The organism is Mesorhizobium sp. CA8 (assembly GCF_020164955.1).
In the GTDB taxonomy this organism is placed as follows: Bacteria; Pseudomonadota; Alphaproteobacteria; order Rhizobiales; family Rhizobiaceae; genus Mesorhizobium.
On record NZ_JAIUHG010000024.1, the window covers coordinates 1 to 54,831 of the forward strand.

General features: G+C 64.5%; 55 protein-coding genes, 2 pseudogenes and 1 riboswitch. Of the genes and pseudogenes, 27 read left to right on the top strand and 30 right to left on the bottom strand.

Annotated elements, in window-relative coordinates; all coding sequences use genetic code 11:
- The first annotated feature begins 209 nt into the window (after window positions 1–209).
- The 3 genes from LB553_RS22925 to LB553_RS22935 are packed head-to-tail and all read left to right on the top strand — an operon-like array spanning window position 210 to window position 2,589.
- Window positions 210–1,001, top strand: coding sequence for a DUF3108 domain-containing protein (locus tag LB553_RS22925; RefSeq protein ID WP_224516576.1), 792 nt, complete (start codon window positions 210–212; stop codon window positions 999–1,001).
- Window positions 1,002–1,033: 32 nt separating this feature from the next.
- Window positions 1,034–1,921: a DMT family transporter gene (locus LB553_RS22930; protein WP_224516577.1), complete on the top strand. Its 888-nt coding sequence runs from the start codon at window positions 1,034–1,036 to the stop codon at window positions 1,919–1,921.
- Complete coding sequence (locus tag LB553_RS22935) at window positions 1,918–2,589, top strand: lysoplasmalogenase (protein ID WP_224516578.1); 672 nt, start codon at window positions 1,918–1,920, stop codon at window positions 2,587–2,589. The genes LB553_RS22930 and LB553_RS22935 overlap by 4 nt, the downstream gene beginning before the upstream one ends.
- Here the strand turns inward: LB553_RS22935 and LB553_RS22940 are convergent.
- Window positions 2,586–3,020: a cupin domain-containing protein gene (locus LB553_RS22940; RefSeq protein ID WP_224516579.1), complete on the bottom strand. Its 435-nt coding sequence runs from the start codon at window positions 3,018–3,020 to the stop codon at window positions 2,586–2,588. The genes LB553_RS22935 and LB553_RS22940 overlap by 4 nt on opposite strands.
- Window positions 3,021–3,085: 65 nt before the next feature.
- Complete coding sequence (gene gloB, locus LB553_RS22945; RefSeq protein ID WP_224516580.1) at window positions 3,086–3,853, bottom strand: hydroxyacylglutathione hydrolase; 768 nt, start codon at window positions 3,851–3,853, stop codon at window positions 3,086–3,088.
- A 117-nt stretch (window positions 3,854–3,970) separates the two neighbouring features.
- Here gloB and LB553_RS22950 point away from each other — a divergent pair, with 117 nt between their 5' ends.
- On the top strand, window positions 3,971–4,747 hold the full coding sequence (locus tag LB553_RS22950; RefSeq protein ID WP_224516581.1) for a class I SAM-dependent methyltransferase: 777 nt from the start codon (window positions 3,971–3,973) through the stop codon (window positions 4,745–4,747).
- 119 nt (window positions 4,748–4,866) lie between these two features.
- A complete protein-coding gene (locus tag LB553_RS22955) occupies window positions 4,867–6,708 on the top strand; it encodes an ABC transporter ATP-binding protein/permease (RefSeq protein ID WP_224516582.1) in 1,842 nt (613 codons plus the stop codon).
- Window positions 6,709–6,885: 177 nt separating this feature from the next.
- Here the strand turns inward: LB553_RS22955 and LB553_RS22960 are convergent, their stop codons facing one another.
- Window positions 6,886–7,740: a polysaccharide pyruvyl transferase family protein gene (locus LB553_RS22960; RefSeq protein WP_224516583.1), complete on the bottom strand. Its 855-nt coding sequence runs from the start codon at window positions 7,738–7,740 to the stop codon at window positions 6,886–6,888.
- 216 nt (window positions 7,741–7,956) lie between these two features.
- On the opposite strand from LB553_RS22960, the gene LB553_RS22965 reads away from it, so the two are divergent.
- A complete protein-coding gene (locus LB553_RS22965; protein WP_224516584.1) occupies window positions 7,957–8,739 on the top strand; it encodes a glycosyltransferase in 783 nt (260 codons plus the stop codon).
- Here the strand turns inward: LB553_RS22965 and LB553_RS22970 are convergent.
- The 3 genes from LB553_RS22970 to metX all read right to left on the bottom strand — a co-directional run bounded on the left by LB553_RS22970 (window position 8,718) and on the right by metX (window position 11,623).
- Entirely contained in the window at window positions 8,718–9,551 is an 834-nt protein-coding gene (locus LB553_RS22970; RefSeq protein ID WP_224516585.1) for a glycosyltransferase family 2 protein, read from the bottom strand. The genes LB553_RS22965 and LB553_RS22970 overlap by 22 nt on opposite strands.
- Before the next feature lie 208 nt (window positions 9,552–9,759).
- A complete protein-coding gene (metW, locus tag LB553_RS22975) occupies window positions 9,760–10,374 on the bottom strand; it encodes a methionine biosynthesis protein MetW (protein ID WP_224516586.1) in 615 nt (204 codons plus the stop codon).
- A gap of 79 nt (window positions 10,375–10,453) precedes the next feature.
- Window positions 10,454–11,623 (bottom strand): homoserine O-acetyltransferase MetX, encoded by a 1,170-nt coding sequence (gene metX, locus LB553_RS22980; RefSeq protein ID WP_224516587.1) that lies wholly within the window; start codon window positions 11,621–11,623, stop codon window positions 10,454–10,456.
- A 97-nt stretch (window positions 11,624–11,720) separates the two neighbouring features.
- A riboswitch (SAM riboswitch) is annotated at window positions 11,721–11,798 on the bottom strand.
- 130 nt (window positions 11,799–11,928) lie between these two features.
- Between metX and hisC the strand changes: the two genes are divergently transcribed.
- A complete protein-coding gene (gene hisC, locus LB553_RS22985; protein ID WP_224516588.1) occupies window positions 11,929–13,032 on the top strand; it encodes a histidinol-phosphate transaminase in 1,104 nt (367 codons plus the stop codon).
- A gap of 6 nt (window positions 13,033–13,038) precedes the next feature.
- Window positions 13,039–13,974, top strand: coding sequence for a prephenate/arogenate dehydrogenase family protein (locus LB553_RS22990; RefSeq protein WP_224516589.1), 936 nt, complete (start codon window positions 13,039–13,041; stop codon window positions 13,972–13,974).
- A gap of 120 nt (window positions 13,975–14,094) precedes the next feature.
- Here the strand turns inward: LB553_RS22990 and LB553_RS22995 are convergent, their stop codons facing one another.
- Together LB553_RS22995 and LB553_RS23000 are read right to left on the bottom strand one after the other, a co-directional pair.
- Window positions 14,095–15,039: a sugar kinase gene (locus LB553_RS22995; RefSeq protein WP_224516671.1), complete on the bottom strand. Its 945-nt coding sequence runs from the start codon at window positions 15,037–15,039 to the stop codon at window positions 14,095–14,097.
- A gap of 7 nt (window positions 15,040–15,046) precedes the next feature.
- Window positions 15,047–16,045, bottom strand: a complete 999-nt coding sequence (locus LB553_RS23000) for a DUF2125 domain-containing protein (protein ID WP_224516590.1) — start codon at window positions 16,043–16,045, stop codon at window positions 15,047–15,049.
- 118 nt (window positions 16,046–16,163) lie between these two features.
- On the opposite strand from LB553_RS23000, the gene LB553_RS23005 reads away from it, so the two are divergent.
- The 3 genes from LB553_RS23005 to LB553_RS23015 all read left to right on the top strand — a co-directional run bounded on the left by LB553_RS23005 (window position 16,164) and on the right by LB553_RS23015 (window position 18,453).
- Window positions 16,164–16,685: a gamma-glutamylcyclotransferase gene (locus LB553_RS23005; protein ID WP_224516591.1), complete on the top strand. Its 522-nt coding sequence runs from the start codon at window positions 16,164–16,166 to the stop codon at window positions 16,683–16,685.
- A gap of 116 nt (window positions 16,686–16,801) precedes the next feature.
- The gene (locus LB553_RS23010) at window positions 16,802–17,749 is read left to right on the top strand and encodes an aldo/keto reductase (RefSeq protein ID WP_224516592.1); all 948 of its coding nucleotides are present in this window, start codon (window positions 16,802–16,804) and stop codon (window positions 17,747–17,749) included.
- Window positions 17,750–17,832: 83 nt separating this feature from the next.
- Entirely contained in the window at window positions 17,833–18,453 is a 621-nt protein-coding gene (locus LB553_RS23015) for a LysE family translocator (protein ID WP_224516593.1), read from the top strand.
- A 4-nt stretch (window positions 18,454–18,457) separates the two neighbouring features.
- On the opposite strand, the gene LB553_RS23020 is transcribed toward LB553_RS23015, so the two are convergent.
- The gene (locus LB553_RS23020) at window positions 18,458–19,252 is read right to left on the bottom strand and encodes a lysophospholipid acyltransferase family protein (RefSeq protein ID WP_224516594.1); all 795 of its coding nucleotides are present in this window, start codon (window positions 19,250–19,252) and stop codon (window positions 18,458–18,460) included.
- An 81-nt stretch (window positions 19,253–19,333) separates the two neighbouring features.
- Window positions 19,334–20,225 (bottom strand): annotated as a pseudogene (locus LB553_RS23025) (LysR family transcriptional regulator).
- Between the two features lie 101 nt (window positions 20,226–20,326).
- Here LB553_RS23025 and LB553_RS23030 point away from each other — a divergent pair.
- Window positions 20,327–20,947, top strand: coding sequence for a pyridoxamine 5'-phosphate oxidase family protein (locus LB553_RS23030; RefSeq protein WP_224516595.1), 621 nt, complete (start codon window positions 20,327–20,329; stop codon window positions 20,945–20,947).
- Here LB553_RS23030 and LB553_RS23035 read toward each other — a convergent pair.
- The 3 genes from LB553_RS23035 to ftsE form a co-directional block, all read right to left on the bottom strand.
- Window positions 20,944–21,672 (bottom strand): YdcF family protein, encoded by a 729-nt coding sequence (locus LB553_RS23035; protein WP_224516596.1) that lies wholly within the window; start codon window positions 21,670–21,672, stop codon window positions 20,944–20,946. The genes LB553_RS23030 and LB553_RS23035 overlap by 4 nt on opposite strands.
- A 157-nt stretch (window positions 21,673–21,829) precedes the next feature.
- The gene (locus tag LB553_RS23040; protein WP_224516597.1) at window positions 21,830–22,816 is read right to left on the bottom strand and encodes a cell division protein FtsX; all 987 of its coding nucleotides are present in this window, start codon (window positions 22,814–22,816) and stop codon (window positions 21,830–21,832) included.
- Entirely contained in the window at window positions 22,809–23,468 is a 660-nt protein-coding gene (gene ftsE / locus LB553_RS23045; protein ID WP_027167480.1) for a cell division ATP-binding protein FtsE, read from the bottom strand. Before ftsE ends, LB553_RS23040 begins: the two co-directional genes overlap by 8 nt.
- 181 nt (window positions 23,469–23,649) lie before the next feature.
- Here ftsE and LB553_RS23050 point away from each other — a divergent pair, with 181 nt between their 5' ends.
- The 3 genes from LB553_RS23050 (at window position 23,650) to LB553_RS23060 (ending at window position 25,351) form a co-directional block, all read left to right on the top strand.
- The gene (locus LB553_RS23050; protein WP_224516598.1) at window positions 23,650–24,279 is read left to right on the top strand and encodes a hypothetical protein; all 630 of its coding nucleotides are present in this window, start codon (window positions 23,650–23,652) and stop codon (window positions 24,277–24,279) included.
- A 77-nt stretch (window positions 24,280–24,356) separates the two neighbouring features.
- Window positions 24,357–24,899 carry a hypoxanthine phosphoribosyltransferase gene (gene hpt, locus LB553_RS23055; protein WP_224516599.1) on the top strand — a complete coding sequence of 181 codons (543 nt, stop codon included), beginning with the start codon at window positions 24,357–24,359 and terminating at the stop codon, window positions 24,897–24,899.
- An 80-nt stretch (window positions 24,900–24,979) separates the two neighbouring features.
- Window positions 24,980–25,351 carry a response regulator gene (locus LB553_RS23060; protein ID WP_224516600.1) on the top strand — a complete coding sequence of 124 codons (372 nt, stop codon included), beginning with the start codon at window positions 24,980–24,982 and terminating at the stop codon, window positions 25,349–25,351.
- On the opposite strand, the gene LB553_RS23065 is transcribed toward LB553_RS23060, so the two are convergent.
- On the bottom strand, window positions 25,334–26,299 hold the full coding sequence (locus LB553_RS23065) for a DMT family transporter (RefSeq protein WP_224516601.1): 966 nt from the start codon (window positions 26,297–26,299) through the stop codon (window positions 25,334–25,336). The genes LB553_RS23060 and LB553_RS23065 overlap by 18 nt on opposite strands.
- Window positions 26,300–26,488: 189 nt before the next feature.
- On the opposite strand from LB553_RS23065, the gene LB553_RS23070 reads away from it, so the two are divergent.
- On the top strand, window positions 26,489–27,373 hold the full coding sequence (locus tag LB553_RS23070; RefSeq protein WP_224516602.1) for a LysR family transcriptional regulator: 885 nt from the start codon (window positions 26,489–26,491) through the stop codon (window positions 27,371–27,373).
- Window positions 27,374–27,484: 111 nt separating this feature from the next.
- On the opposite strand, the gene LB553_RS23075 is transcribed toward LB553_RS23070, so the two are convergent.
- Window positions 27,485–30,112, bottom strand: a complete 2,628-nt coding sequence (locus tag LB553_RS23075; RefSeq protein ID WP_224516603.1) for a TIGR02302 family protein — start codon at window positions 30,110–30,112, stop codon at window positions 27,485–27,487.
- A 115-nt stretch (window positions 30,113–30,227) separates the two neighbouring features.
- Window positions 30,228–31,169 (bottom strand): threonine/serine dehydratase, encoded by a 942-nt coding sequence (locus LB553_RS23080; protein ID WP_224516604.1) that lies wholly within the window; start codon window positions 31,167–31,169, stop codon window positions 30,228–30,230.
- A 50-nt stretch (window positions 31,170–31,219) separates the two neighbouring features.
- Between LB553_RS23080 and LB553_RS23085 the strand changes: the two genes are divergently transcribed.
- Complete coding sequence (locus tag LB553_RS23085; protein ID WP_224516605.1) at window positions 31,220–31,522, top strand: ArsR/SmtB family transcription factor; 303 nt, start codon at window positions 31,220–31,222, stop codon at window positions 31,520–31,522.
- Window positions 31,523–31,526: 4 nt separating this feature from the next.
- Here the strand turns inward: LB553_RS23085 and lysA are convergent, their stop codons facing one another.
- The 3 genes from lysA to argH all read right to left on the bottom strand — a co-directional run bounded on the left by lysA (window position 31,527) and on the right by argH (window position 34,587).
- Window positions 31,527–32,795, bottom strand: a complete 1,269-nt coding sequence (lysA, locus tag LB553_RS23090) for a diaminopimelate decarboxylase (protein ID WP_224516606.1) — start codon at window positions 32,793–32,795, stop codon at window positions 31,527–31,529.
- A 55-nt stretch (window positions 32,796–32,850) separates the two neighbouring features.
- On the bottom strand, window positions 32,851–33,057 hold the full coding sequence (locus LB553_RS23095; RefSeq protein ID WP_127253283.1) for a lipoprotein: 207 nt from the start codon (window positions 33,055–33,057) through the stop codon (window positions 32,851–32,853).
- Between the two features lie 129 nt (window positions 33,058–33,186).
- Window positions 33,187–34,587, bottom strand: coding sequence for an argininosuccinate lyase (gene argH, locus LB553_RS23100; RefSeq protein WP_224516607.1), 1,401 nt, complete (start codon window positions 34,585–34,587; stop codon window positions 33,187–33,189).
- Between the two features lie 33 nt (window positions 34,588–34,620).
- On the opposite strand from argH, the gene tlpA reads away from it, so the two are divergent.
- Window positions 34,621–35,304, top strand: coding sequence for a thiol:disulfide interchange protein TlpA (tlpA, locus tag LB553_RS23105; RefSeq protein WP_224516608.1), 684 nt, complete (start codon window positions 34,621–34,623; stop codon window positions 35,302–35,304).
- A 9-nt stretch (window positions 35,305–35,313) separates the two neighbouring features.
- Here the strand turns inward: tlpA and LB553_RS23110 are convergent, their stop codons facing one another.
- Window positions 35,314–36,354 (bottom strand): endonuclease/exonuclease/phosphatase family protein, encoded by a 1,041-nt coding sequence (locus tag LB553_RS23110; protein ID WP_224516609.1) that lies wholly within the window; start codon window positions 36,352–36,354, stop codon window positions 35,314–35,316.
- Between the two features lie 235 nt (window positions 36,355–36,589).
- Between LB553_RS23110 and LB553_RS23115 the strand changes: the two are divergent.
- From LB553_RS23115 to LB553_RS23135, 5 genes and pseudogenes are all read left to right on the top strand, one after another.
- Window positions 36,590–37,941, top strand: a pseudogene (locus LB553_RS23115) (extracellular solute-binding protein).
- A 104-nt stretch (window positions 37,942–38,045) separates the two neighbouring features.
- Window positions 38,046–38,930: a carbohydrate ABC transporter permease gene (locus LB553_RS23120; protein WP_224516610.1), complete on the top strand. Its 885-nt coding sequence runs from the start codon at window positions 38,046–38,048 to the stop codon at window positions 38,928–38,930.
- An 8-nt stretch (window positions 38,931–38,938) separates the two neighbouring features.
- Window positions 38,939–39,853 carry an ABC transporter permease subunit gene (locus tag LB553_RS23125; RefSeq protein WP_224516611.1) on the top strand — a complete coding sequence of 305 codons (915 nt, stop codon included), beginning with the start codon at window positions 38,939–38,941 and terminating at the stop codon, window positions 39,851–39,853.
- 10 nt (window positions 39,854–39,863) lie between these two features.
- The gene (ugpC, locus tag LB553_RS23130; RefSeq protein WP_224516612.1) at window positions 39,864–40,964 is read left to right on the top strand and encodes a sn-glycerol-3-phosphate ABC transporter ATP-binding protein UgpC; all 1,101 of its coding nucleotides are present in this window, start codon (window positions 39,864–39,866) and stop codon (window positions 40,962–40,964) included.
- Window positions 40,965–41,004: 40 nt separating this feature from the next.
- Entirely contained in the window at window positions 41,005–41,802 is a 798-nt protein-coding gene (locus LB553_RS23135; RefSeq protein WP_224516672.1) for a phosphodiesterase, read from the top strand.
- 151 nt (window positions 41,803–41,953) lie between these two features.
- On the opposite strand, the gene LB553_RS23140 is transcribed toward LB553_RS23135, so the two are convergent.
- The 3 genes from LB553_RS23140 to LB553_RS23150 all read right to left on the bottom strand — a co-directional run bounded on the left by LB553_RS23140 (window position 41,954) and on the right by LB553_RS23150 (window position 45,787).
- Complete coding sequence (locus LB553_RS23140) at window positions 41,954–43,036, bottom strand: ABC transporter ATP-binding protein (protein ID WP_224516613.1); 1,083 nt, start codon at window positions 43,034–43,036, stop codon at window positions 41,954–41,956.
- Window positions 43,033–44,607: an ABC transporter permease gene (locus LB553_RS23145; RefSeq protein WP_224516614.1), complete on the bottom strand. Its 1,575-nt coding sequence runs from the start codon at window positions 44,605–44,607 to the stop codon at window positions 43,033–43,035. Before LB553_RS23145 ends, LB553_RS23140 begins: the two co-directional genes overlap by 4 nt.
- Before the next feature lie 175 nt (window positions 44,608–44,782).
- Window positions 44,783–45,787, bottom strand: a complete 1,005-nt coding sequence (locus tag LB553_RS23150) for an iron ABC transporter substrate-binding protein (RefSeq protein ID WP_224516615.1) — start codon at window positions 45,785–45,787, stop codon at window positions 44,783–44,785.
- On the opposite strand from LB553_RS23150, the gene LB553_RS23155 reads away from it, so the two are divergent.
- The 4 genes from LB553_RS23155 to LB553_RS23170 all read left to right on the top strand — a co-directional run bounded on the left by LB553_RS23155 (window position 45,786) and on the right by LB553_RS23170 (window position 49,299).
- Entirely contained in the window at window positions 45,786–45,953 is a 168-nt protein-coding gene (locus tag LB553_RS23155; RefSeq protein ID WP_224516616.1) for a hypothetical protein, read from the top strand. The genes LB553_RS23150 and LB553_RS23155 overlap by 2 nt on opposite strands.
- Window positions 45,954–45,993: 40 nt before the next feature.
- Window positions 45,994–46,536: a sigma-70 family RNA polymerase sigma factor gene (locus LB553_RS23160; protein ID WP_224516617.1), complete on the top strand. Its 543-nt coding sequence runs from the start codon at window positions 45,994–45,996 to the stop codon at window positions 46,534–46,536.
- A complete protein-coding gene (locus LB553_RS23165; protein WP_224516618.1) occupies window positions 46,533–47,171 on the top strand; it encodes an NrsF family protein in 639 nt (212 codons plus the stop codon). The genes LB553_RS23160 and LB553_RS23165 overlap by 4 nt, the downstream gene beginning before the upstream one ends.
- Before the next feature lie 226 nt (window positions 47,172–47,397).
- On the top strand, window positions 47,398–49,299 hold the full coding sequence (locus tag LB553_RS23170; RefSeq protein ID WP_224516619.1) for a PAS domain S-box protein: 1,902 nt from the start codon (window positions 47,398–47,400) through the stop codon (window positions 49,297–49,299).
- A gap of 29 nt (window positions 49,300–49,328) precedes the next feature.
- On the opposite strand, the gene LB553_RS23175 is transcribed toward LB553_RS23170, so the two are convergent.
- The 7 genes from LB553_RS23175 to LB553_RS23205 all read right to left on the bottom strand — a co-directional run bounded on the left by LB553_RS23175 (window position 49,329) and on the right by LB553_RS23205 (window position 54,784).
- Window positions 49,329–50,207, bottom strand: coding sequence for a 3-hydroxybutyryl-CoA dehydrogenase (locus tag LB553_RS23175; RefSeq protein WP_224516620.1), 879 nt, complete (start codon window positions 50,205–50,207; stop codon window positions 49,329–49,331).
- Between the two features lie 199 nt (window positions 50,208–50,406).
- Window positions 50,407–51,336 (bottom strand): electron transfer flavoprotein subunit alpha/FixB family protein, encoded by a 930-nt coding sequence (locus LB553_RS23180; RefSeq protein ID WP_224516621.1) that lies wholly within the window; start codon window positions 51,334–51,336, stop codon window positions 50,407–50,409.
- 25 nt (window positions 51,337–51,361) lie between these two features.
- Complete coding sequence (locus tag LB553_RS23185) at window positions 51,362–52,111, bottom strand: electron transfer flavoprotein subunit beta/FixA family protein (protein ID WP_224516622.1); 750 nt, start codon at window positions 52,109–52,111, stop codon at window positions 51,362–51,364.
- Window positions 52,112–52,273: 162 nt separating this feature from the next.
- Window positions 52,274–53,077, bottom strand: coding sequence for a rhomboid family intramembrane serine protease (locus LB553_RS23190; RefSeq protein WP_224516623.1), 804 nt, complete (start codon window positions 53,075–53,077; stop codon window positions 52,274–52,276).
- A gap of 21 nt (window positions 53,078–53,098) precedes the next feature.
- Window positions 53,099–53,680, bottom strand: a complete 582-nt coding sequence (locus LB553_RS23195; protein WP_224516624.1) for a cob(I)yrinic acid a,c-diamide adenosyltransferase — start codon at window positions 53,678–53,680, stop codon at window positions 53,099–53,101.
- A gap of 20 nt (window positions 53,681–53,700) precedes the next feature.
- Window positions 53,701–53,892: a twin transmembrane helix small protein gene (locus LB553_RS23200; protein WP_224516625.1), complete on the bottom strand. Its 192-nt coding sequence runs from the start codon at window positions 53,890–53,892 to the stop codon at window positions 53,701–53,703.
- Between the two features lie 25 nt (window positions 53,893–53,917).
- A complete protein-coding gene (locus LB553_RS23205) occupies window positions 53,918–54,784 on the bottom strand; it encodes an SDR family oxidoreductase (protein ID WP_224516626.1) in 867 nt (288 codons plus the stop codon).
- Window positions 54,785–54,831: the final 47 nt, after the last annotated feature.

Consider the following 54,831-nt stretch of genomic DNA (forward strand, 5'->3'; position numbering starts at 1 on the left):
GTGAACCGCTTCGACGCAAACTGAAGCGGACAAATGATGTGCTACCAAACCGGACAACTTGATTAGCTACCGACAGCTCCGGGACGCAGCCAGGCGTCATCCGCGCTCCATATAAAGGCCGGATTTCACACTATAAGCCGTTCGCGAAGGGATATGCCAGGCTGGAGCCGTTGCGTTCCGGCCGAACCGCCAGGGATTCGCCAGCCGCCATGCTCCGTCCATCTCATGCATTCGCAGCCCTGCTTGCCCTTGCCGTGCCGGCAAAGAGCTTCGCCGCCGCGGCGCCGCAGTCCTTCAGGGGCGAGTATACGGTGTCCTATCTCGGCCTTTCGATCGCCAGGGCGACTTTCTCCAGCCATTATGAGGGCAACAACTATGCCATCGACGGCACTGTCTCGGCCGCCGGCGTCGGCAAGCTGTTCGACGATACGAAAGGCAGGATTTCCTCGAAAGGCACGATCTCCGGCAAGCAGATGCAGCCGCGGGCATTCAGGGCCGATTATACGTCCGGCAAGAAGGCCTCGGTGGTCGATATCCGTTTCAACAATGGCGCCGTCACCTCCACACAAGTCATTCCCCCGCCAAAGAAGCGCGACCCGAAGGACTGGGTGCCGATCGGCGCTGGCGACCTGAAATCGGTGCTCGATCCCATGGCCGCGACCGTCATCCATGCCGACAGCCCGGACAAGGTCTGCGGGCGCACAGTCAAATTCTACGACGGTGAGATGCGCGCCGATCTGACCTTGACCTATGCGTCCAAGGGTTCGATCTCGGTGCCCGGCTACAAGGGTGATACGGTGACCTGCAAAATGGGCTTCGAGCCGGTGGCGGGTTATCGCAAGGGCCGCAAAGCATTGAATTTTCTCAAGAACAAGAGCCGCATGCTGGTGACGTTTGCGCCGCTCGGCCAATCCGGCGTATATGCGCCAATCCGCGCCACGGTCGGGACGCAGATCGGTCCGCTGACCATCAGCGCGCGACGGTTCGAGGCGGTAAATTAGGTCAGGCGCCACCGCGCGCCGGTGGGGGAAATATGGGGCGCGCAACACTGATCGGGTTTTCGGCGGTCGCCATGTGGGCACTGCTGGCGCTGCTCACGGACGCCTCGGGCCAGGTGCCTCCGTTCCTGCTTTCGGCCATCACCTTCGCCATCGGCACCTGCGTCGGGCTCGCCGCCCGGCTGGTGATGCCGGCCGCCGACAGAAGCCAGAAGATCCCTCCACAGGTCTGGATGATCGGCATAGCCGGGCTGTTCGGCTATCATTTCTTCTACTTCACGGCGCTGCGCAATGCGCCGGCTGTCGAGGCGAGCCTGATCGCCTATCTGTGGCCGCTGCTGATCGTGCTAGGCTCGGCGCTGATGCCGGGCGAGCGGCTTGCCTGGAACCATGTCGTCGGCGCGCTGCTCGGCCTTGCCGGCACGTTCCTTATCGTCACCAAGGGCGGCGGGCTGGCCTTCGACGCGCGTTATGCCTTCGGCTACGCGATGGCCGCCGTCTGCGCGCTGTTGTGGTCTTCCTATTCGCTCTTGTCACGGCGCTTCCCATCGGTGCCGACCTCGATCGTCACCTGGTTCTGCGCCGCGACGTCGGTGCTGTCGCTGGCCTGCCACCTGCTGCTTGAGAAGACGGTGCTGCCGGATGGTCCTGGACAGTGGCTGGCCGTTATCGGGCTCGGCCTGATGCCGGTGGGCGCGGCCTTCTACGCCTGGGACATCGGCGTCAAGCGCGGCAACATCCAGGTGCTGGGCGCGGCGAGCTATGCCGCGCCGCTTCTGTCGACGCTGGTGCTGATCGCGGCCGGCGTCGCCGAGCCGTCGCTGCGTATTCTGGCGGCCTGCGTGCTCATCACCGGTGGCGCCGCGCTCGCGGCGAAGTCGCTGCTGATGCGCAAGCCGGCCGCCAAGGAGATCAACGCATGATGCCGTTTTCCGGCGGCATCGAGGCCAACGCCAATGCAACGCTGCTGTTCTCGTTCGTCGCGGCCTTGATCTACGCCTTTGCGCTCGACATGCCGCCGAAATGGACGCGCACGGCGGCAAAGACGCTTGCCGTGGCTTTGCTGGCCGTGCTTGCCGCCATGCAGGGCGGTCCACTGCTGTTGGTCGCGGCTCTGGGCTTAAGCGCCATCGGCGACGCCTTGCTGTCGCGCGACGGCGAAAAGGCCTTTCTCGGCGGGCTGGCGAGCTTTCTCGCCGGCCACATCGCCTATGTCGCGCTGTTCGCGCAGGCGGGCGGCGGGCTCGGCCTGTTGAGCGCCGAATCCTGGCGGGGCGCGATTGCGCTCGCCATGGCCGCATTCAGCGTCGTCATGCTTGCCGCGCTCTGGTGCCGCGTCGGCCCGCAACTGCGCGCGCCCGTGGTCGTCTATGTCGCGGCCATCCTCGCCATGGGCGTTTCGGCGCTCACCACGGGGAACGGTTGGGTGATCGCCTGCGCGGTGCTGTTCATCGCCTCCGACGGGCTGCTGGCAACCGAGCGCTTCCTGCTCGCGGCGATCTCGCCGCATCGCGTGTGGATGCGCTATGCAGTCTGGGTGCTTTACTACGCCGCCCAACTGGCGATCACGCTAGGTTTTTTGGTCAGTTAAGCGATTTTCGGCTGCCAACCCGGCTCGGCCAGCTCGAAAGCGCCGAAATCGAAGCCCGGCGCCACGGTGCAGCCGACCAGCGTCCATTCGCCGAGGCTGCGCGCCGACTGCCACCAGCCGGCCGGCACGACGATCTGCGGCCGCTCGCCGGCGGCAAGGGCCGTGCCCAGCACCTGCTCGATGACACTGCCCGCGCCTTCCTCATGCATCGACAGCGCCAGCGGCGCGCCGGCATAAAAATGCCAGACCTCGGCCGCGTCCTTCACCCGATGCCAGGCCGAAAGCTGGCCCTGCTCGAGCAGGAAATAGATCGCGGTCGAATGACCGCGGGGGCCGCCCGCGGCGTCGCGGAACGTCTCGGCGTACCAGCCGCCCTCAGGATGTGGGTGAAGGCCTAGCGTTGCGATGATCTCGGCGGCGCTGGTGGTCATTCGCATTCTTTGTCTTGACGCATGGCGTTATCCCAAAACCGCTGCGCACTTTTGAGCGACATGCGTCAAAAATTGTCCTTGCGCTTGCGGATCTCGGCGAACACCTCCGCGTCCGAGGCTTTCTCCATGCCGAGATGCTTGCGGATCGCCGGGTCGTGCCAACGCAGGAACGGGTTGGTCGACAACTCCTCTCCGATGGTCGTCGGCAATGTCGGCTTGTTATCGGCGCGCAGCGCTTCGATCCTCGCCGCGCGCTGCTTCAGCGCTGGGTTGGTCGGATCGGCCGTCACCGCGAAACGGGCATTGGCCAAAGTGTATTCGTGGCCGCAATAGATGGCGGTTTCGGCCGGCAGCGCCGCCAGCTTCTTCAAAGAGTCGTACATGACCGGCGGCTTGCATTCGAACAGGCGGCCGCAACCCAACGCAAACAGCGTGTCGGCGGTGAAGGCCACCTTCGAGGCCGGCAAATAGTAGGAGACGTGGCCGGCGGTATGGCCGGGTGTCTCGATGACCTCGATTCGTTCCTCGCCAAGGCGCAGGACCGAGCCCTGGCTGACCGTCTCGTCTATGCCGGGGATTTTCGCCTTTTCCGCTTCCGGGCCGACAATGCGCAATTTGAAGCGTTCCTTCAGCGCCAGATTGGCTTCGACATGGTCGGCGTGGTGGTGCGTGGTGAGGATCAAAGTCGGCGTCCAGCCAGTGCGCTTGATCGCCGCCAGGATCGGCGCCTCTTCCGGCGCGTCGATGATCGCCGTTTGTCCGCTTTTCGGATCATGGACCAGCACGCCGAAATTGTCGGTGCGGCACATGAACTGCTCGATTTCGACCGGCATCGCATGTCCTCCATTTGTCGTCGCAGACATAGGGCGAGCGGCGGCCGATGTCATCCGGGTTTATCGGATTTGGCGCCTTTGTTGAACTTGGCAGGCTTCACAGCTACCGTCCCGAGCATGCATTCGGATATCGTCGATCTGCGCTCCTTCTACTCGTCCACGCTCGGCCGCCTGGCCGAGCATTCGATCACCATGGCGCTGTCGTCCATATGGGCGACTGTGCCCAACGAGCGGCTGGTTGGCCTCGGCTACACGCTGCCTTGGCTGGAGCGCTTCGGCACAGATGCCGAGCGCGTCTTCGCCTTCATGCCGGCTACGCAGGGCGCGGTGGTGTGGCCGGCATCGGGGCCGGCGGCGACGGCGCTGGTCTTCGACGAGGAGCTGCCGCTGGTCGATTCCTGCATCGACCGCATGCTCCTGGTGCACTCGCTCGAACATGCCGAAAACCCGCGCGAGACGCTGAACGAGATCTGGCGCGTGCTGTCGCCGGCGGGCAGGGTCGTCATCGTCGTGCCCAACCGGCGCGGCGTATGGGCGCGGTTCGAGCACACGCCCTTCGGCAACGGCCGACCGTTTTCGCGCGGCCAGTTGACCGAGTTGCTGCGCGAAGCGAACTTCACCCCGGCGACCTGGAGCGATGCGCTGTTCTTCCCGCCGTCGCCGCGGCGTTTCCTGATGCGGTTCCACAATGTGCTTGAAAAGGCCGGCCGGCGGTTCTGGCCGATCTTTTCCGGCGTCATCGTCGTTGAGGCACAGAAGCGGCTCTATCAGGGCGTGCCCGTGGTGCAGCGCGCCTCTCGCCGCGTCTTCGTGCCGGTCTTCTCGCCGCAGGGGGCAACGCGGCTTGGCCGGCATGCGATTGACGGCGCGCCTGGCCAAGTGACGTGTTCGTGATCGCCGCCGCGCCTTGCATCGCGCGGCAATCGTCACCCTATCTGAGAGGCATGCCCGATCTAAGGCATGCCCGCTTGGCGCGGTAATCATGACCGCGGCGGAAACCAGGAATATCCTTTATGGACGACCAGACCAATAAAAAGCCGGGGCCGCAGAAACCCGTTGTCTCGGTGGAGGCGAGCAGCCTCGCCGACCAGGTGGCCACGATCAAGCTGGGGCTGAAATCCTCGCCGGTCCGCAGGCAACTTGTCTGGGTCTCCATCGGTATTGTCGCGGTCATCGTCGCCACAGCGATCGGACAGGTCCTGCTCAACCGCTGGAACCAGCCTTTCTACGATGCGCTGGCCCGGCGCGACATGACGGCCTTCCTGCATCAGCTTCTAGTCTTCGCGACAATCGCCGGCGGCCTTCTGGTGCTCAATATCGGCCAGACCTGGTTCAACCAGATGATCCGTCTGAGGCTGCGCGAGGCGCTGACGCTCGACCTGATCGATCAATGGATGCGCCCGGCGCGGGCCTTCCGGCTGGCCAATGCCGGCGCCATCGGCGTCAATCCCGACCAGCGCATGCAGCAGGATGCCGCTCACTTGTCGGATCTGTCGACGGATCTCGGCGTCGGCCTGCTGCAGTCCTTCATCCTGCTTGTCTCCTTCATAGGCGTGCTGTGGGAGCTGTCTTCCGGCTTCGTGTTCCACATAGGCGGCCATTCACTGGCGATACCGGGCTATATGGTCTGGGCGGCCTTCCTCTACGCTGGCATCGCCTCCTGGCTGAGCTGGCTGATCGGGCGTCCGCTGATCGGCCTGAACAGCGAGCGCTATACCCGCGAAGCGGAACTGCGCTCCTCCATGGTGCGGGTCAACGAGAACGTCGACGCGATCGCGCTCTACCGTGGCGAGCCCGATGCCCGGCGCCGGCTGGAGCTTGACCTCGGCGCGGTGCTGGGCGCCATGCGTCGCATCTTCACCGCGCAGATCAACCTGTCCTGGGTGACCGATACCTATGGCTGGATAACGGTCGTGGCGCCCATCCTGGTGGCTTCACCGGTCTATTTTTCGGGCGACATCTCATTCGGCGGGCTGATGATGGCGGTCGGCGCCTTCAACCAGGTTCATTCGTCGCTCCGCTGGTTCATCAACAATATCGGCAGCATCGCCGACTGGCGGGCGACGCTGATGCGCGTGGCGGATTTCCGCATCGCGCTCACCGAGACCGATGCGCTGCACCACAAGGAAAAACGCATCCAGTTCGTCGAAAACGCCAATGGCAGCCTGACCTTCGACAGCCTCGAAGTGGCTTCGCCTGAAGGCTGCACCAAGCTTGCCCAGACGGAGGTCGAAATCCACGCCGGAGAGCGTGTCATGATCACCGGCGAGCCGGGCGCCGGCAAGACATTGTTCTTCCGCGCCATTGCCGGCCTGTGGCCATGGGGGAGCGGCCGGATCGGCCTGCCGGCCGGCGAGACCCCCATTTTCGTTCCCCGCGTGCCGTACTTCCCGGCCGGCACGTTGCGCGAGGTCCTCGACCATCCGAACGGCGAGGCCCCGGCCAGCGATGCCGAGATCGCGGCGGTGCTCGAGGAGGTCGGTCTCGATCACCTGGCAACGGCCCTTGACCGTCCCGGACGCTGGGAACGCGAACTCGGCGATGACGAACAACGGGCGCTCGCTTTCGCCAGGCTCGCTTTGCGCAAGCCGAAATGGGTGATCATCGACGAAGCGCTCGACGCGTTCGACGGCCCGACCCTGCGGCGCGTGCTGGCCATGCTGCAGAAGCGTCTGCCCGAAACCGCGATCGTCAATATCGGGCGCGGTCAGCACAATACACACTTTTTTCCGCGCTCGCTGAACATCGTGAAGGATACCGGAGCCCAGGCACTGAAACCCGCGCGCGTTCGGGCTGGTGCAATCGAACCGCCGCCTCCGGCGGCGCTCCGCAAGAAGGAACCCACTGAAGCCTGAACGAATTCCAGGAAAGTGTGGGTAGCGCAATCGCGTCAAAAAACGCCCAGAGCGGCACCCACTTACTGCGCGGAATTGGGCGGCAGCCGCTTGCGTCACAGAACATGAGGCATGTTTCGGCTTCAACTTCACGACCGCAGCTCATCAACGGCTAATTCGCTGATCCTGCCCAAGTCATCACGCCTGAGTAATCAGAGCCACAGCGCGGGAACGGGCCTTGGCCGATAGATCCAAAATCGTAGCTTGGGAGTTGGTCACCGCCGCAACCGGCCATTCGGCCATAATTCTGCGCATCTGGCTGACGAGCAAGCTTTCGCTGGCCTCTTCGATCGAATACGCGAGCGGCCACCCAATACGATCGAGGATCGGCTTAACCTTGCCCGTTCCCCTGACTTGGTCGATGGCGACGACCGGCTTACCTTTCGATAAACCATAGAGCGCCCCGTGCAGACGCGTTGTAAGGATAAGGTCGACGGTCTCGAACTGCCTCTCGATCTCTACCGCTTCGTTGCCGGGCCGCAACACCGTGTCGATCGGTTCAGTCTCGAAATCGAACATTTCGGAGAGCTGCAACAAGAGCTTCTCGGCCTTGGCCCATTCCGCCATGCCCTTGCCATAGTCCTGCTGAGAGCCGCGGAAGCAGAGCCCGACCTTCAGCCGTTTGCCCGCCGAGGGTGTGGTGCAGGGCTGTGAGCAGGAAATGGCGAGATCGAAGGACGGCTTGGGCAGGCCATCACGCGCCAATATGGCATCGAAACGTGCTGCTATGTCCGGGTGCCTGGAAATGACGCTAACCCCAACGGCGATCTTCCTTGCTTTCCGGTGCACAGCAAGCAAGTCAGCAAGTTGATCGCCGGGAAGGATGGGACCGCAGACGAAAACCAGGGTTTCTATCTCGCGGCGCACGTCGAATAGGTCGCCTGTCTGCCGGTGGTTCGCAATTCCGAGCGCCGGATGGCTGAGTACGTCATGATCATGGCCAACTTGACGTAGCGCCGACGAAAGGTTGTCCACCGCATGCAGATCGCCCACGGTCGCACCGCCGCCGCCTTCGAAACTTCCCCACCAGACCAGCGTGGTGGGCGAGGCGGTCGTGTGCCTTGACACTCGGTGACGGCGCAAGAAGGATCGACATTTGCTGCTGAGCCACGACATAGATTTGAGTTTCTTCTAAAACGAATTAAGAAAGCCGCTTTCTAAGAGGGCAGCGCGCGCCCGTCGTTAAAGAAAAGTGCGAAGGCAGGCAACATGGCGGCCCCCGCGGTGAACATGCTCTGGATCGGCGACAAACTCGGCCGCATCGAGTTGCTTTCGATCGCTTCATGGCTCACTTGTGGGCACGCCGTACGGCTCCACGTCTATCAACCGCTTGCTAACGTGCCTTCAGAGGTCGATCTCGCCGACGGCGAACTCACTGTTCCTTTTGCTGAGATGAAGCGGCTTCGCCACAACAAGACCGGTTCCTACGCCCTCGCCTCCGACTATTTTCGATATCGGCTACAGCTGACTGCTGGCGGGTTGTGGTCCGACCTCGACGTGGTTTGCCTCAAGCCAGTGAATATCGACGGCGGTTGCCTGTTCGGCCTTGAGGATGAAACCCTCATCAACGGTGCTATCCTTTATCTCGATTCCGACATGCCAATGACGGCCGAGTTGGAGAGCCTATTTCGCGTCAATTATTTCCCTCCCTGGACGCGGATGCGGCGGGCGCGCAAGGCCCGGCTGAAGCGCTTCCTCGGCCTTCCGGTGCGGCCGGCAGACCTACCTTGGGGCACCTATGGCCCGGGCGCCCTAACGGCGCTGGCGCACAAGTATGGTCTGTTCGAGTTGGCGCTGCCGAGGGAAGTCTTCTACCCCCTGCATTTCGGCCAAGCTCGAGCCATCTATGATCCCGCATTCTCGCTGAATGCAGTGTTGCACGAGGGGACACGCACCTTGCATCTCTGGAACGAAAACCTCCGAGATTTGAAACATATGCCTCCGCCGGCCGGTTCGCCGCTCGCGAAGCTTTATGCCGATTTTGGCGTCTGACAGGGTTTGTTGCGAAGCCGGGCGGCGGCTATCCTGTCGCGCACGATCTTCGTGTTTGCTGCGGCACGGCTGCGATCGCCTGTCTGGTGCCAAATATGCAGCACCTCCGTCGCCCAGACGCCGGAACGCCGAATGATACCCCTATCTTGCATGCGGAAGACGAAATCTATGTCCTCCGAACCCCAACCAATGAACGTCTCGTCGAAGCCGCCGACACAAATGGCGTCGCTTTTCCAACACGCTAGATTGCAGCCCTTGATCCGCCGCCAGACGAAGGAGCGATAATCCCGCAGTCTTCCGGACGGCAGGCGCACGAACAGCGCAACAACTTTAGAGATACCGCCATTGAGCCGATGACCGAGAATATTTCGACGGAAGACTTGATAGTCCCACTTTCCTTCAGCCAATAAATGATTGCTGAGCTCTCGGCCAAGCAGAATGCGGCTACCGGTGACCAAGTGGTTTGGTTCGGCGAGCGCGAGATGCTGGGCTACGAAATCCGGCTGCAGGATGCAGTCGCCATCGATGAAGATCAAATAGGCGCCGCTGGCCTCTGCGATGGCCTTGTTGAGAATTGCGCAACGGCGAAACCCGGTGTCTTCCTGCCACACATGCCTGACCGGGAATGGCGCCGAGTGAGCAAAGGCTTCAATCATCTCGGCGGTATCGGGACGCGACCCATCGTCGGCTACGATGATCTCGAAACGGCGCTCAGTCTGGCAGGCGAGCGACTGTAGGGTCAGCCGCAGGGCCTCCGGCCAGTTGTAGGTGTTGACGATTATCGATAAGGACGGGACTTTGGACAGAGTCATGAATATGTCCGCGCGCAAAAGTACCTCGGCCTGTTGCCGCAAGCGCGAAAGTCCCGGATATTCATCCTCACGCCTTCGTCTCGAAATGGTTGTTCGACCCGATTCTATTATAAAGAAGAGGCGATTCTGTCACTAGATTCTGTCATTACAAGTGTTGGCCCATAAACCCGGAGCTGATGCTTCGCACAGCTTCTCGCTAAGCCACCGGTCACCGCCTCAGCAGGAACACCGCCTGCTGACCAAAAAAATTCCAGAACCACCAGGGCATCGACAGGCCGATCTTCTGGCCGTTGGCGTCGAGCGCGGTGGCCTTCTCGACGGTCGCGCCGAGCTCCTCGCACAGGTTGACGAAGTCGCGGATGGTGCAGAAGTGGATGTTGGGCGTGTCGTACCAGGAGTAGGGCAGGTCCTTGGTGACCGGCATCCTGCCCTTGATCAGCAACGAAAAGCGCACGCGCCAATGGCCGAAATTGGGGAAGGAGACGATCGCGCGGTTGCCGATCCGAAGCAGCTCGTCGAGCACCACCTTCGGGTTGCGCGTCGCCTGCAGCGTCTGAGACAGCACGACGAAGTCGAAGCCCTTGTCGGCGTAGAATTTCAGATCCGTGTCGGCGTCGCCCTGGATAACCGACAGCCCGCGCGCCACGCATTCGTTGACGCCGCGCTGCGACAGTTCCAGCCCGCGGCCGTCGACCTGCTTGGTCGCCTGCAACAGTTCCAGAAGCACGCCGTCGCCCGAGCCGACATCGAGCACGCGCGAATTGGGCGGGATGAGATCGGTGACGACTTCGAGGTCGACACGCTGGGCGCGATTGACGCTCATGGCTTCGCCTCCTGCACGGTGCATGATCCTGGCCCGAAAAGTCCGCAACTTTTTGCGTTCGCTGACCTTCGGTTCTGGGTCATGCGCTGAGCCCCCTGGCGCGGGCGGCGGAGGCGATGAAGCCGTTGATGGCCGCGAACAACTCCGGCTCATCGAGCAGAAAGGCGTCGTGGCCGCGGTCGGTCTCGATCTCGACGAAGGAGACGGAAGCGCCCGCCGCGTTCAAGGCATGCACGATCGAGCGGCTCTCCTCGGTCGGAAACAGCCAGTCGCTGGTGAAGGAAACCAGGCAAAAGCGCGTCTTGGTTCCGGCGAAGGCGTCGGCGAGGCGCCCGCCGTGATCTGCGGCAAGGTCGAAATAGTCCATCGCGCGGGTCAGATAGAGGTAGGAATTGGCGTCGAAGCGGTCGACGAAGGTCATGCCCTGGTGGCGCAGATAGCTCTCGATCTGGAAATCGGCGTCGAAGCCGAAAGTCAGCGCCTCGCGGTCCTGCAAATTGCGGCCGAACTTGCGGTGGAGTGCTGCTTCCGAAAGATAGGTGATGTGGGCGGCCATACGCGCGACGGCGAGGCCCTTTTCCGGCCGCTTGCCGAAATCGAGATATTTGCCGCCATGCCAGTCGGGATCAGCCATGACGGCCTGCCGTCCGACCTCATGGAAGGCGATGTTCTGCGAGGAATGGCGGGCGCCGGTGGCGATCGGCAGGGCGCAGAACACGCGCTCCGGATAGCTTGCGGCCCATTCCAGCACCTGCATGCCGCCCATCGAGCCGCCAAGCACGCAAAACAGCTTTTCGATGCCGAAATGATCGATGAGCATCGCCTGCGCGCGCACCATGTCGCGGATGGTGATGATCGGCAGGTCGAGCCCGTAGGGCTTGCCAGTCGCCGGATTGGTCGAGGCCGGGCCGGTCGAGCCGAGGCAGCCGCCGACGACGTTGGAGCAGATGACGAAGAAACGGTTGGTGTCGATGATCTTGCCAGGGCCGATCAGCACCTCCCACCAGCCCGGCTTGCCGGTCACCGGATTGGTGTTGGCGACGTGCTGGTCGCCGGTCAGCGCATGGCAGACGAGGATGGCATTGGAGCGCGCGTCGTTGAGCGTGCCGTAAGTCTGGTAGGCGATCTGGAAAGGCGAGAGCAGCGTGCCGGCGTCGAGCTTCAGCGGCTTATCCGGGCCGAACTGCAGCACCGGGCTCGACGGATGGTCGACCTCGTCCTTGGTTCTTGCAGCGCGCTGAGCGGCCATGTCCGTCCTCATCCTGTGGCCGCACCGGTTTCGTCCCGACGCGGTGTCCGGCCGGCGGCGGACAACAAAAAACCGGCATTGCCGTCGCAAAGCCGGTTACAGGTTGCAAACGGCCCTTTAGCGAGTTGTTTAACGTGGCTGCAAGCCGACCGGCCAAATCACCACGGAAGTCTGGCAGACCTTCTAGGACCAGCGCCGCGCTTCGTCAACGGGTAGCCTCTCTCGCAGGCGCCGGCACTCGACATTCCTGCCTGTGGCCTGTATTTCCGCTGCGGCCTTGGAGGCCTTCTCGACGGATTTGTGACATGAAGCAGGATCAGCCCCGTCCGACGCCCCGCGCGGGCATCATGGATATCGAGGCCTATGTGCCGGGAAAAAGCACCGCGCCGGCCGGCGTGACGAAAGTCTACAAGCTGTCGTCGAACGAAAACCCGCTCGGGCCCTCGCCGAAGGCGATCGAGGCCGCGCGCGAGGTGGCGGCGAAGCTCGACGTCTATCCCGACGGCACCGCCCGCCGGCTGCGCGAGGCGATCGCCGAAGTGCATGGGCTGAACCCGGCCAACATCATTTGCTCCAACGGCTCCGACGAGATCCTTGGCCTGCTGGCGCAGACCTATCTCGCGCCGGGTGACGAAGCCATGTTCACCGAACACGCGTTCATGGTCTACAAGATCTACATCCAGGCGGCAGGCGCCAAGCCGGTGGCGGTGAAGGAGACCGACGAGCGCGCCGACATCGATGCGATCCTTGCCGCGGTGACCCCGGCGACGCGGATCGTGTTCCTCGCCAATCCCAACAATCCGACGGGCACCTATGTGCCGTTCCAGGAGGTGCGCCGGCTGCACGCGGCATTGCCGAAGAACGTGCTCCTGGTGCTCGACGCGGCCTATGCCGAATATGTGCGGCGCAACGACTACGAGGCCGGCATCGAGCTGGCGGGCAGCTCCGAAAACGTGGTGATGACCCGCACCTTCTCCAAGCTCGGCCTCGGCGGCGCGCGTATCGGCTGGATGTATGGGCCGGCGCATATCGTCGATGCGATCAACCGCGTGCGCGGCCCCTTCAACGTCAACGCGACCGCGATCGAGGCGGGCATCGCCGCGATCCGCGACCGTGCCCATATCGAACGCAGCGTGGCGCATAATGAGAAATGGCTGGCCTGGCTCAGCGCTGAGCTGACCGGGGTTGGCCTGCGTGTCACGCCCAGCGTCGGCAATTTCGTGCTGATCCATTTTCCCGACAGCAAGAGACATTCGGCGGCGGCCGCGGACGATTATCTGAGCGCGCGCGGCTATATCCTGCGCCGCGTCACCGGCTACGGCTTCCCCAACGCGCTGCGCATGAGCGTCGGCACCGAGGAAGCCAATCGCGGCGTTATCGATGCGCTGAAGACCTTCCTGAAAAGCTAGAACACTATGGCATCACCGATGTTCGAGAAAATAGCGCTGGTCGGCATCGGCCTTATCGGCTCGTCGCTTGCCCGCGTCGTCCGCCGCGAGGGTCTGGCGCGCCATATCGCCATCGCGACGCGCAGCGCTTCGACGCTGAAGCGCGCCGAGGAGCTTGGCCTTGGCGATTCCTACAGCACGGATGCTCGCGAAGCCGTGCGCGACGCTGATCTCGTCATCGTCTCGGTTCCGGTCGGCTCGTCCGGCGAGGTGGCGGCCGAGATCGCGCCGGCGCTGAAGAAGGGCGCCATCCTCACCGATGTCGGCTCGACCAAGGCCTCGGTGATCGCGCAGATCGAGCCGCATGTGCCGGAAGGCGTGCACTTCATCCCCGGACATCCGCTGGCAGGCACGGAAAAGTCCGGGCCCGATGCCGGCTTTGCCGATCTCTTCGAGAATCGCTGGTGCATCTTCACGCCGCTGCCGGGCACCGATCCCGCCGCGCTCGAGACGCTTTCGGAATTCTGGCGGCGCTGCGGCTCCAACATCGATACGATGGACCCGCAGCATCACGACATGACGCTCGCGATCGTGTCGCATCTGCCGCATATCATCGCCTACAACATCGTCGGCACGGCGGACGATCTGGAAGCGGTGACCAAGAGCGAAGTCATCAAATATTCCGCCTCCGGGTTCCGCGACTTCACTCGTCTTGCCGCCTCCGACCCGACCATGTGGCGGGACGTGTGCCTGCACAACAAGGACGCGATCCTGGAGATGCTGGCGCGTTTCTCGGAGGATCTGGCCTCGCTGCAGCGGGCGATCCGCTGGGGCGACGGCGAGAAGCTGTTCGACCTCTTCACCCGCACCCGCGCCATCCGCCGCTCGATCATCGAGGCCGGCCAGGACATCGATGTGCCGGATTTTGGCCGCCAGGCGGTCGAGCACCCCAAAGGGAACTGATATTCAGGTGGGGCCGGTCTGCAAACGGCGGCTCCGTGCGCTTCCGGTGCTCACGTACTTCAAGTACGCTCCGCTTCGGTTCTCGGGCCCCACCGTTTTCGACTCGGCCTGACCTGAATCTCAGCTCCCTTTGCCTTCTCGGGCTGGCGGCCAGTGCGCCGCCATCATGGCCAGCGTTTCGGCCCGATACGGCGCGCCGAGGCGGCCGCCGAAGCGCAGACATTTGAGCGCCGCGGCAGCGCTGGCAAAGCGCAAGGCTTCCTCCATTGGCATCGCCTCCGCGAGGCCAACGGCGAAGGCGCCGTGGAAGACGTCGCCGGCGGCGAGCGTGTCGATCGCCTTCACCTTCGGCGTCTCGACATGGCGCACGCGCCCGGTCGCCCGATCGTGCCACCAGGTTCCGGCGGCGCCGCCGGTCACCGCGACAAAGGCGTCGGTGCGGGAGGCGAGGTCGGCGCAGGCGCTTTCCGGATCGAGCGCCTGGCCGCAGACGATGCGCGCCGCCGGTTCCGAGGCGACGATGTGCGAGGCCAACGGCAAGAGCCGCTCCAGCACCTCGACCGGCGCGGTGTCGGCGTCCAGGATTGCCGGACGGCCGATCGATCTGGCCGCGCCCAGGGCAAGCGCCGCAGCGCCCGGCCAGCGGACATCCACCAGCACGGCGTCGAAGCCGGAAAGATCGGCAAGCGGCAGCGCCTCGGGATCGGCTTGCGCCTTTTTGTCGTAGAAGGGGACGATGATGCGCTCGCCATGCGCATCGACCACGATCGCGGCCAGCGCCGATCGCGCGCCGGGAACGCGGCGGATAAGGCTGCAGTCGACGCCTTCGGCTTGAATGTCGGCGATCAGCTGGTCGCCGACAGGATCGTCGCCCGCGCTTGCCCATAGCGAGACTTCGGCGCCGAGGCGATGTGCGGCACAGGCGGCGCTCGTCGCCATGCCGGAGGCGATCTGGACGCCGTCGCTGGCGATGAACTTGCCCTGATGCGCTGGCAGCGCCTCGACGCGAAGGATGGTGTCGAGGGTGAAGGCGCCGACGCTGAGCAGTCTGACCGGCTTCGCCATCGTTGCGTTACTCAAGCGGCTTGATCTTGCCGAGCGGGATGAAGCCGAGCGAAGCCTTGCCCTTGACGATCTTGAGCGGCAAGGACGGTTCCTTGCCAAGCATGGCAATGGCAGAAAAACCCTGCTCGATTTCGCTTTTATGCTCGGGAACCGCGCCGGCAAGGATAGATGCTACCGCCTTTGGGTCGTTGAGCTTGATCGTCAGATCCCCGTTGACCAGTCCTTCCGCATCCACGGAGACAGGTCCGGACACGGTGATGCGCGCCGTGCCGGACGACAGGTCGAGCCTGGCAATCTGGATCGACTGGCCGCGCAGGCTCTTCGGGGGTGCGGCGATCAGCGCCACGCCGTTCTTCAGCGTTACGTCGCCGCTGCCGTCCAGCGCCGGCAGAACGCGTCCGTCGATGGCATCCGCGTTGATCTCCAGATCGCCGAAGCTGCCGATGTAATTGATGTCCTGGCCGGCCGGCTGCAACTGGCCGGCCGCCTTGCCAGCGCTGAACAATTGCATCGGATCCGTGTCGTCCTGCGGATCGGTCTGACCGTTCAGGCCTTCGGCCCACAGCGAGACACTCCGCGGCAGCGGCCACCACACTTTGACATTGGCTTGCAGCTGGTCCCAGTCGATCCAAAGCGGCGGCATGCCGGGCGCCATCGTCCTTAGAGGCCCGCGCAGGTCGGCGACCGGCGACAGCGGTCCGGTGATCCCGGCGACGGCGTTGAAGCTTCCGGTGGAGGCCGCAACCTTCCGGGCGTCGTCCTCATAGGCGATGTTGTCGCAGGAGACCGTGAAGCTCATCGGATAGCCGCTGACCGTGAGGTTGGCGCAGCCGGCGGCGATCCCCTTGCTGCCCAGCCTCGCCACCGCCTCGTCGGCCTCGGTCTTGAGCCTGTCGGCGAGATAGAACCAGCCGCCGCTGTAGATGGCGAACAGCACGAGGATGAACGCCGCGAGCCAGAACAGCCGGCGGCGAAGTTTGGGCGATCGCTCGTCACTTGACGTCATGCTGCGGCTCTCGTTAACCCCGGCGAGCGGGCATTTACCAATACGCAAACAAACGGGGACAGAAGAAGCACCTTGGCGGTGCGGTGTCGTTCACTCGAATGCGATCAGGCTTGGCGATATGGGCGATTTTTGGGTTTTTGGCTATGGGTCGCTGATCTGGCGGCCCGGATTTGCCCATGTCGAGACGCGCCGCGCCCGGCTCTACGGCTATCGCCGCTCGCTTTGCGTCTATTCCTTCGTGCATCGCGGCACGCGCGCGCGGCCGGGCCTGGTGCTCGGCCTCGACCGGGGCGGTTCTTGCATCGGCCTCGCCTACCGTGTCCCCGGCAATCTGCGCGACGAGGTGCTTTCCTATCTGCGCGAGCGCGAGCTGGTCACCAGCGTCTATCTCGAACGCATTCTCGATGTCCGGCTGGATGGCGGAGGCTCGGTCGAGGCGGTCGCCTACACCGTCGACCGCCAGCATGAGCAGTATGCCGGCGCGCTCGATGCCGATCATGCGGCAAGGATCGTTCGCGGCGCCGTCGGCCAATCCGGCCGAAACGAGGACTATGTCTTGAGCACGCTCGAGCACCTCGAGGCGCTCGGCATCCGCGATCATTGGCTGGAGGAGGTGGGCCGTCGGGTCGCGTCTTCGTGAAGCGCTGGTCTGATCAAAAAACAAAACCCTGCCTTTGACCTCGGCCAGCCACGACCTAGCTTAGCGGCATCCCTTCCTTGGGCGTCAGGCCCGTTCCAGCATCACGGAGATCAGTCTTGCAGAAACGTCGTCTCGGTCGCACCGACCTTTCCATCGCGCCGCTGGTCCTGGGGGGCAACGTCTTCGGCTGGACGGCCGATGAGAAGACCTCCTTCGACCTGCTCGACCGGTTCGTCGCCGCCGGCTTCAATGCCATCGATACGGCCGATGCCTATTCGCGCTGGGTGCCGGGCAACAAGGGCGGCGAATCGGAAACGATCATCGGCAACTGGATGAAGAGTCGCGGCAATCGCGACAAGGTCATCGTCATCACCAAGGTCGGCTCCGACATGGGCCAGGGCAAGCGCGACCTCTCCGCTGCCTATATCGAAAAGGCTGTCGAGGCGTCGCTGAAGCGGCTGCAGGTCGATGTCATTGACCTCTATCTGTCGCACTGGCCGGACCCGGCCACGCCTTACGAGGAAACGCTCGGCGCCTATCAGCGGCTGCTCGAAAAGGGCAAGATCCGCTATCCCGGCTGCTCCAACCTCGATGCCGGCCAGCTGCGCGCCGCGCTCGACGTCGCCAGCCTGCGCAGCCTGCCGCGCTACGAGGTGCTGCAGCCTGAATACAATTTGTACGACCGCTCGTCGCTCGACGGACCGCTGCTCGACCTCTGCAAGGCGGAGGATGTCGGCGTCATCACCTATTTCAGCCTGGCCAAGGGATTCCTGAGCGGAAAATACCGCAGCAAGGCCGATCTCGGCCAGAGCGCGCGCGGCGAACACGTCGCCGAATATCTCAACGAGCGCGGCATGCGCATCCTTTCCGCGCTCGATGCCGTGGCCGAGCGCCATTCGGCCAAGCAGGCGGAAGTGGCGCTGGCCTGGATCATCGCGCGGCCGGGCGTCACCGCGCCGATCGCCAGCGCCACCACGCTGGCCCAGATGGACAGTCTGATCCGCGCCGCATCGCTCAAGCTTTCGGCCGACGATATCGCGGCATTGGACCGGGCCAGCGCCTGAGACGGGCGCTGCGCACGAACGTCCAAGACGGCCATGACGATCCCTCCTAAGTCCTGTCGGATCGCGGCAGGCGGAGGTTCGACATGGCCGGTGGTGTTCTGGGCGCGGCACAGCCTTGGCAGCAAGTGCTGGCGCTTATCGTGGCCGCGACTGTCGTCATGGGCAGTCCGGGACCGGCGACGATCAGCGTGACCGCCGTCGGCGCGGCTTTCGGTCTGCGTCCTTCCCTGGTTTACACGTCCGGCGTGGTGCTCGGCACGATCGCAGTGCTTCTGGCGGTGGCGGGCGGGTTTTTCGGCATGCTGACCTCGGTGCCGGGAGTGGCGCCGGTGCTGGCGCTCCTTTCGGCCGCCTACATCCTTTATCTTGCCTTCAGAATAGCGACCGCGCCGCCATTGGCGGAGCGCGGGAGCACGGCGACGAAGCCCGATTTTCTCGGCGGCTTCATGCTCGCGGTTGCCAACCCGAAAGCCTATGTGGCGATCGCCGCGGTTTTCGCCGGCGCCGCGTCGCAGGCCGATGCGCTCGGCGCTTCCACCAGGCTGCTGGTGCTTGCCGCGATGATCGTCACCATCCACGTCGCGTGGCTGCTTGCCGGAACGGCGTTCGCGCGCGCCCTGCGCCATCCCATGGCCTCGCGGATCATCAATCTGGTGTTTGCCGCCACGCTGGTGCTGACGACCCTGCTGGCGGCGCTGCGGTAGCCGATCAGGTCTTGGCCGTTACGCCGAGTTCGGCCAGCCGTTTCACCGCCGTCGGCGGCATCGGCGGCGGGTTCGGCGCCTGCGCGGCCTCGACGAGCATCTGGTCGCAGGCGGCCTCGGTCGCGCCGATCAGCCGCTGCATGAATTCCTCCTTGCCGAGCCCTGGCGGGATCGCGGGCAAGAAGCGGGCCTTGATGGTGCCCGGATAGCGCAGGAACTTGCGGCGCGGCCAGTAGAGACCGGCAACATGGGCAACCGGCACCACGGGAACGCCGAGCTGCGTGTAGAGCTCGACGATGCCGTATTTGTAGGAGGGTTCGGCGCCCGGCGGGCGGCGAGTGCCTTCGGGATAGATGATGAGCTGGCGCGGATTGCGGTTCATCTCCTGCCTGGTCGCGGCGATGACCGCCTTAAGCGCTTTCGAACGGCTGCCGCGGTCGACCGGGATCATGCGCATCTTCATGATGTACCAGCCGAAGAAGGGGATCCAGGTCAGCTCGCGCTTCAGGATGTAGAGCGCGTCGTCGAGATAGGGGAAGAAGGCGATCGCGTCCCAGAAAGATTGATGCTTCGGCGCCAGGATGAAGGAGCCGTCGGGCAGGTTCTCGACACCGGTGATCTCGCTCTTCGTCGCGGCGATCTTGTCATAGAGCCACATCGAGCTCCGCGACCAGAATTTCGGCACGAACCAGGCGCGGTGGCGCGGCGACAGGAAATAGAAAGGCGTCCAGAAGATCATCTGGACGATCAGGCTAAGATAGAAGACGAAGTTGAACGCCAGCGAGCGGATAATGAGCATGCAAAGGGCCCGTGAGGAAGTGTGCGTTGGTTACACCAAGCGGCGCAAAAAAGGAAACGGCGCCTTGATCGAACGCTGCCCCTACAACGATCCTGCCAGCCGTTCCTTCAGGCGCGGTGCTGCAAAATCGAGGAAGGCGCGCAGCTTCACCGGCAGCCGGCCCTGGCCAGCATGGACAAGGCTCACCGGCCAGGGCGGCGGCTCGAACGGCTCCAGCACCACCCGCAGCGCGCCGGCGCGCACGGCGGCGTCGGCCTGGTAGGAGAGCACTTTCGTCAGGCCAAGGCCGGCGATCGCCGCATCGATGGCCGCCTCGGCGGTGTTGACCTGCAGGCGCGAGCGGACCGCGACCGTGGTTTCCATCTTGCCCGCTCCGAAACTCCATGTCGCGGGAGCGGCAAGACCTTCGAAGGTAATGCAGTTGTGGCCCGCAAGGTCCGGCGGTTTTTCCGGCGTGCCGTGCATGGCGAGATAGGCGGGACTTGCGCAGACGATGCGGCGGATCGAGCCGACGCGGATCGCGACCATGGCCGAATCCGGCAGCTCGCCGATGCGCACCGCCAGATCGATATGCTCCTCGACCAGTTGGGTGATCCGGTCCGACAAGGTCAGGCGGACATTCACTTGCGGATAGACGGCGAGAAAGCCGGTGATCACCGGCAGCACATGGAGGCGGCCGAAAACCACCGGCGCCGTGATGACCAGTTCGCCGGTCGGGCTCGAATATTCGCCGGCCGCGATCCGTTCGGCCTCGCTCACCTCGTCGAGGATGCGACGGCAGGCGGCAAGATAGGACTGGCCGGCGTCGGTCAGCGTCAGGCGCCGCGTCGAGCGGTTGAGCAGGCGCGTCCCCAAGTGCTTCTCCAGTTCGGAGAGCTTGCGCCAGCGGGATGCCGGCGCGCCGCGCGGCGGCGGAAAGGCTGCCGGCCTCCACCGTGGCGACGAATAGGGACATAGCATCGAGGCGATCCATTATTCTCCCGAAATATGGAAGGGTGAGTTCCAAATATGTCCCCTACATCCGAATTTCGGAAGAGGCTAAGTGAGGTGCGATCCTGTCCGAGGAGCGCCGGCATGAATGAATTCACCAGCGACGTGGCCTTCACGCCGACGATCAAGGCCATCCAGTCCCGTAAGGGGTCGCGTGATTCCTATGCGCGCGTCGAGCGGCGCGGCGGCTGGCGGGCAACAATCACGCCGGACCTCGCCGCCTTCATCGAAGCGCAGACCAGCGTGTTTCTGGCGACGGCCAATGCCGAAGGCCAGGCCTACATCCAGCATCGCGGCGGGCCGGCCGGTTTCCTCAAGGTGCTGGACGAGCACATGATCGGCTTTGCGGATTTTTCCGGCAATCGGCAGTTCATCACCCAGGGCAATCTCGAGGACAACGACCAGGCGTTCCTGTTCCTGATCGACTACATGCTCAGGCAGCGCATCAAGATCTGGGGTAGGGCGCGTGTCGTCGAGAATGACCCGGAGCTGACGGCGAAGCTGATGCCGGCGGACTATAAGGCGCGGCCGGAGCAGACGATCCTGTTCACGGTCACGGCCTGGGATGCCAATTGCCCGCAGCATATTCCCCAGCGTTTCGAAGCGGCGGATGTCGCGGCAGCCCTTGCCGAGCGCGACCGGCGCATAGCCGGCCTGGAGCAGGAGATAGCCCGCTTGCGCGATAATGCGGCGGCTGAGGTTTAATTCTTCACCACGGTCGATGCTTCCGCCAGCGTGACGCCCTCGGGCGTCGTGCGAAGCGGCAGAAAGCCGCGCGCCAGCGACAGTACATATTTGCTGTATTCGGTCAGCAGCACGCGCAGCGCCTCTGGTTTGGTCAGCCAGCTACCATTGCCGAGATTGGTATTGACCACCGGATAGGGCTCCAGGCGCGCGCCATGCAGCAGCCGGCCCATCTCGAGCAGGCTGCGCGGCATGTGGTAGTTGTTGGTGACGATGATGATGCTGCCATAGGCGTGGTTCTCCACCCATTTGGCGCTTTCCTCGGCATTGCCGATGGTGTCGAGCGCGGCGCGGTCAATATCGACGCAGCAGGAGAAGAGCTGCCTGTCGCCGCCCATTGCCGCCTGCAATTGGCGCCTGGTGGCCGACGGATGGACGCCGCTGATCAGCAAGCGTTCGCCTTTGCCGGAGGCCAGCAGGTCCATCGCCGCATCGAGCCGCGACTGCCCGCCAGTGAGCACGATGATGGCATCGGCCCTGGCCGGATTGGCTGGAGTCGTCATATGGCTGACCTTGTCGGCAAACCAGCCGAAGCCGCCGGCAAAAAGCGCCAACGCGGCAAGAACCACAAAACCGCAGATACGCAAGGCGAGCCACAGACGGCCAAACCCGGCAGGGACAGCGCTGCGCATAGGCATCGCCGGCATCGGTCCAGCCGTCTCGACAGAATCCTGCGCTTCCATCATCCCCGGGTTAATCCTGAAAGCTTCTAATGGTTAACTCCGAAATGCCGCCATTGATAGGCAGGACGGCGCACATTGCGTTACGGCAAGTATCCCGTGTGTGATCATTGTCTTGTTTGAATATAGCGCTTTGCGCTGGTTTCCGGATTGATATCATAGGTCAGCCGGCATCCGGCTGGCGAACGTCGATGTCGCTGAGATAGGCGACGACAGTCGCGTGCGAAGTGGCCGCAGTCAGCGCGCCGATCACCAGCACCATCAGGCCGACGCCGAAATAACCGGCCGAGCCGATGGCAAAATTACCGAACAAAGCGGTCGCCTGGTCGGCCTGAGGCGTGGCCATGTTGCGCGACGACCACCAGGAAAAGACGATGAAGACGGCGATCGCCAGGGCGCCGCCGGCGGCCGCGCCCTTCATGCCGGTGACCAGGAAATGCCAGCGGAACTCGCGCGCGATGAAGCGCGCCTCGGCGCCGACGAAATGCAGCACCTCGATGATATGGCCGTTGCCGGCCATGGCGCCGCGCGTGGCGAACACCACCGTCAGCACGGTCGCCGAGAGCATCAGCACCAGAACGGCGATGCCGATCGTCACCGTCGTGTGCGCCATGGCGACCAGACGGTCGACCCAGGTGCGGTGGTCGTCGAGCGCGGCGGTCGGGATTTTCGGCGTGATGGCGGCGCGCATGGCGGCGAAGTCCGGGGGGCTGGCCTCGTCGATGGTGACGATGATGAGGCGCGGCACCGGCAATTCGTCGATGTTGAGACCGCTGCCCAGCCATGGTTCCAGAAGGCGCGCGGTCGCGTCGCGGTCGATGATCTTGGTGCCCTTCACGCCGGGGAACTCGCTGGCGATCTGCGAGGCCTGCGCAAGGGCCGCCTCCATATCGAGGCCGTCGGCCGGCTTGATCTGGATCGTCGCCTCGCGCGAAATCTGGTTCTCCCAGACCGATGCGGTATCGCGCACCAGCGTCACCGCGCCGAAGGTGAGGCAGGACAGGAAGGTCATGATGGCGATGACCAGCACCAGCGCCCGTCCGGCGATGTTCTGCGCCGGCACGATCGGCGCCGTCTTGCGCTGGACACGCCGGATCGTCACCGGCGCCTCGGCTTCGTCGTGGAGGTGATCGGCCGGAAGGTCAGTCATAGACGTCCAACCTTCCACCGGCCAGAATCATGCGGCGCGCATCGACCTGCTCCATTAGGCCAAGGTCGTGGGTGGCGATCACTACAGCGGTGCCCAGCCGGTTGAGCTCTATGAACAGCCTGAGCAGCCGGCGCGCCAGCGGCGGGTCGACATTGCCGGTGGGCTCGTCGGCGAGCAGGATCTCCGGCTGTTCGATCAAGGCCCGGGCAATCGCGGCGCGCTGCTTCTCGCCGCCGGACAGCACCGGCGGCAGCACATGCATGCGGTCGCCGAGGCCGACCCATTTCAGAAGCTCGGTGACGTCGGTGCGGTAGCTCGCTTCCTCGCGCCCGCGAACGCGCAGCGGCAGCGCGACATTCTCGTATGTCGTCATATGGTCGAGCAGGCGGAAGTCCTGGAACACCACGCCAATGCGGCGCCGCAGCAGCGGCAGTTCGCCGCGCGAAATGCGCGAGCGATCCTTGCCGAAGATGGTGATCAGGCCGCGCGTCGGCTTCAGCGACATGAACAGCAAGCGCAGCAAGGTCGTCTTGCCGGCGCCCGAAGGGCCGCTCAGGAACTGGAAGGAGCGCTCCGGAATGTGCAGGGAGATGTCCCGGAGGATCTCCGGACCCATGCCATAGCGGAGGCCGACATTTTCGAAGCGGATCACGTTCGGCGACCTGGAAACTCTCGGCGGCGACGCGCCACAATCTACTCTAACAGACCATCCGCCGGCATGGTTAACCGGCGGTTAATTTTGCGATGCTCAGCGTGCATCAAAGCCATTCCGGTGGGGAAGCGTTAACCAATTCCGTTTACGCAAAAGAAACGAAGACTGCACTGGTGCCGTAATGGCTGACGAGAGAACCGCGCGCCCTGTTTCCGGCGAAATCATGACCGGCACGGCAACAAATGCCGCGCCGGAACGCGCCGTTTTCGATGCCGTCGATATCGTCGATGCCGATTACGTGGTGCTGCCGCGTTTTGCCTCGGCACCGGCAGCACCCCCGCCGCAGATTCCGCCGACGCCATCGATCGAGGGCATGGGCATGCTGCGCAAATCGGAGGCAGGGCCGCCGCGGTCCTCGCGCGGTGGTCCGATGTTCTGGATCGCCGGCATCGGTGTAGCGCTGGTCTCCTTCTGGGTGTCGGGCGGTCATGCGCTGGTCCGGCAGAGCCCCTTTTGGACGGCCGCCGCGCCGGCGAGCGCGCTCACCATTTCCGGCGTGACGTCGCGCATCGATGCGTCGGGCTTGAAGCCGGTGCTGTTCGTGGATGGCGAGGCAGCGAATGACGGCATGCGGTCGGAAACACTGCCGCCGCTGGAAATCCGCGTTACCGACAACAACGCCAACATCATCCGCTACAGGCTGGGGACATCCAACCGTTCCCTGGGGCCAGGCGAAAGATTCGGCTTTTCCAGCCGCCTCGATGTGCCTAAAGACGGCGTGAAGACCGTCTCCGTCACCTTCGCCGGCTAGGTGCGTCGATCTTCGGGTGAGGCCGGCCTGCAAATAGCGGTTTCCTGCGCTTCCAGGTGATTTTGAAGGAAAAAACTATGCCAGTTGTGCGCGGCAAGGACATCGAGGTCCTGTTTTCGGCGTCGGCGATCGCGCGCCGCAATCTCGAGCTCGCCAAGGAAATCGCCGGGCGCGACTACCACGACCTGCTGGTGATCTCGATCCTCAAGGGCTCGTTCGTCTTTGCCGCCGATCTCATCCGCGCCATGCATGATGTCGGCCTGTCGCCGGAAGTCGAGTTCATCTTCATCTCCAGCTATGGCGCCGGCACCACGAGCGGCGAGGTCAGGGTGTTGCGCGACATCGACAACGAGGTCGCCGGCCGCGACGTGCTGTTGATCGACGACATACTGGAATCCGGCAAGACGCTTTCCTACACCCGCGACCTGATGCTTTCGCGGGGCGCCAAGAGCTGCGCCATCGCGGTTCTGCTAGACAAGCGCATGCGCCGCCAGACCTCGCTCAACGCCGACTATGTCGGCTTCGACTGCCCGGACTATTTCGTCGTCGGCTACGGCATGGATGTCGCCCATGCGTTCCGCGAGCTGCCATTTGTCGGGGTGGTGAAGGGCGATGTCTGAGGAGGCGGGGCCATTCCGAAAAGCTGCCGATCGTTAGAATTTTCAGAAAACATCAATATTTCGGCGGCATCTATCTCGGCATGGCAAAGCTTCTGATCGTCGAGGACGATGAGTCCGTCCGCACCCTCGCTGCCCGCGCGCTCGAGCGCGATGGCCACAATGTCACCATCGCCACCGACGGCGCGCAGGGGCTGGACAGGATCCGGCAGGCGCGTGGCGGTTTCGATCTGGTGGTGTCCGACATCCGCATGCCGGAAATGGACGGCATCGAGATGGCGACAGCCGCCGCAAGAGAGTTTCCAGCGATGCGGATCATGCTGATGACCGGCTATGCCGACCAGCGCGAGCGCGCCGAGGAACTCAACGGCATCATCCTCGACGTCGTGCAGAAGCCGTTCACGCTTGCCGAGATCCGCGGCCGCGTCGGCAAGGCTTTAAGCTGCTTCGCTTGAGACCGCATCGGTCGTAACAGGGACGGCCGGCACTGCACTTCGCCGACGCCCGCCGCTCAGCGCAAGCAGGCCGGCGCCGATGATCAGCGCCGCGCCCAGCACGGTGGTCTCACGCGGCACCTCGGCGAAGAACAGGAAACCCCAGAGCGGCGACCACAGGATGCCGGTGTATTCGAAGGTGGCGACGCGGTTGGCCGGCGCCATCCGGTAGGCCTGCGACAACAGGATCATGCCGGCGGAAGCGACGAGGCCGCAGGCGGCCATCTTCAGGAAATCCGGCATTGTCGGCCACGCCCATGGCCGCACCAGGAATTCGACACTCGGATGCGCGGCATGGGTGATTCCGGCAAGCTGGAAGACGGTCGCGACCGCAATGGCGCCGCTGAGATAGGCGCCGTTCTGGTAGAAGGCCATCACGGTCGACGATTCGGTGTCGCCGATGCGGCGCGCCATCAGTTGCGAAAAGCCGTAGAGGAAGGCCGAGCCCAGCGACAGCAGCGCCGCCCAGTCGAACACGCTGGCGCCGGGACGCACCATCACAAGCACGCCGACCAAGCCGATCAGCACCGTCGCCAACGTTTTCCAGGAGACGCGCTCGCCGAGATAGGGACCGGCCATCGCCATGATGAACAGCGGCGCCATGAAATAGAGCGCCACTGCATCGGCCAGCGGCAAGGCGGCGATCGCCAGATAATACACCGTATAGGACGAGAACTGGATGAAGGCGCGCAGCGTCAGCATGCCGAAGCGCTTGGACAGCACCGCCTTCAGGCCGACATCGGCCTGGACGATGACGATCAGGATCGGTAGCGCGACGATGGCGCGGATCGCCATCACCTCGGTCACCGGATAACCGCCCGAGACCGCCTTCACCAGCGGATCCTGCAGCGAAAAGACCAGCACGCCGAGGCAGAGGCTCAAAATGCCAAGCACCGTCCGGTTCTGCATGATCGATCCAGCGAAAAAGAACCCGCCACCGTTTTCAGGCAGCGGGCACGAGTGAGGACTCTTCGATTGGTCCGCGACCGACTTCGCGGTCGCATATCCAATGGGTGTGGTGAACTATCCTGCGGCGTTTGACATCTGGCAAACGAATTGGAATGATGCCAGCAATCAACTTTTCTTATGGCGACCTCAATGCGACCAGTCCTCGACAGCGACCTCCTGCGTACCTTCGTGGCGGTGGCCGAAACCGGTAATTTCACACGTGCGGCGGAGAAAGCCGGACGCACGCAATCGGCCGTGTCCATGCAGATGAAGAAGCTGGAGGATATGGTCGGCGACAACCTGTTCGAGCGCGGCTCGCGCGGCGTGGCGCTGACGCGCCGCGGCGGCGAATTGATCGCCAACGCGCGCCGGATCGTCTCGCTGCTCGACGAGACGGCGGCCTCGCTGGTGGCGCCGCCGCTCGGCGGGCTGGTGCGCATCGGCATCCCGGCCGAATATGGACGTTCGATCCTGTCGCGGGCGCTGGGCGAATTCGCCAAGCGGCATCCGCGCGTCGAGGTCACGGTGCGCTACGCGCATTCGGATTCGCAGGTGCGGGCGCTCGCGGCCGGCGAGCTCGACCTCGCGGTGGTGTTCGAATGGGAGGGCTCTTCCGGCGGCGAGGTGCTGATGCACGACCCGACGGTCTGGGTGACATCGACGCTGCATCATATGCATGAGGAACGGCCGGTGCCGATCGCGCTCTACAGCCGCAACGGCTGGTGCCGCGACTTCGCCATCAAGTCGCTGCAGCAGCGCGGCCTCGACTACCGCGTCGCTTACACCAGCGATACCAATGGTGGCCTGACGCTCGCGGTCACGTCCGGCCTGGCGATCGCGCCGATCTCGCGCAGCAACATCCCGGAAGATTGCCGCGAACTGACGGCCGCCTACGGCTTCGGCGACATCGATTCCTCCAACGTCGTCCTGCACCGCAATCCGCTGGCGACCGGCGAAGCGATCGACGGCATGGAGAACGCCATCCGCGAGGCATTCATGCTGACCCGGCAGACGGGCGCGGCGGTCGGTGCTTGAGCGGCGGCAACAGCTATCCGACGACCGCGAAACGCCAGAGCAATTCCAGGAAAAGTGTGAGCGGCTTTCCGACCGGAATTGCGTAGAAACAAGAGATAGACGCCTCTGTAACTATTTCAGCTCCAGCAGCCGTTCCAGATAGCTGCGCTCGATATCGGGGCTGAGCGCATTGCCGAGCCGCTTGCGGATCGCGTCGAGGATCTGGCGGGCGCGCTGAACGTCGATCTCGTCTGGAACCTTGACCGAGGTGCCATCATCGGGGCCGTTGGTGGCGCGTGGTCGTCCCAGCGGATCGCGGTCGGCGTCCTGCTGGCGGCCGCCCTGCTCGCTGCCGCCCTGGTCGCCCTGCATGGCCTGCATCTGCTTCATCATTTCCTTGGCGCCGCGGCGCAGCGCCTCCAGTGCGCGGCCCTGGTGGCCGACGGCCTGGTCGCCATCGCCCTGGCCAAGCGATTGTTCGGCATTGCCCATCGACTTGCCGGCCTCGCCGAAGCCCTCATTGGGCTCCATGCCCATGCCTTCGAGGCCTTTCTTCAACTGGTCGAGCTCGCTCTGCAGCTGGCCCTGGCCTTCCTGCAGCTGTTTCAGCGCATCGGCCAAATCCTTCGGCGACATTTTCGGCCGTCCCAGCGGATCGCGGTCCTGACCGGGGCCCGGCCGCTGCTGGTCGTTGGGCTGGCCCTGTTCGCCATCCTCGCCAAGCTGCTGTTGCTCGCCGCCCTCGCCACGCCGTCCGCGCTGCATCTGGTCCAGGCGGAAGGTGTCGTTCATCATTTCCTGCTGGCGGCGCATGATGTCGCCGAGCTTGTCCATCTGCTGGCGCATCTCGCTGTCCTGCTCGCCGCCAGGCTGCTGGCGGCCGGCCTGCAGGTTGTTCATCATGTCCTGCAGCTCCGAGAGAAGCTGCTGCGCCTTGTCGCGGTCGCCCGATTTGGCCAGATTCTCGATCTGGTCCATCAAGCGGTTGATATCGCTCTGGCGCAGCTCGCGGCCGTTCTGCTGCATCTGCGGCGCGTTCGGATTCTGTTGCGCGCGCTGGGCGAATTCCTGCAGGAACTGGTCCATCGCCTCGCGCAGTTCCTTCATCGCCTTTTCGATCTCCTGATCGCTGGCGCCGTTCTTGATGGCGTCCTGCAACGCCTGCTGCGCCTGGCGCAGCCGGCGCTCGGCGGCAGACAGATTGCCTTCCTCGATGCCGAGCGCGATTTCCCAGAGATAGGAGACGACGTTGCGCAGCTGGTCGTCGCTCCCGGAGAGCTTCAGCCGGCTCCGTGCGCTCATGATGGCAAGATAGTTGGACATGTTGTCGAACGTGTCCTCGGGCCGCAGCGTGATCGCGTCCATCAGGTCGAGAACGCGCGGCTTGGCATTGGTGTCGAGCGCCAGCAGCCGGCGCTGTTCGATCACCGCCCGGGCCAGCGGATTGGCGAAGGGCCGCTCGGGCATGACCATTGTCTTGGTCTCGCTGGTCGCCGTGTGGCCGGCATCGTCGGTGACGCTCAGCGTCAGCTTGATGTTGCTGCCGGCCCAGACATGTTCGGTCAGGTCCTTGGTCGTCTTGGCCGCGCTCGCCTTGCCGCCGCGGCGCGGCAGGGTCAACGGCATGTCGGGCGGGCCGTAAAGCGGATGCGCGTTGGCCGCCGGCGGGTCCGACGGCTCAAAAACTGCCTTGGCGGAGGCCGCGCCGTAGTCGTCGGCGATCTCGTAATTCAGCTCCATGGCGCCGTTGACGGCGCGCTTCGGCTCGCCGACGAAGCGGATCGTCGGCGGCTTGTCTGGAATGACGGCAAAGGCCCAGTGGCCGAGATCGCTATCGCCGGATTTCAGCGTCAGCGTGCCGTTGGCGTTCAGCTTGCCGGAGAACTGGCGCACCTTTGGTGCCGTCTGGCTGGTGGCGGCGGGCGCGGTTCCCTTGGGTGCTATGGGGGACGCCGCGGGCTCGATGGCGCGATCATTGCCGCCTTGATCGGCATAGCTCAGTGTTTCCTCGCCCGAGCCGCCGGTGACGCGCAACGAAACGTCGCTGCCTTGCGGCACGGAAAAGGTCTGGACGGCCTGGTTGGCGTCGGCGGTCAGGAACAGCGGCGCCTTGCCGGTATAGGCGGGCGGCGTCACCCAGGCGTCGATGCGCGGCGGCACCGCATCGTGCGCGGCGCGGGCGACAAAAGCGTCGCTGACTCTGCCGCCAAACGGTCCGAAGGAGAAGGCCAAAGCGGTGACGAACAACAGCCCCGCCACGGCGCGCAAGCCCCAGCGGTCATGGTCCGGCACACCGGTGCGCGGCCGGTCGGCGCCGAGGCTCGAAAGCCGCTCGGCCATGCGCTTCTGGTGCTCGCGCCACAGCGCCTGCGAGAAGATGCTCTCGGCGCCGCTCGGCCGGTCCGTCTGCACCTGCACCGGGCTGTGCAGCAATTCGTTCGCCGCCTCGATGCGCCGGTCGATCTCGGCTGCCGAGGGCATGCGGAAGAAGCGAAGCGGATAGAGCGCCGCGACCGCGGCCAGCGCGAACAGGATCAGAAGGCCAACGCGTACCGTGTCCGGCAGACGCGGGAACAGACCGAACCATGAAAAGCTGAGGAACAGGCTGGCGACGACCAGCAATGGCAGCACGAGCGGCCAAGCGCGCTCGAAGAGTATCGAGGCCCGCGTCGCCAACCGGCTGAGCGCCAGGCGCCCGGCCAGGCCGCGTCCATCGCTGGCCGGGCCGCGTTCGCCGCTGGAAGTGGGTCGTTCGGTCATCGGCCCTTCCTGCCCGGGCACGATAGCCCGGACGTCATCAGCAGAAGGATACCAACAAACACGGCAAAGGCGAGGCGGGTTCCAAAAAACGTGAAGCGGTCTGGCCGGGTTATGATCAGAAACTGGCGGGATTCGTGTTCGAACCGCAGACCAGGACCGCCACGCGTTCGCCTTCCGCGGGCACATAGCGTCCGGAAAGCATGGCGGCGAAAGCGGCTGCGCCGCCCGGCTCGGCGATGATTCGCACGCGGTCCCACAGCGCTTTTTGCGCCGCGACGATGTCGTCGTCGCTCACCAGGATCGATCGCTCGACGAAGGCTTCGGCGATCGGGAACATCATCTCGCCGACGCGCTTCGGCGCCAGCGAATCGGCGGCGATGCCCTCGGCGGGCGCATCGACCGGCTCTCCGGCCTCCAGGGCACGGTAAAGCGTCGGCGCTCCCTCAGGCTCGATGGCGACGATGCGGATGCGGCCAGCGAACCAGGCGGCGATGCCGCCGATCAGGCCGCCGCCGCCGACCGCGACCAGCAGCGTGTCGATCTCGGGCAGGTCGGCCTCGATCTCCATGCCGAGCGTGCCCTGGCCGAGCAGCGTTTCCTCCTGGTTGAAGGCGTGCACCTGCAGGGCGCCGCTCCTGGCGGCGAAATCTTCGCTGGCGGCCAGCGCTTCGGCATAGCGGGCGCCGCCGACCACCAACTCGGCGCCGTAGCCGCGAATGCGCGCGAGCTTCGCCGGCGGGCTGACTTCGGGCACGAAGATGGTCGCCTTGTGCCCGAGTTTCATGGCGGCGTAAGCGACGGCCGCGCCATGATTGCCGCCGGACGCGGCGACCACGCCGGCTCGGGGAACCTGGCGTTCGAGCAGGTTGGTGAAGGCGCCGCGCGCCTTGAACGACCCTGAATGCTGCAGGCATTCGAGCTTCAGGTCGACCGGGAAGGCGGGCCGTCCGAAATCCGCCATGTCGACGCGCATGACCGGCGTGTGGCGGACATAGGGGCGGATGCGCGGCTCCACGGCGGCGATGCGTTCGCGGGTGATCGTCCGGGTGTTCAACATGGCGTGCTCCTCGGGATTGACTTCAATTAGTAACTTAGCAAAATAGCTAAATGCAAGAGGTCGACATCTTCAAGGCATTTGCCAATGAGCGCAGGCTGCAGATCCTCGAATGGCTCAAGGACCCGCGCGCGCATTTTCCGCGCCAGGCCGATGGCGATCTGGTGGAGGACGGCGTCTGCGCGCTGCTGATCGCTGAGAAGCTCGGCATCAGCCAGGCGACGCTCAGCGAGCATATGCGCGTGCTGACCCAGGCCGGCCTGCTCAGCACCAAGCGCACCAAGCAATGGATATTCTATCGCCGCGACGAGGGGCGGATCGCCGAAGCCAAGGCGCTGATCCAGGAGAAGATCTAGCGAGCTATTTCAGCCAGTCGGGGACCGAATCCAATCCAATCAGGTCCTCATAGGTCTGGCGCGGCCGCACGACATGGAAGCGGTCGCCATCGACCAGCACCTCCGGCACCAGAAGCCTGGTGTTGTAGGTGCCGGCCTGCACCGCGCCATAGGCGCCGGCGGTGGAAACGGCGATGAGGTCGCCCGCCTTCAGCCTCGGCAGGTCGCGGTCGAGACCGATGAAGTCGCCCGTCTCGCAGACCGGGCCGACGACGTCGACCTTCATGCGCGGCGTGGAGGCGGGCGGCTGCACCACCGGCCTGATGTCGTGGAAGGCGTCATAGAGCGTCGGCCGGATCAGGTCGTTCATGGCGGCGTCGACGACGAGGAAGTTCTTGGCGTCGCCTTCCTTCACATAGATGACCTCGGACACCAGGATGCCGGCATTGCCGACGATCAGGCGGCCGGGCTCGAACATCACCTTCAGGCCAAGCCCGGTGACGTGTTTCCTGACGATCTCGGCATAGGCGTCGGGCAGCGGCGGCGGGTTGTTGTCGACGCGGTAGGGAATGCCAAGGCCGCCGCCGAGATCGACATGCCCGATCGCATGTCCGTCGGCGCGCAGCGCTCCGACCAGTTCGACGAGCAGGGCAAAGGCGTCGTCGAAAGGCTGCAGCTCGGTGATCTGGCTGCCGATATGGGTGTCGATGCCGGTCACCTTAATACCCGGCAGTTGCGCGGCACGGGCATAGACCTGCCGCGCGCGCTGCCATGGAATGCCGAACTTGTTCTCGGCCTTGCCGGTCGAGATCTTCTTGTGCGTCCTTGCATCGACATCCGGATTGATGCGCAGCGAGATGGGCGCCACCTTGCCGAGCGCCACGGCGCGCGCCGACAAAAGCTCAAGCTCAGGCTCGGATTCGACGTTGAAGCAGAGAATGCCGGCCGAAAGCGCGAAGTCCATTTCGCTCGCGGTCTTGCCGACGCCGGAAAACAGGATCTTGTCGGCCGGGATGCCGGCGGCCAAAGCGCGGCGCAATTCGCCTTCGGAGACCACGTCGGCGCCTGCGCCCTGCCTGGCCAGCGTCCTCAGCACGGCCTGGTTGGAATTCGCCTTCATGGCGTAGCAGACCAGCGCGTCGAGGCCGGCGAAAGCCTCTCTGAAGACGCGGAAATGCCGGGTCAGCGTCGCCGTCGAATAGCAATAGAAGGGCGTGCCGACCTCGGCTGCGATGTCGGGAATGGCGACGTCCTCGGCATGGAGAACGCCGTCGCGGTAATCGAAATGGTTCACGGGTGTTGGTTCCGGAAAGTTGAAGCCCGATGAGATCTGGTCGATCTCACCAGCTCTAGAGCAGGGGATCGAGGATGAATTTCCTGTCCTTGACCGGTTTTTCCGGCTCGGGCGGCACCGGCTGCTTGGCTTTTTCCGCATCCTTGCGCGCCTGCTCCGCCGCCTCATAGGGCGTGTCGAGGCCAGTCTTCCTGCCGCAGGCGGTGACGGTGACAACCGCCGCCAGCAGCGCCAGCGTCACCAAAATCCTGCTACGGGTCATCGATCCATCCGTTCGAAACTGTTTCTTGTGCCGCCGCTTTTAGCCGAGTTTCCAGCGCTTTGCATCCCGGCATTTGTTTTGGTGCATGTCGTTATCCCAGAACCGCTGCACACTTCTGGGCGACATGCATTAAGCCTTGGCGAGCCGCTTTTTCCAGTAGCGGACCTGCTTTCGCACTTCCGATGGCGCGGTGCCGCCGAAGCTTGTGCGGCTCTTCACCGAATTCTGCACGGCAAGCACCGAGAAGATGTCGTCGGTGATGCCGGGATGGATGGAGCGCAGGTCGTCCAGCGAGAGCTTTTCCAGGGAGACCTTCTTCTCCTCCGCGAGCGCCACGGCGCGGCCGGTGACGTGATGCGCCTCGCGGAAGGGCAGGCCCAGATTGCGCACCAGCCAGTCGGCAAGGTCGGTTGCGGTGGCGTGACCGGCGCCTGCGGCTTTCTTCATGGCGGCGGCGTTGACGGTCATGTCTCGCACCATGCCGGCGGTCGCCGCCAGCATCAGGTCGAGCGTCTCGGCGGCGTCGAAGACCGCTTCCTTGTCTTCCTGCATGTCCTTGCCATAGGTCAGCGGCATGCCCTTCATCACCGTCAGCAGGCCGACGAGATGCCCGTTAACGCGGCCGGTCTTGCCGCGCACCAGCTCGGCGGCGTCCGGGTTCTTCTTCTGCGGCATGATCGAGGAGCCGGTGGAGAAGGAATCCGACAGGCGGATGAAGCCGAATTGCGGCGTCGACCAGATGATGATCTCCTCGGCCAGCCTGGACAAATGCGTCGCGCAGATCGCGGCGAGGCTCAGGAACTCGAGCGCGAAATCCCGGTCCGAGACGCTGTCCAGCGAATTGCGCGTTGGCTCGCGGAAACCCAGCGCCTTCGCCGTCATGTGGCGGTCGATGCCGAAGCTGGTGCCGGCAAGGGCCGCCGCGCCCAGCGGGCTTTCATCCATGCGCTCGATGGCGTCGCGGACGCGCGAGAGGTCGCGGCCGAACATCTCGACATAGGCCATGCAATGGTGGCCGAAGGTCACCGGCTGCGCCGCCTGCATATGGGTGAAGCCGGGCATGACGGTCGCCGCATGCTCCTCGGCGCGTTCCAGGAACGCGGCGATCAGGTCTTTTAACGCCAGGGCGACGCGCTGGCATTCCTGCTTGACCCAGAGCCGGAGATCGACCGCCACCTGGTCGTTGCGCGAGCGAGCGGTGTGCAGGCGTCCCGCCGCCGGGCCGATAAGGTCGGCAAGGCGGGCCTCGACATTCATGTGGATGTCTTCGAGCTTCGTTGAGAATTCGAACGTGCCTGCCTCGATCTCTTTCAGGATCGTGTTCAGTCCGTGAGCGATTTTTTCTTGATCGGCGGCCGAAATAATGCCCGTTTCAGCCAACATCTCGCTATGGGCGATCGATCCGCTTATGTCCTGCGCATAGAGCTTGCGGTCGAAGCCGATCGACGCGTTGATCGCCTCCATGATCGCGGCCGGACCCGAGGCAAAACGTCCGCCCCACATCTGGTTGCTGGCCTTCTTGTCGCTCATCGCTATAACCCATGCTCCGGAGCAGTTTTGAAAATGGCAGACGGCAAGAGATATTTTTTTCCGGCTACGCGCCTCATCCTCGCCGCTTTGGTGGCGGGCGTGCTGGCCGGCGCGGTCGCGGTATACGTCAGCGAGAGCGGTTCTGGCAACAATGCTCCCGAGAAGGTCGCCGCGGCCGCCGGCAAGGACGATGCAGCCTGCGCAGCCAAAGTTGACCGGGCCAAGCAAATCGCCGCCAAGGCCGTCGGCCAGGTCGCGGCTCTGCAGCCGGCCGACCCGCCGCAATCGCTGAAGAGCCTGGCCTTCAACGGCCCCGACGGCAAGCCGATGACGATAGCCGACCATGCCGGCAAGACCGTGCTGCTCAATCTCTGGGCCACCTGGTGCGCGCCGTGCCGCGCCGAGATGCCGGCGCTCGACGCGCTGCAGAAGGAAAAAGGCAGCAATGCCTTCGAGGTGATCGCGGTCAATGTCGACACCGGCGACGATACGAAGCCGAAGAACTTCCTCAACGAGATCGGCGTTCAGACGCTCGGCTTCTACCGGGACCCGACGATCGCGCTGTTCAACGAGGCAAAGACGCGCGGACTGGCGCTCGGGCTTCCGGTGACCATGCTGATCGACGCGGATGGCTGCCTGATCGCGCATATGAACGGCCCGGCCGAATGGTCGAGCCCCGACGCCAAGCGGCTGGTGGAAGCGGCGCTAACGCCGTGATCGCGACCGCTATCTTACCCTAACCGTAATCACCAGCGCCTCGTGGTCGGCGCTCGGGCTGCCGTCCGGCAACACCGCCGGCAGTGTCGCCGGCGCGCTTGCCTCGAGGCCGCGGGTAAAGAACCAGTCGATGTGGCCGGCAGGCGTGGCGTCGCCGGCCGGACGCCGCTGCGTCGGCTTGTCGAACGCGTTGGCGTCGCGCCAGTCGTAGCCGCGCTCGGCCATGATCGCGAAGAGGGGCTCGTGGCGGTCGGGGCGCATCAGCCGGTCCGGCTCGGCATCGATGCAAGCCTGCCATGCGGCCGGGTCGGCGTGGCGCTCTTCATAGGTTGCGGTCAGCGTGTTGAAATCGCCGCCGATCAGGACCGGCGCTTCCGCGTCATATCGGTCGATGGCGTCAAGGAGGTGGCGCGCCTGGTCGGCGCGGCCGGCGGGCGCGGTGCGGTTCTCGAGATGCACCGAAACGACGGTGACCCGGCGCTCGCCCACCGTCACCTGGCCGCCGAGCGCCATGCGGCCGCCGATCCGGGGTTGGCCGTGCTCCGGCAGGAACCAGGCACCGGCGGCATCCAGCCGAACGAGGAAGGGCCGCAGCAGCGGGACGGCGCTGGTTATGGCGTTGCCATGGAAGCCCTCAACGTTCTCGGCGCCGTCATTTGCCGCCTGCTCCGCCTCATTACCGGTGCCGAGTTCAAGGAACTCGACGCCATAGGCGTAGGAATGGCCCAGACGATCGGCAAGCCGGCTCAAAAGATGGCCGTTGCCGGAGCGCGCCATGCCCTTGTCGACTTCGGACAGCAGCACGACGTGCGGCGCCTGGCCCGCTATCGTAGCGGCGATGGCATCGACATGACGCAGGCGCTCGACGTTCCACGCCATGACGGTCAGGCTCTCGCCGGCGCTCTCGCGCGACGCCTTGCCGCCGATCTCGATCTCGCCGAGGGCGGGAACGGCGGCAGCGTAGCGCAGATGGGTGGCGCTGTCGCGCGGTCCGTCCCGCATGGCGTTGCGGACGGCGACAGGCACGTGCGTGAGCTGCGGGACCAGCATCTCTCTTCTCATCCAGCCGGTTAATCACGGAGGTCTTTTCGCCGCTTGGCGGCGCCCTAGCTCTCTAGAGCGCCGATGTGACGTTTTCATGCCGGCGCGACCGCTGCCAGGGGAGGAGAGACTGGCTGTCCACAGGGGCTTCGGGCCCACAGCAGAACTGTCACATACCTTCTCTATGAGAGCGGGCAAGGACTTGCGCAAAACCTTGTCACACTGCCACTCAAGAGGGAAAACCATGACGATCATCAAGCGGGGCTTCGCTGCCCTTGCCGCCGGCGCGCTCAGCACCGCGCTTGCGGTTCCTGCTTTTGCCGAGCCGGTCAAATTCGATTTTTGGTTCGGTCTTTCGGGCGACCTCGCCCGCGTCGTCGACACGCTGTGCAAGAACTTCAACGATTCCCAGAAGGACTACCAGGTCGTTTGCACCAGCCAGGGCAATTACGACGCCACGCTGCAGAACACGATCGCCGCCTTCCGTGCCGGCAAGCAGCCCACCGTCGTCCAGGTCTATGACGTCGGCACTGCCACCATGATGCTGTCGGGCGCCTACAAGCCCGCCGACAAGCTGATGGAAGAGAACGGCTACAAGATCGACTACAGCGACTATTTCCCCGGCATCGCCCGCTATTACGCGACCTCGAAGGGCGAGATGCTGTCCTTCCCGTTCAACTCGTCAACGGCACTGATGTACTGGAACAAGGACGCCTTCGCCAAGATCGGCAAGACCGAGGCGCCGAAGACCTGGGAAGATGTCGGCGCCGACCTCAAGGCGCTGAAGGACGCCGGCTATGATTGCCCGATGGCCATCAACATCTCGGCCAATGAAAGCTGGCAGCTGATGGAGCAGTTCTCGGCGCTGCATAACCAGCCGATCGCCACCAAGAACAATGGCTATGACGGTCTCGACGCCCGTCTGGAAGTCAACAAGACCAAGTTCGTCCAGTACGTTACCGATCTCAAGAAGTGGTATGACGCAGGCCTTATCAAGATCAAGTCGAAGATCTCGGCCAGGATATGGTGCAGGCCTTCGCCACCGGCACCTGCCAGCTCATCCTCACCTCGGTCGGCGACCACGGCACGGTCGGCCGCACCCAGAAGGAAGGCATGAAGTGGGACGTCGCCGAGCTGCCGGTCTATGCCGGCACCGAGCGCAAGAACTCGCTGGTCGGCGGCGCTTCGCTGTGGGTGCTGTCCGGCAAGTCGGACGCCGAATACAAGGGCGCGGCCGCCTTCCTCAACTTCATCCACGATCCCAAGACCGCATTGTTCTGGTCGACCAACACCGGCTATATCCCGGTGACGAAGTCGGGCTTCGATTTCATGAAGTCAAACGGCTTCTACGACAAGGCGCCTTACAAGGGCCGTGAAGTGGCCATCGAGAGCCTGACCGCCTCGGAGCCGACCGAGATCACCCGCGGCATCCGCCTCGGCAACTTCACCCAGATCCGCGCCGAGTTCGGCACGCAGATGCAGGCGATCTTCGCCAATAAGGTCAGCGTCCAGCAAGGCCTCGACACTCTGGTCAAGAACGGCGACGCGATCCTCGAGCGCTTCCAGCAGACCTATCCGGGTAAGACCCTGCCCTGATCCCGGATGTTGGAACGGCCGCCCGCCGGGAATCGACGGGCGGCCATTTCACATCTAGGTTTACCGTGAAGGTGGGCTGACGGTTCAACGGCATCGGCGGATCGATGGAAAAACGCGTCACTTTCGGCAGATGGACGATCGGCATCCTGTTCGCGGTGCCGCAGCTTCTTCTGATCTTCACCTTCTTCTACTGGCCGGCCGGCCAGGCGGTTTACTGGTCGCTGACGCTGCAGCAGCCCTGGGGCGGCGGCAACATCTGGGTCGGGCTCGACAATTTCCGTTCGATCCTCGCCAATGCCGACTACTGGAATTCCATCACCGCCAGCATGATCTTCGCCGGCATCAGCACGGGCCTTGCAATGGTCATCGCGCTGGTGCTCGCCGCCTTGACCGACCGGCAGCTTGCCGGCTCATGGCTGTATCGCGTGGTGCTGATCTGGCCCTACGGCATCGCCGCGCCCGCTCTGGCGCTGGCATTTCGTTTCATCCTGGCGCCGGAAGCCGGCTTCATGGCCGTCGTCAACCGGGTCTGGCCGGGCTTCTGGGACCCGGGCCTCGACGGCGCCGACGCGATGGCCTCGATCATCATCGCCTTTTCCTGGAAATATGTCGGCTATAATTTCATCTTCTTCCTCGCCGCCTTCCAGGCGATCCCGCGTTCGCTGATCGAGGCGGCCGCCATGGACGGCTCAGGCGTCCTCCGGCGCTTCTGGGACATCCAGTTCCCGCTGATCACGCCGACCATCTTCTTCCTGCTGGTCATCAACATCACCGAGAGTTTTCAGGACTCCTTCGGCATCGTCGACATCATGACCGCAGGCGGACCGGCCAACGCCACCAATCTGATGGTCTACAAGATCTATTCCGACGGCTTCAAAGGCCTCGATTATTCGGGCGCCGCCGCGCAGAGCATCATCCTGATGTTGCTCATCGTCGCACTGACCATCGTCCAGTTCCGCTTCATCGAGCGGCGCGTCCACTATCGTTGAGGCCGGCCATGGTCGAGCGCACTCCGATCCTCAATTTTTTCACGCATCTGATCCTGTTTGCCGGCTTCGTATTCTGCGTGGCGCCGTTCGTCATCGTGGCGATCGCCGCCTCGCACAATCTGAAGGACGTCAACGACGTGCCGATGTCGCTGCTGCCGGGCAGCGATTTCTGGGTCAACATCAAGACGGCCTGGGTGACGGCCGATCTCGGCCCGAAGCTGCTCAACTCGTTCATCATGGCGTTCGGCGTCGCCGCCGGCAAAGTGATCGTGTCGGCGCTGACGGCCTTCTCGATCGTCTATTTCCGCTATCCCGGCCGGACGCTGATCTTCTGGCTGATCTTCATCACGCTGATGCTGCCGCTCGAAGTGCGCATCGTCCCGACCTACGCGGTGGTCGCCAACGTGCTGGAGCCCTATCAGACGATCATGGATCTGACGGGGCTTTCCTGGCTGATCGAGAAGATATCAGGCGTTCGGGTCCAGCTCAGCCTGGGGCTGCTCAATTCCTATAGCGGCCTGATCCTGCCGCTGGTCGCCACCGCCACCGGTACTTTCCTCTACCGCCAGTTCTTCCTGACCGTGCCTGACGAATTGACCGAGGCCGCGCGCATGGACGGCGCCGGCGCGCTGCGCTTCTTCGTCGATATCCTTCTGCCGCTGTCGCGCAACAACATGGGGGCGCTCGGCACCATCATGTTCCTGTGGGCCTGGAATCAGTATCTGTGGCCGTTGCTTATCACCACCGACCAGTCGCATGCGATGGCGGTGACCGAGCTGAAGCAGCTCATCCCCAATGTCGGCGGGGCGCCGGAATGGCATATTGCCATGGCCGGCACGCTGATCGTCATGCTGCCGCCGCTGATCGTGGTGCTCTTGATGCAGCGCTGGTTCGTGCGCGGCCTGATCGCCACCGAAAAATAGGGAGACAAAAATGGCCTCCATCACCATTCGCGGCGTCAAGAAGAACTACGCCAAGACGCAGGTCGTGCACGGCGTCGATCTTGACTTCGCCTCGGGCGAATTCGTCGTCATCCTCGGACCGTCGGGCTGCGGCAAGTCTACGCTGCTCAGGATGATCGCGGGACTGGAAGAGATTTCCGACGGCACGATCGCGATCGACGGCACGGTGGTCAACAAGCTCGAGCCGCGCGAGCGCGGCTGCGCCATGGTGTTCCAGAACTACGCGCTCTACCCGCATATGAGCGTGGCCCAGAACATCGGCTATTCGCTGAAGGTGGCCGGCGTTCCGCCGGCCGAACGCGCCCAGCGTGTCCAGGCGGTGGCGCGCGTCCTGGAGCTGGAGCACCTGCTAGACCGCAAGCCGATGGCGCTCTCCGGCGGCCAGCGCCAGCGTGTTGCCATGGGCCGCGCCATGATCCGCGAGCCCAAGGTCTTCCTCTTCGACGAGCCGCTCTCCAATCTCGATGCCAAGCTGCGCGTGCAGATGCGCTCCGAGATCCGCAAGCTGCACCGGCGCCTCAACGCCACCTCGGTCTTCGTCACGCATGACCAGGTCGAGGCGATGACGCTGGCAGACCGGCTGGTGGTGATGAATGGCGGCCGCGTCGAGCAGGTCGGCACGCCGGCGGAAGTCTACAGCCGGCCGGCAAGCCGCTTCGTGGCGACCTTCGTCGGCGCCCCGGCGATGAACATGCTCGAAGGCACGGTCACGCTGGACGGGCTGTCGCTGCTCGGTGGCAACCGCAAGCTCAACGTGTCGCGCACGGGCCTGCCGGTCGGCGCGAAAGTCGCGGCCGGCATCCGGCCGGAGGCGGTGCGCATGGTGGCGCCGGGTGCGCCCGGCGCGCTCGCGGCGACCGTCGACCTCATCGAGGAGCTGGGCGCCGGCCGCGTCATCTATGTCGATCTCGACGGCGCGCCGTTTTCCATCGTGACGTCGGAGACCGTCCATCCCGAACCCGGGAGCACGATCGGCCTGCAGTTCGCCGAGACAGACCTGCACTTCTTCTCCTCGAAGACAGGCGCCAGGCTCGACGTGTTCAAGGCCTCGGTGCCGGAGCCGGCTCTATAAGGCGGTTGGCGGCTTCGCGAATTCGATTGAGGGTTACGGAATAAAGATCATCCAGGTGACCGACGTCCATCTCGGCCGTCGGAGCGAAATCCGCTACGGCGCCGATCTGCATGAGCGGCTCGTCCGCTGCATCGACCATATCAATGCCCGCCACGGCGATGCGGCGCTCTGCATCTTTACCGGCGACCTGACGGATGCCGGCGAGGCGCAAGCCTATGCCGACTTCAAGGCGGCGCTGAGCCGGCTCACGTTGCCTTACAGGCTGCTGCCCGGAAACCACGACCGGCGCCCAAACCTCATCGCCGCCTTTCCCGAAAACGGGACCGACGGCAACGGTTTCGTGCAGTCGGTTTTCGACACGCCGGAAGGGCGCTTGCTTTTCCTCGACAGCCTGGCGGAAGGCCGCGTCACCGGCGAGTTGTGCGACAGCCGGCTTGGCTGGCTCGACGCGCGGCTTGGCGAGGCGGCAGGCAAGGCCGCCTATGTCTTCCTGCATCATCCGCCGGTCGAGCTTGGGCTTACGCTGCTCGACCCGCTCGGCCTCGAACAGCCGCAGCGGCTGATCGATGTGCTGACGCGCCACGGCAATGTCCGCTCCATCTTCTTCGGCCATGTCCACCGCGACATAGCCGGCACCGTCGCCGGCATCCCATTCTCGGCGCAGCGCGGCCTGCATGCCCGCTTCATGCTCGATCTCATCGGCGACGAGGTTGTCGAGCAGGCACCGCCCGCCTATTCGATCATCCTGATCGAGGGCCAGCGCGTCGTCATCCACAGCCACGATTTCCTCGAGAGCTGGCCGCTGTGGTCGCCGGCAACTGGGCAGCGCGTGCGTTGAGGCATGTCGATATTCAGGTGAGGCCGGCCTGCAAACGGCGGTTTCCTGTGCTTCCGGTGCTCACGTACTCCAAGTACGCTCCGCTCCGGTTCTCGGAACCCGCCGTTTTCGGCTCGGCCTGACCTGAATCCCGACACGCCTCAACCCGGACCTAAGCAAAGACATGCGCCTTGCCGGTAACGGTGAGGCGCACGATCTCGCCGACCGCTGGCGCGTCCATGCCTGTCTTGCGCAGGATGAGCGGGGTGTTGCCGATGGCGGCCGCATCGGGCGGATCGGGGCTGTTGAGCAGCCGCACCGCGACGGTGCAGACCGAGCCGGCGAACTCGCAGTCCGTCACTTCGCCGAACAGCATGTCCGGTGTGCCCGACATGCCCTCGCGCGAGGTCCGCTTGAGAAGGATTTGCTCGGGCCGCAGCATAATGCGCGCGACATCGCGTCGTTCCTTTGTGTCGACCGCGATGCGGCCGAGCGGCGACATGGCGAAGCCGTCGGCGATTTTCGCCGGCAGGATAATGGCGTCGCCGAGGAACTCGGCGACCATCCTGTCCCTGGGCTGGAAATAGAGCTCGCGCGGCGTGCCGACCTGCGAGAACAGGCCGTCACGCATCACCGCCACCTGGCTGGCGAAGGACAGCGCCTCGGCCTGGTCATGGGTGACCAGGATGGTGGTGATGCCCGCCTCTTCCAGAAGCTCGGCCACCGCCTTGCGCATGGAGGCGCGAAGCCCCGTATCGAGGGCCGAGAACGGCTCGTCGAGCAGCATTAGCCTCGGCTTCATCGCCATGGCCCGGGCAAGCGCGACGCGCTGCTGCTGGCCGCCGGACAGCTCGTGCGGCCGGCGCTTGAGGACCGCCTTGTCCAATCCGACGATGTAGGCGAGCTCGACGATGCGCTCGTTGCGCCTGTCTTCGCTACGGGCCATGCCGAAACCGATATTGTCGGCGATGCTGAGATGCGGGAAGAGGGCGCCGTCCTGGGCGACCACGCCGATGCCGCGGCGATGCGCCGGCACGGCGGCGCCGCCATTGGCCAGCACCTTGCCGTCGAGCGTGATGCGACCGCGGTCCGGCGCCTCGAAGCCGGCGATCAGCCTGAGCAAGGTGGTCTTGCCGCAGCCAGACGGCCCGACGATCGCGGTGCGGCTGCCGCTTTCGACAGCCAAGTCGACGCCGGCGAGCGCCGTTACCGGGCCGTAGCTTTTCGCGACGCCGCTGAGTTCGAGAAAGCTCATCGTCCGGCCATCCGCTTCGACTGGATGTAGAGCCACCAGGTCATCGGTAGCGACATCGCCACCATGATCAGCGCGTAAGGGGCGGCGGAGGCGTAGTCGATCTCGCCGCTATAGGACCAGAAAGCCATCGCCAGCGTGCGGGTGCCGTTGGGAGCCAGCATCTGGGTGGCGGTGAGCTCGTTGGTGATGCCGAGCGCCACCATGGCCATGCCGGCCGCGGCGCCCGGCGCCGACAGGCGGACGGTCGTCGACCACAGCGCCTTGACCGGCGAGCGGCCGAGGCTGGAAGCGGCGCGCTCCAGCTCCACCGGCGCCTGCGCGATCGAGGCGCGCAGGCTGACCAGCGCGCGCGGCAGGAACATCAGCGCATAACCGAACAGGATGGTGAACAGGGTCTGGTAGAGAGGCAGCGCGACGCGCACGGTGATTGTCACCAGCGCCAGCGCGGTGACCACGCCCGGCAGCGCGCCGACGATATAGTTGCAGCTCTCGAGCAGGCGCTGCAGCGGCCCTGGCGCGCGGATCGAGATCCAGGCCATCGGCATGGCGGCGAGCGTTGCAAGCACCGCGCCGGCAATGGCGAGGAACAGCGTCTGGCCGAGCGCCAGGCTGATCTCGTCCCAACGCCAGACTTCCGTGCCGCCGGCGAGCAGCCAGCGGCTTACGGTGACGAAGGGCACGCCGAGCGACAGCAGCGCGACGCCGGCCGGCAAAAGCAGGCATGGCAGGGTGGCGCGGCCGAGGCGAGCACGCTGCTGCTTGCGCGCGGCGCCGGAGCCGACGCGGGCGTAGCGCTCCTCGCCCCGTATCATCACCTCAAGGGCGAGCAGGAAAAGGCAGCAGACCACCAGCACGGCGGCCAGCATGTTGGCGGCCGGACCGTTGAAGGTCGACTGGAACTGGTCGACGATCGCGGTGGTGAACGTGTCGAAACGGATGAAGACATAGAGGCCGTATTCGGCCAAGAGATGCAGGCCGACCAGCAGCGAGCCGCCGCAGATGGCGAGCCTCAGCTGCGGCAGCACGACACGCGCAAAAACCCGCCACGGGCCAAGGCCAAGCGCCGCGGCCGCATCTTCCAGCGCCGGATCGAGCCGGCGCAGCGCGGCGGCGATCGGCAGATAGAGGAACGGGAAATAGGCGATCACGGAAACCAGCACGCCGGCCCAGAGCCCGTGCAGGCCCGGAACCAAGCTGATCCAGGCATAGGAGTGCACGAAAGCGGGGATGGCGAGCGGCGCGACCGACAGCCAGGACCACCAGCGGTTGCCCGGCAGGTCGCTGCGCTCCGTCAGCCAGGCCAGCGCCACCGAGAGCACGATGGCGATCGGCACCGTGACGAGGACGAGGAGCACGGTGTTGACCAGCAATTCGCCGACGCGCGCGCGGAAGATCAGCGCCGCCACGGTGTCCCAGCCGGTCTGGATCGCGACCCAGACGATGAAGGCGAGCGGCAGCAGCGCAACGAGCGAGATGAGAGCCGCTGCGAGCGTGATCCATGACGTGGGCCGACGCTCCTTCATCCGGGCCGCAGGCAATCTTGCCGGCGTCATGTCGATCGTCGACTGCATCAGGCAGGCCGCTGGGTCGCCTCCGCCTGCCGGCGGAAGCGGTGCGATGTGCCACTCAGGCGGGTCGAAGCGCAGTCGACTGTCATCGACGAGGCGATCTCCAAACAAAAACGCTCCCGCGGAAGGCGAATTGCCGCGGGAGCACGGTCGTTCGCCCTTTTAGGACGAACGCGAACTAAAGCAAGCCGGCTTGCGTCATCAGCTCGATGACCTTCTTGGAATTCAATCTCGCCGGATCGACTTTCGGCGCCTGCAGATCGGCCAGCGGCACCAGCTTCGGGTTGGACTGGGCATCCTTGCCGACGGCATATTCATAGGACGTTCCGGTCTTCAGCACGTCCTGGCCGCCCTTGCCGGTCACCCACTTCAGGAACGCCTGGGCTTCCTTCGGGTGCTTGCTCGACGCCAGCACGCCGCCGCCGGAGATCGACACGAAGGCGCCCGGATCCTGGTTCTTGAAATAATGCAAGGCGACATTCCGGCTGTTTTCGCCGGTCTTGGCCTGATCACCGAAATAATAATAGTGATAGATCACGCCGCCATCGATCTCGCCGGCATTGACGGCCTTCATCACCGTTGAGTTGCCCTTGTAGGCGGTGAAGTTCTCCTTCATCGCCTTCAGCCAATCGGCGGTGGCGGCTTCGCCCTTGAGCTCGAGCAGCGCGCTGACGATGGCCTGGAAGTCGGCGCCGGACGGCGAGGCGGCCCAGCGGCCCTTCCAGCTCGGGTCGGCGAGATCGAGCAGCGACTTGGGCAGTTGGTCTGCCTTCAGCTTGTCCTTGTTGTAGGCAAAGACGGTGCTGCGGGCGGCGACGCCGACCCATTTGCCAGTCGACGGCTGGTATTCCTGCGGGACCTGGGCGAGGGTCTCGGCATCGACCGGCGCGAACAGGCCCGCCGCCTCGACCAGCGCCATGGCCGGTGAGTTCTCAGTCAGGAAGACGTCGGCCGGCGAGGCCGCGCCCTCGGCGACGATCTGGTTGGAGAAGTCGCTGTCGCCGCCATTGCGCAGCGTCACCTTGATGCCGGTTTCCTTGGTGAATCCCTTCGCCCATTCCTTGGCCAGGCTCTCATGCTGGGCATTGTAGACGATGATGCCTTGATCCTCGGCTATGGCTGGGCCGGCGATCAGGCCGAGCGCCAGGGCGGCGCCGGCAAGCGTGGAAAGGGCAATTTTCATGGGTATCGTCCTTAAAACTGGAAACCGGGTTTCAGGTTACGGCCGCTCTTATCAATACCTGATTGTCTTAGTCAACATTGTGGCCCTGCTTCAATCGGTCGCCGCGCCGCAAACTTTCGTGATTTTGCGGCAGTTTGGCTTGGACATTATTTGGCCGGCCACGTAACAAACCAGGGCCGAGACGCGAACATTGGGGGTAAACTCTTGTGACCGGCAAGGACGAGGCCGAGCTTTCCCGGCTGCTCAGGGCCGCGATCGCGGGAGACGAAAGGGCTTATGCCGACTTTCTGCACCGCATCGCCGCCCTCGTTCGAGGTTTTGTTCGGCGCAAGATCGTTCAGGGCGGGGTCGATCCCGAGGATATCGTGCAGGAAACCTTGCTGGCCATTCATGTCAAACGCCACACCTGGCGGCCTAACGCGCCGGTGCTGCCCTGGGTCTATGCGATCGCCCGCTTCAAGCTGATCGACGCGTTCCGCCGGCGCGGGCGGCGCATCGAGGTTGAGATCGACGAGATCGCCGAAACCTTCGCCGAGCCGGAGACGGAAACGGTGAGCGAGCGCGACATCAACCGGGCGCTCGATGGGCTGCCGCCGGCGCAACGCTCCGTGGTCTCGTCAATCTCGGTCGACGGGCAGTCGATCGGCGAGACGGCGGCGAAGCTTGGCATCAGCGAGACGGCGGTGCGCGTGTCGTTGCATCGCGGCCTCGCCGCGATCGCCAAACGGTTTGGACGAACAGCGACATGAGGACAGAGGATCTCATCAAGGCGCTCGACGCCGATGCCCGCGACAAGGCAATGCCGCTCGGCAAGGCCTGGTGGCTGGCGGTCGGCGTGGCCGTGGTGATCGCGGGGGCGGTCTTCTTTGCGACCATCGGGCCGCGTCCCGACATCATGTCGGCCATGCACACGATGCGCTTCATGTCGAAATTCGTATTCACGCTGGTGCTCGCGGCCAGCGCCTTCGCGCTGATCCGCGCGCTGTCAGTGCCGGGCGCTTCGACCGGGCGGGCGATGGCCTGGATGATCGCCGCGCCGCTTCTGGTGGTGCTGGCGGTGGTTCTGGAGCTCTTCGTCGTGCCCGAGGCCGATTGGGGCAAGCGGCTTATCGGCTCGAACATGATGATCTGCATGAGCTTCATCCCGCTGATCGGCATCGGTCCGCTGGCTATCTTCCTCGGCATGCTGCGCTATGGCGCTCCGACGCGGCCGGTGTTGGCGGGCGCGGTGGCCGGCCTGCTCGCGGGCGGGCTCGCGGCAACCTTTTATGCCGCGCATTGCTTCGACGATTCGCCGCTCTTCGTCGCCACCTGGTATACGATCGCGATCGCCTTCCTGACGCTGCTCGGCGCGCTTGGTGGGCGGTTTTTCGTCCGCTGGTAGGATTTTACACACCGATCATTCGGTACAGTTTTGACACAATACCTTAATCATACCGGCAATTGTTCGCCGGTTATCGGAGCGGCCGCTGCCGCTCACGCAACCATTCCTTAAAATCGATCCGCCAGGGTGTGGCAACGCGCAGTCGCGCATTGGGTGGGATCGCATTGTGGCGTGGTGGTTGAGTTGGAAAGGTCGGCGGGCCGGCAAGCGCGCTGTGCCCGTCTTGATGACAGCAGGACTCGTTGCCCTGACTGCATCGATCCTGTTGCCGGCGCTGGAACTCGGCCCGGACGCGTTGAAGGTCTGCCTGCAGATATCCGTTGCCGTCGCGGCCGTCACGCTGTTTGTCTCGGCGCTGTTCATCCGCAAGATCATCGACGACCGCCGGCAGATTGCCGAGAGCGAGCAACGCTTCCGCAGGGCCATGGAGGATTCGGCGATCGGCGTCGCCATTGTCGGCCTCGATGGCCGCATCCTTCAGGCCAACCCCGCCTTCGCCGACATGCTGGGATACACCCGCGTGGAAATCGAGGCGCTGACCTTCTTCCAGATCACGCATCCCGACGATCTGCAGATCGGCCGCGAGACGATGACGAGCCTGAAGGAAGGCAAGATCCATTCCTTCCATTTCCAGAAGCGCTATCTGCGCAAGGACGGCACCCCGGTCTGGGCACAGCTTGCCGGCTCGGTCATCCATGAAGAGGAGACAGGTCGTCCGCTCTATCTGGTGTCGCAGATCGAGGACATCGATGCGCGCAAGCAGGCCGAGGCGCGCATCGCCGAGGCCGAGACCAGGTGGAACTTCGCGCTCACCAGCACCGGACAGGGTATCTGGAGCCTCGATATGCGCAAGGGCGGCACCACCTATTCCGAAACCTGGGTGAAGATGCTGGGCTATGCCGATGGCGAGCTCGACGGCGACCCCGATCGCTGGCTGACCATGATCCATCCCGACGACCGCGAAGTTGTCGCCGAGGCGGATCGCGCGCACCTTGCCGGCGAGACGCCCTTCTTCGAGGCCGAGTTCCGGATGCGGCACAAGGACGGGCACTGGGTCTGGATCCTCGACCGCGGCAAGGCGATCGAGCGCGACGGCGAGGGCCGGCTGATCCGGGCCATCGGCAGCCTGACCGATATCACCGAGCGCAAGGAGACGGAGGCGCGGCTGATGGTTTCGGCGGCGCTGCTGGCCGACGAGAAAGAGCGCCTCAGAGTGACGCTGCACTCGATCGGCGACGCTGTGATCTGCACCGACGCCGCCAACCGCATCACCTTCATGAACCCGATCGCGGAAAAGCTCACCGGTGTCGAGGTCGGCGAGGGTATGGGCAAGGTGCTCGGCCATGTTTATTGGGCGGTCGACGAGGAAAGCGGGCACAGAATCGGGCTGACGCGTCCTTCGGCGGGCGAACGCCCGCACTGCGACCAGAACACGCGCGCTGTCCTGGTCCGGCGCGACGACACCCGATGCAGCATCCGCCAGGTGGTGTCGCCGATCATGAACGACCGCGAGGAGTTCTGCGGCCTCGTCATCGTCTTCCAGGATTTCAGCGACGCGCGCGCCCTGCAGCGCCAACTGGCCTATGCCGCCGCTCATGACGCGCTGACCGGGCTCGCCAACCGTTCGAGCTTCATGCGCACTATGGAAGATCTGGTCGACCAGTGCCGCCTCAATGGCGGTGAGCATCAGTTCATGTTCGTCGATCTCGATCACTTCAAGGCGGTCAACGACACCGGCGGCCATGCTGCGGGCGATGCGCTGCTCAAGCGCGTGGCCGACACGTTGCGCAACGTGCTCGGTGCGGAAGACATCGTCGCCAGGCTCGGCGGCGATGAATTCGCCGTCATCCTCAAATCGGGCGCCGCGGAGCGCGGGCCGATCGCGGCGCGCTCGATCATCGACGCCATCCGTAACCTCAACTTCAGCTGGGACGGGCGCCTGCATTCGATCGGCGCCAGCATCGGCCTCGCGCCGATCCGCGCCGGCTGCGGCGAGGTGGACGAGATCATCGCCCGCGCCGACGCCGCCTGCTACGCCGCCAAGGCCGCCGGCCGCGGCTGCGTTTCCGCCGCGCCCGACGAAGCTTTGAAAGATTTGGCGCCACTGCCGCTCGCCGCGGCGTCCTGAGCCGCGTCGAAGGGTTCAGCCGCGGAAGATCAGCGCGTCGGCACCGGATGGTCGCCGCGATAATCGTAGAAGCCGCGACCGGTCTTGCGGCCGAGCCAGCCGGCTTCGACATATTTCACCAGCAGCGGGCAGGGGCGGTATTTCGAGTCCGACAGGCCCTCATGCAGCACCTGCATGATCGACAGGCAGGTATCGAGCCCGATGAAGTCGGCGAGCTGCAGCGGTCCCATCGGATGGTTGGCGCCGAGCCGCATGGCGGTGTCGATGGCGTCGACCGTGCCGACGCCTTCGTAGAGCGTGTAGATCGCCTCGTTGATCATCGGCAAAAGGATGCGGTTGACGATGAAGGCAGGGAAATCCTCCGAGACGGTGATGGTCTTGTCGAGGTGCTTCACATAGGTCTTGGCGGCCTCGAAGGTCTGGTCCTCGGTGGCGATGCCGCGCACCAGCTCGACCAGCTTCATCACCGGCACCGGGTTCATGAAGTGGATGCCGATGAAGCGCTCGGGACGGTCGGTCTGGGCGGCAAGCCGGGTGATCGAGATCGACGAGGTGTTGGTCGCTAGAATCGCTTCCGGATTGAGCTGCGGGCAGAGCTGCGCGTAGATCTTGCGCTTCACCGTCTCGTCCTCTGTCGCCGCTTCGATCACGAGGTCGGCGGCGGCGAGGTCGGCCATGGCCGGAGCGGCGGAGATGCGCGCCATCGCTTCGTTGCGCGCCTTCTCCTCGAGCTTGCCGGAGCCGACCTGGCGGGCCATGTTGCCGCTTATGGTGGCGATGCCCTTCTCGATCCGGTCAGGCGATATGTCGTGGATCAGGACCTTGTAGCCGCCCAGCGCCGAGACATGGGCGATACCGCCACCCATCTGACCCGCGCCGACAATGCCGATCGTCTCGATCTTGCTCATGACCCCGATCCCGTCCGGAGCAGTTCCGCTTCCTTGAAGCAGGAACGCTCCTGTGTGTTTGTTTCTCGCAATCCCGGCCGCAACCCGCCGGAATGGCTCAGACCTTTTGCGGCCTGCTTTTTGTGCAGTGCAAACTAAAAGGGCGGGGCGACTTCGTCTACCCCACCCTTCGGATTTTAATATGCCAGAACCGGCGACGTCAAAGCGCCTTTTGCAGCTCCGGCAGGATGACGAAGAGATCGCCGACCAGACCGTAGTCGGCAACCTGGAAGATCGGCGCTTCCTCGTCCTTGTTGATGGCGACGATGACCTTTGAATCCTTCATGCCGGCGAGATGCTGGATCGCGCCGGAGATGCCGACCGCGATGTAGAGGTCTGGCGCCACCACCTTGCCGGTCTGGCCGACCTGCCAGTCGTTCGGCGCGTAGCCGGCGTCGACCGCGGCGCGAGAGGCGCCGACCGCGGCGCCGAGCTTGTCGGCGACCGGCAGGATGACTTCCTGGAACTTCTCCGAGGAGCCGAGCGCGCGGCCGCCCGAGATGATGATCTTGGCCGAAGTCAGCTCCGGACGGTCGTTCTCGGAAAGCTTGTTCTCGACGAAAGACGACAGGCCGGGGTTGGCGGCGGCGCCGACCGTCTCGACCGGGGCGGAACCACCTTCCGGCGCTGCCGAGAACGATGCGGTTCGTACGGTGATGACCTTTTTGGCGTCGGTCGCCTGCACGGTCTGGATGGCATTGCCGGCATAGATCGGCCGCTTGAAGGTATCCGGCGAGATGACCTCGATGATCTCGGACACCTGGGCGACGTCGAGGAGTGCCGCCACGCGCGGAGCGACATTCTTGCCAGACGAAGTGGCCGGCGCGACGATCGCGTCATAGGAGCCGGCGAGCGAGACGACCAGCGCCGCTGTCGGCTCGGCGAGGCGCTCCGAAAGCTCGTCGGCCTCGGCGAGCAGCACCTTGCGCACGCCCTTCAGCTTGGCGGCGGCATCAGCCGCGCCCTTGGCGCCCTTGCCGGCCACCAGCACGTCGACATCGGAGCCGATCTGGAGGGCCGCCGACAGCGCCTTGGCGGTCTGGTCGGAAAGACTTGCATTGTCATGTTCGGCGATGAGGAGAATTGCCATTTTTCTTTGTCCTTTCCCGATCGCTTTACAGCACGCCGGCTTCGTTCTTCAGCTTCTCGACTAGCTCGGCCACCGACTTCACCTTGACGCCTGCCTTGCGGCCGCCCGGCTCCTCGGTCTTGATCACCTTGAGGCGCGGCTTGACGTCGGCGCCGTAGTCGGCCGGGCTCTTCTCGTCGAGCGGCTTCTTCTTGGCCTTCATGATGTTGGGCAGCGAGGCATAGCGCGGCTGGTTGAGGCGAAGGTCGGCGGTGACGATCGCCGGCATCTTCAGCTCGACGGTCTGCAGGCCGCCGTCGACTTCGCGCGTCACCTTGGCATGATCGCCGGCGAGCTCAACCTTGGAGGCGAAGGTGCCTTGCGCCCAGCCAAGCAGCGCCGCCAGCATCTGGCCCGTCTGGTTCGAATCGTCGTCGATCGCCTGCTTGCCGAGGATGACCAGGCCAGGCTTCTCGGCCTCGACCACGCCCTTCAGCACCTTGGCGACGCCGAGCGGCTCGGTCTGCTCGTCGGTCTTGACCAGGATTGCGCGGTCGGCGCCCATGGCGAGCGCGGTGCGCAGCGTCTCCTGCGCCTGCTGCGGGCCAACCGAGACGACGATGATCTCTTCCGCCTTGCCGGCTTCCTTGATGCGGATCGCTTCTTCAACCGCGATCTCGTCGAACGGGTTCATCGCCATCTTGACGTTGGCAAGCTCGACGCCCAGTCCGTCCGCCTTCACCCGGACTTTGACGTTCGCATCCACAACCCGCTTCACGGGCACAAGGATCTTCATTTTCCTGTCACCTCTCCTGAGATAGTCGGGGCGCTATAGCAGCGTGCGCCCTGTCAGAGTTGTCGAAAGCCGACATTACGGGCGGAATATCCGCCCAGCGGTGCCGTTTCCGTAGTGGCGGCAAACCGGCGCGTCAATATCCCACGGCGCACCCAAATCGGTTCAATCCCGGGGCGTCGCTGCTCCACGGCCCCATTGCGAGGCCGGCTGCGCCGGATCGCTGGCGGCCGGCTCGACGGGGACAGGCGGCTGCTGGATGTTGGGCGTCGGATCAGGCTCGCCGTCGGCGCCGGCCAGCAGCGGCACGCCCCGGCTGCGCAGCACCAGCACCAGGATCGATCCGGCGATGATGCCGCCGATATGGCAGGCCCAGGAGATCTGGTCCTCGCCGGCCGCGGCGAACATCACGATCTGGAACAGGATCCACAGGATCAGCGGAATGAAGGCCGGGATGCGCAATGGAATGCGGGCAAAGGCCAGCACCCAGACCTTTACCCGGGGATAGAGGATCAGATAGGCGGCGACGACGCCGGCAATCGCCCCCGAGGCGCCGATCAGCGGCACCTGCGAATCCCAGGCCACCAGCCCCTGGAAGAAGGCGCCCGCGACGGCGCACGCCAGATAGAAGATCAGGTAGCGTATGTGGCCGAGCGCATCCTCGACATTGTCGCCGAACACCCAAAGGAACAGCATGTTGCCGCCGAGATGGAAGATGTCGGCATGCAGGAACGAGTAGGTGAGGTAGCTGAGGCTCTCGGGGATGACCACGAATTCGGGCGACAGCTCGACCTTGTCGTGAACCACCGACGGAATGAAGCCCAGGCCGAGAACCGCGGCATTGGTGAAGTTCTCACCGCCAAGCGTGGTCGCCAGATAGACCAGCACATTCGCCACGATCAGGCCGATGGTGACATATTGCAGGCGGATATGGCGCAGCCTGTTGGTGTCGTAGAGCGGGATGAACATCGGACCCTCCCGCCTCTGGATTCAGCGGTTCTTGCCGGGAACCCATAGCACGTCGGCCTTTCCATTGTCATTGACCGCACGGGCGGCGACGAACAGGAAATCCGAGACGCGGTTGATGTATTTGAGCGCCTCGCGGTTGACATGCTCGGCCGGATCCTGCGCCAGCGCCACCATCAGGCGCTCGGCGCGGCGCGCCACGGTGCGGGCAAGATGGAGCGCGGCTGCGGCAGGCGTGCCGCCGTTCAGCACGAAGGATTTCAGCGGCTGCAGCTCCTTGTTGAGCGCGTCGATATCCTGCTCGACGCGGTCGGTCTGGGCCGCGACGATGCGCAGCGGCTCATATTCCAGGGGCTTGCCGTCGTCCGGCACGGCAAGGTCGGCGCCCAGATCGAACAGATCGTTCTGGATGCGCGACAGCATGGCGTCGATCGCGGGATGTTCCGCGGCGGTGTGGATGCGGGCCATGCCGATGCAGGCATTGGCCTCGTCGACGGTGCCGTAGGCGTCGACGCGCAGGTCGGATTTCAGCCGCCGCTCGCCGGTGCCGAGCCCCGTCGTGCCGTCGTCGCCGGTGCGGGTGTAGATCTTGTTGAGCTTGACCACGCCGTCCTCTTTAAGATCCTCTATTTGCGTGTGAAATAGACCACCAGCAACAGCAGCGCCAAGGCCACGGCCTGCAGCATGATGCGCGCCTGCATCAGCCTGTTCGATGTGATGCCGGAGCCGCCGCGCATCATGTTGATCAGGCCGCGGACCAGCACGATCACCACGGCGGCCATCGCGACGATGGCAAGGATTTTCAAGGCGATGAGCATCTGGCTCGCTCCGGTTCAGGTTCGGTCAGGCGCGCCTGGCGAGCACGCGATAGAGCAGGGATGCCGGCAGGATGCGTTTCAGCGCCGCGCCGATCCGGGCCGGCACCGTTACCACATAATGCGGGCGCGGGCGCTGTGACAGAAGCGCGTGGCGGAGCGCCTTGTGGACGACCTCAGGCCCGGGCTTCAGCTTCGACACGCTGCCGCCGGCCTGAAGCCGTGCAAGCTGCGCCTGATAATCGGCGCGGTGGACGGAATTTTCGATGTCGATGTTTTTCAGGAACCAGGTGAGGCCGTTGCTGGCGATCTTCGACGTCACCGGCCCCGGTTCGATCAGGGATAGGTGGATGCCGCTGCCTTCGAGCTCCTGGCGCATGCAGAGCATCAGGCCTTCGACGGCGTGCTTGGAGGCCGAATAGGCGCCCCTGAAGCGGACAGGGGCCAGCCCGAGAATCGAGGAGCAGTGGACGAGCCGGCCGTGCCCCTGGCGGCGCATGACCGGCACGATCCGCCGGGTGAGATCGTGCCAGCCGAAGAAATTGGCCTCGAACTGCTCGCGAAGCACTGCGACCGACAGGTCCTCGACGGCGCCGGGCTGGGCGTAGGCGCCGTTGTTGAAGAGCGCGTCAAGCGTGCCGCCGGTGCGCTCCAGCACCGCATCGACCAACGCCGCGATGGATTGGGGTTCCCGGTAGTCGAGGTAGAAAGCCTCCAGGCCGTCGGTCTCGAGGGCTGCGATGTCGGCCGGCTTGCGCGCCGTGGCAAAGACCCGCCAGCCTTCCGCTTTCAAAGCTCGCGCGCAATAGGCGCCGATGCCGGAGGAGGCGCCGGTGACGATGACGGTGCGCAACTCTTCGGCGGCGGGGCGCATTGTGGGACCTGGGGTTGCCATTTGCCGCAATCACTTCCCATATTCGCGGCGTTGACACAATCGAGCGG

Bases quoted from the DNA above. Each gene is read 5' to 3' on its own strand.
- LB553_RS22925 (WP_224516576.1), top strand. From the start codon at position 210: ATGCTCCGTCCATCTCATGCATTCGCAGCCCTGCTTGCCCTTGCCGTG.
- LB553_RS22930 (WP_224516577.1), top strand. From the start codon at position 1,034: ATGGGGCGCGCAACACTGATCGGGTTTTCGGCGGTCGCCATGTGGGCA.
- LB553_RS22935 (WP_224516578.1), top strand. From the start codon at position 1,918: ATGATGCCGTTTTCCGGCGGCATCGAGGCCAACGCCAATGCAACGCTG.
- LB553_RS22940 (WP_224516579.1), bottom strand. From the start codon at position 3,020: ATGACCACCAGCGCCGCCGAGATCATCGCAACGCTAGGCCTTCACCCA.
- gloB (WP_224516580.1), bottom strand. From the start codon at position 3,853: ATGCCGGTCGAAATCGAGCAGTTCATGTGCCGCACCGACAATTTCGGC.
- LB553_RS22950 (WP_224516581.1), top strand. From the start codon at position 3,971: ATGCATTCGGATATCGTCGATCTGCGCTCCTTCTACTCGTCCACGCTC.
- LB553_RS22955 (WP_224516582.1), top strand. From the start codon at position 4,867: ATGGACGACCAGACCAATAAAAAGCCGGGGCCGCAGAAACCCGTTGTC.
- LB553_RS22965 (WP_224516584.1), top strand. From the start codon at position 7,957: ATGGCGGCCCCCGCGGTGAACATGCTCTGGATCGGCGACAAACTCGGC.
- LB553_RS22970 (WP_224516585.1), bottom strand. From the start codon at position 9,551: ATGACTCTGTCCAAAGTCCCGTCCTTATCGATAATCGTCAACACCTAC.
- metW (WP_224516586.1), bottom strand. From the start codon at position 10,374: ATGAGCGTCAATCGCGCCCAGCGTGTCGACCTCGAAGTCGTCACCGAT.
- metX (WP_224516587.1), bottom strand. From the start codon at position 11,623: ATGGCCGCTCAGCGCGCTGCAAGAACCAAGGACGAGGTCGACCATCCG.
- hisC (WP_224516588.1), top strand. From the start codon at position 11,929: ATGAAGCAGGATCAGCCCCGTCCGACGCCCCGCGCGGGCATCATGGAT.
- LB553_RS22990 (WP_224516589.1), top strand. From the start codon at position 13,039: ATGGCATCACCGATGTTCGAGAAAATAGCGCTGGTCGGCATCGGCCTT.
- LB553_RS22995 (WP_224516671.1), bottom strand. From the start codon at position 15,039: ATGGCGAAGCCGGTCAGACTGCTCAGCGTCGGCGCCTTCACCCTCGAC.
- LB553_RS23000 (WP_224516590.1), bottom strand. From the start codon at position 16,045: ATGACGTCAAGTGACGAGCGATCGCCCAAACTTCGCCGCCGGCTGTTC.
- LB553_RS23005 (WP_224516591.1), top strand. From the start codon at position 16,164: ATGGGCGATTTTTGGGTTTTTGGCTATGGGTCGCTGATCTGGCGGCCC.
- LB553_RS23015 (WP_224516593.1), top strand. From the start codon at position 17,833: ATGGCCGGTGGTGTTCTGGGCGCGGCACAGCCTTGGCAGCAAGTGCTG.
- LB553_RS23020 (WP_224516594.1), bottom strand. From the start codon at position 19,252: ATGCTCATTATCCGCTCGCTGGCGTTCAACTTCGTCTTCTATCTTAGC.
- LB553_RS23030 (WP_224516595.1), top strand. From the start codon at position 20,327: ATGAATGAATTCACCAGCGACGTGGCCTTCACGCCGACGATCAAGGCC.
- LB553_RS23035 (WP_224516596.1), bottom strand. From the start codon at position 21,672: ATGATGGAAGCGCAGGATTCTGTCGAGACGGCTGGACCGATGCCGGCG.
- LB553_RS23040 (WP_224516597.1), bottom strand. From the start codon at position 22,816: ATGACTGACCTTCCGGCCGATCACCTCCACGACGAAGCCGAGGCGCCG.
- LB553_RS23050 (WP_224516598.1), top strand. From the start codon at position 23,650: ATGGCTGACGAGAGAACCGCGCGCCCTGTTTCCGGCGAAATCATGACC.
- hpt (WP_224516599.1), top strand. From the start codon at position 24,357: ATGCCAGTTGTGCGCGGCAAGGACATCGAGGTCCTGTTTTCGGCGTCG.
- LB553_RS23060 (WP_224516600.1), top strand. From the start codon at position 24,980: ATGGCAAAGCTTCTGATCGTCGAGGACGATGAGTCCGTCCGCACCCTC.
- LB553_RS23065 (WP_224516601.1), bottom strand. From the start codon at position 26,299: ATGCAGAACCGGACGGTGCTTGGCATTTTGAGCCTCTGCCTCGGCGTG.
- LB553_RS23070 (WP_224516602.1), top strand. From the start codon at position 26,489: ATGCGACCAGTCCTCGACAGCGACCTCCTGCGTACCTTCGTGGCGGTG.
- LB553_RS23075 (WP_224516603.1), bottom strand. From the start codon at position 30,112: ATGACCGAACGACCCACTTCCAGCGGCGAACGCGGCCCGGCCAGCGAT.
- LB553_RS23080 (WP_224516604.1), bottom strand. From the start codon at position 31,169: ATGTTGAACACCCGGACGATCACCCGCGAACGCATCGCCGCCGTGGAG.
- LB553_RS23085 (WP_224516605.1), top strand. From the start codon at position 31,220: ATGCAAGAGGTCGACATCTTCAAGGCATTTGCCAATGAGCGCAGGCTG.
- LB553_RS23095 (WP_127253283.1), bottom strand. From the start codon at position 33,057: ATGACCCGTAGCAGGATTTTGGTGACGCTGGCGCTGCTGGCGGCGGTT.
- argH (WP_224516607.1), bottom strand. From the start codon at position 34,587: ATGAGCGACAAGAAGGCCAGCAACCAGATGTGGGGCGGACGTTTTGCC.
- tlpA (WP_224516608.1), top strand. From the start codon at position 34,621: ATGGCAGACGGCAAGAGATATTTTTTTCCGGCTACGCGCCTCATCCTC.
- LB553_RS23110 (WP_224516609.1), bottom strand. From the start codon at position 36,354: ATGCTGGTCCCGCAGCTCACGCACGTGCCTGTCGCCGTCCGCAACGCC.
- LB553_RS23120 (WP_224516610.1), top strand. From the start codon at position 38,046: ATGGAAAAACGCGTCACTTTCGGCAGATGGACGATCGGCATCCTGTTC.
- LB553_RS23125 (WP_224516611.1), top strand. From the start codon at position 38,939: ATGGTCGAGCGCACTCCGATCCTCAATTTTTTCACGCATCTGATCCTG.
- ugpC (WP_224516612.1), top strand. From the start codon at position 39,864: ATGGCCTCCATCACCATTCGCGGCGTCAAGAAGAACTACGCCAAGACG.
- LB553_RS23140 (WP_224516613.1), bottom strand. From the start codon at position 43,036: ATGAGCTTTCTCGAACTCAGCGGCGTCGCGAAAAGCTACGGCCCGGTA.
- LB553_RS23145 (WP_224516614.1), bottom strand. From the start codon at position 44,607: ATGCAGTCGACGATCGACATGACGCCGGCAAGATTGCCTGCGGCCCGG.
- LB553_RS23155 (WP_224516616.1), top strand. From the start codon at position 45,786: ATGGGTATCGTCCTTAAAACTGGAAACCGGGTTTCAGGTTACGGCCGC.
- LB553_RS23150 (WP_224516615.1), bottom strand. From the start codon at position 45,787: ATGAAAATTGCCCTTTCCACGCTTGCCGGCGCCGCCCTGGCGCTCGGC.
- LB553_RS23165 (WP_224516618.1), top strand. From the start codon at position 46,533: ATGAGGACAGAGGATCTCATCAAGGCGCTCGACGCCGATGCCCGCGAC.
- LB553_RS23170 (WP_224516619.1), top strand. From the start codon at position 47,398: ATGACAGCAGGACTCGTTGCCCTGACTGCATCGATCCTGTTGCCGGCG.
- LB553_RS23175 (WP_224516620.1), bottom strand. From the start codon at position 50,207: ATGAGCAAGATCGAGACGATCGGCATTGTCGGCGCGGGTCAGATGGGT.
- LB553_RS23180 (WP_224516621.1), bottom strand. From the start codon at position 51,336: ATGGCAATTCTCCTCATCGCCGAACATGACAATGCAAGTCTTTCCGAC.
- LB553_RS23185 (WP_224516622.1), bottom strand. From the start codon at position 52,111: ATGAAGATCCTTGTGCCCGTGAAGCGGGTTGTGGATGCGAACGTCAAA.
- LB553_RS23190 (WP_224516623.1), bottom strand. From the start codon at position 53,077: ATGTTCATCCCGCTCTACGACACCAACAGGCTGCGCCATATCCGCCTG.
- LB553_RS23200 (WP_224516625.1), bottom strand. From the start codon at position 53,892: ATGCTCATCGCCTTGAAAATCCTTGCCATCGTCGCGATGGCCGCCGTG.
- LB553_RS23205 (WP_224516626.1), bottom strand. From the start codon at position 54,784: ATGGCAACCCCAGGTCCCACAATGCGCCCCGCCGCCGAAGAGTTGCGC.